At 71.4% G+C, this 50,696-nt stretch carries 43 protein-coding genes and 1 tRNA gene; 25 read left to right on the top strand and 19 right to left on the bottom strand.

The genetic code is table 11. The features are described from left to right. Positions 1-760: 760 nt before the first annotated feature. A complete protein-coding gene (mauJ, locus tag AAC134_RS15630) occupies positions 761-2,023 on the top strand; it encodes a methylamine utilization protein MauJ (protein ID WP_339950044.1) in 1,263 nt (420 codons plus the stop codon). Between the two features lie 14 nt (positions 2,024-2,037). Here mauJ and AAC134_RS15625 read toward each other — a convergent pair whose 3' ends face one another. Both AAC134_RS15625 and AAC134_RS15620 read right to left on the bottom strand, forming a co-directional pair. Then, a complete protein-coding gene (locus AAC134_RS15625) occupies positions 2,038-3,168 on the bottom strand; it encodes a site-specific integrase (protein WP_339950043.1) in 1,131 nt (376 codons plus the stop codon). After that, positions 3,165-3,734: a hypothetical protein gene (locus tag AAC134_RS15620; RefSeq protein ID WP_339950042.1), complete on the bottom strand. Its 570-nt coding sequence runs from the start codon at positions 3,732-3,734 to the stop codon at positions 3,165-3,167. Before AAC134_RS15620 ends, AAC134_RS15625 begins: the two co-directional genes overlap by 4 nt. A 136-nt stretch (positions 3,735-3,870) precedes the next feature. Between AAC134_RS15620 and AAC134_RS15615 the strand changes: the two genes are divergently transcribed. The 5 genes from AAC134_RS15615 (at position 3,871) to AAC134_RS15595 (ending at position 8,019) form a co-directional block, all read left to right on the top strand. After that, positions 3,871-4,071 carry a helix-turn-helix domain-containing protein gene (locus AAC134_RS15615; protein ID WP_339950041.1) on the top strand — a complete coding sequence of 67 codons (201 nt, stop codon included), beginning with the start codon at positions 3,871-3,873 and terminating at the stop codon, positions 4,069-4,071. A 90-nt stretch (positions 4,072-4,161) separates the two neighbouring features. Next, a complete protein-coding gene (locus tag AAC134_RS15610) occupies positions 4,162-4,392 on the top strand; it encodes a hypothetical protein (protein ID WP_339950040.1) in 231 nt (76 codons plus the stop codon). Positions 4,393-4,619: 227 nt separating this feature from the next. Then, positions 4,620-4,799: a hypothetical protein gene (locus AAC134_RS15605; protein WP_339950039.1), complete on the top strand. Its 180-nt coding sequence runs from the start codon at positions 4,620-4,622 to the stop codon at positions 4,797-4,799. Between the two features lie 72 nt (positions 4,800-4,871). Then, complete coding sequence (locus tag AAC134_RS15600) at positions 4,872-5,054, top strand: hypothetical protein (RefSeq protein ID WP_339950038.1); 183 nt, start codon at positions 4,872-4,874, stop codon at positions 5,052-5,054. 220 nt (positions 5,055-5,274) lie between these two features. Next, a complete protein-coding gene (locus AAC134_RS15595; protein ID WP_339950037.1) occupies positions 5,275-8,019 on the top strand; it encodes a DUF3987 domain-containing protein in 2,745 nt (914 codons plus the stop codon). Between the two features lie 732 nt (positions 8,020-8,751). Here the strand turns inward: AAC134_RS15595 and AAC134_RS15590 are convergent. From AAC134_RS15590 to AAC134_RS15575, 4 genes are all read right to left on the bottom strand, one after another. After that, on the bottom strand, positions 8,752-9,171 hold the full coding sequence (locus AAC134_RS15590; protein WP_339950036.1) for a hypothetical protein: 420 nt from the start codon (positions 9,169-9,171) through the stop codon (positions 8,752-8,754). A gap of 142 nt (positions 9,172-9,313) precedes the next feature. After that, positions 9,314-10,405 carry a beta family protein gene (locus AAC134_RS15585; RefSeq protein ID WP_339950035.1) on the bottom strand — a complete coding sequence of 364 codons (1,092 nt, stop codon included), beginning with the start codon at positions 10,403-10,405 and terminating at the stop codon, positions 9,314-9,316. Continuing rightward, positions 10,392-11,681 (bottom strand): XRE family transcriptional regulator, encoded by a 1,290-nt coding sequence (locus tag AAC134_RS15580; protein ID WP_339950034.1) that lies wholly within the window; start codon positions 11,679-11,681, stop codon positions 10,392-10,394. Before AAC134_RS15580 ends, AAC134_RS15585 begins: the two co-directional genes overlap by 14 nt. Then, positions 11,678-12,157 (bottom strand): hypothetical protein, encoded by a 480-nt coding sequence (locus AAC134_RS15575; protein ID WP_339950033.1) that lies wholly within the window; start codon positions 12,155-12,157, stop codon positions 11,678-11,680. The genes AAC134_RS15580 and AAC134_RS15575 overlap by 4 nt, the downstream gene beginning before the upstream one ends. Before the next feature lie 593 nt (positions 12,158-12,750). Here AAC134_RS15575 and AAC134_RS15570 point away from each other — a divergent pair. From AAC134_RS15570 to AAC134_RS15525, 10 genes are all read left to right on the top strand, one after another. Further along, the gene (locus tag AAC134_RS15570; RefSeq protein WP_339950032.1) at positions 12,751-13,398 is read left to right on the top strand and encodes a hypothetical protein; all 648 of its coding nucleotides are present in this window, start codon (positions 12,751-12,753) and stop codon (positions 13,396-13,398) included. Further along, complete coding sequence (locus tag AAC134_RS15565; protein WP_339950031.1) at positions 13,398-13,751, top strand: hypothetical protein; 354 nt, start codon at positions 13,398-13,400, stop codon at positions 13,749-13,751. The genes AAC134_RS15570 and AAC134_RS15565 overlap by 1 nt, the downstream gene beginning before the upstream one ends. A 256-nt stretch (positions 13,752-14,007) precedes the next feature. Next, positions 14,008-14,841 carry a hypothetical protein gene (locus tag AAC134_RS15560; protein WP_339950030.1) on the top strand — a complete coding sequence of 278 codons (834 nt, stop codon included), beginning with the start codon at positions 14,008-14,010 and terminating at the stop codon, positions 14,839-14,841. Positions 14,842-14,971: 130 nt separating this feature from the next. Further along, positions 14,972-15,262, top strand: a complete 291-nt coding sequence (locus tag AAC134_RS15555; protein ID WP_339950029.1) for a hypothetical protein — start codon at positions 14,972-14,974, stop codon at positions 15,260-15,262. Then, entirely contained in the window at positions 15,259-15,807 is a 549-nt protein-coding gene (locus AAC134_RS15550) for a hypothetical protein (protein ID WP_339950028.1), read from the top strand. Before AAC134_RS15555 ends, AAC134_RS15550 begins: the two co-directional genes overlap by 4 nt. A 10-nt stretch (positions 15,808-15,817) precedes the next feature. Further along, entirely contained in the window at positions 15,818-16,471 is a 654-nt protein-coding gene (locus AAC134_RS15545) for a hypothetical protein (protein WP_339950027.1), read from the top strand. Beyond that, on the top strand, positions 16,468-16,671 hold the full coding sequence (locus AAC134_RS15540) for a hypothetical protein (RefSeq protein WP_339950026.1): 204 nt from the start codon (positions 16,468-16,470) through the stop codon (positions 16,669-16,671). The genes AAC134_RS15545 and AAC134_RS15540 overlap by 4 nt, the downstream gene beginning before the upstream one ends. Then, the gene (locus tag AAC134_RS15535; RefSeq protein WP_339950025.1) at positions 16,668-16,886 is read left to right on the top strand and encodes a hypothetical protein; all 219 of its coding nucleotides are present in this window, start codon (positions 16,668-16,670) and stop codon (positions 16,884-16,886) included. The genes AAC134_RS15540 and AAC134_RS15535 overlap by 4 nt, the downstream gene beginning before the upstream one ends. Positions 16,887-17,167: 281 nt before the next feature. Continuing rightward, the gene (locus AAC134_RS15530) at positions 17,168-17,503 is read left to right on the top strand and encodes a hypothetical protein (protein ID WP_339950024.1); all 336 of its coding nucleotides are present in this window, start codon (positions 17,168-17,170) and stop codon (positions 17,501-17,503) included. Between the two features lie 72 nt (positions 17,504-17,575). Then, positions 17,576-17,773, top strand: coding sequence for a hypothetical protein (locus AAC134_RS15525; RefSeq protein WP_339950023.1), 198 nt, complete (start codon positions 17,576-17,578; stop codon positions 17,771-17,773). A 247-nt stretch (positions 17,774-18,020) separates the two neighbouring features. Here the strand turns inward: AAC134_RS15525 and AAC134_RS15520 are convergent. The 5 genes from AAC134_RS15520 to dctP all read right to left on the bottom strand — a co-directional run bounded on the left by AAC134_RS15520 (position 18,021) and on the right by dctP (position 29,665). Continuing rightward, positions 18,021-18,094: transfer RNA gene (locus AAC134_RS15520), tRNA-Cys, on the bottom strand. A 337-nt stretch (positions 18,095-18,431) separates the two neighbouring features. Continuing rightward, positions 18,432-26,303 (bottom strand): autotransporter outer membrane beta-barrel domain-containing protein, encoded by a 7,872-nt coding sequence (locus tag AAC134_RS15515; protein WP_339950022.1) that lies wholly within the window; start codon positions 26,301-26,303, stop codon positions 18,432-18,434. Between the two features lie 316 nt (positions 26,304-26,619). After that, positions 26,620-27,942 (bottom strand): TRAP transporter large permease, encoded by a 1,323-nt coding sequence (locus AAC134_RS15510; protein ID WP_339950021.1) that lies wholly within the window; start codon positions 27,940-27,942, stop codon positions 26,620-26,622. Between the two features lie 3 nt (positions 27,943-27,945). Further along, positions 27,946-28,464, bottom strand: a complete 519-nt coding sequence (locus AAC134_RS15505; protein WP_339950020.1) for a TRAP transporter small permease — start codon at positions 28,462-28,464, stop codon at positions 27,946-27,948. Positions 28,465-28,597: 133 nt separating this feature from the next. Continuing rightward, entirely contained in the window at positions 28,598-29,665 is a 1,068-nt protein-coding gene (gene dctP, locus AAC134_RS15500) for a TRAP transporter substrate-binding protein DctP (RefSeq protein ID WP_339950019.1), read from the bottom strand. A gap of 275 nt (positions 29,666-29,940) precedes the next feature. Between dctP and AAC134_RS15495 the strand changes: the two genes are divergently transcribed. Further along, positions 29,941-30,777 (top strand): IclR family transcriptional regulator, encoded by an 837-nt coding sequence (locus tag AAC134_RS15495; RefSeq protein WP_339950018.1) that lies wholly within the window; start codon positions 29,941-29,943, stop codon positions 30,775-30,777. Positions 30,778-30,897: 120 nt separating this feature from the next. Here the strand turns inward: AAC134_RS15495 and AAC134_RS15490 are convergent, their stop codons facing one another. After that, the gene (locus AAC134_RS15490) at positions 30,898-32,553 is read right to left on the bottom strand and encodes an NAD(P)/FAD-dependent oxidoreductase (RefSeq protein WP_339950017.1); all 1,656 of its coding nucleotides are present in this window, start codon (positions 32,551-32,553) and stop codon (positions 30,898-30,900) included. A 304-nt stretch (positions 32,554-32,857) separates the two neighbouring features. Here AAC134_RS15490 and AAC134_RS15485 point away from each other — a divergent pair, with 304 nt between their 5' ends. Continuing rightward, on the top strand, positions 32,858-33,583 hold the full coding sequence (locus tag AAC134_RS15485; RefSeq protein WP_339950016.1) for a Crp/Fnr family transcriptional regulator: 726 nt from the start codon (positions 32,858-32,860) through the stop codon (positions 33,581-33,583). A gap of 4 nt (positions 33,584-33,587) precedes the next feature. Here the strand turns inward: AAC134_RS15485 and AAC134_RS15480 are convergent, their stop codons facing one another. Continuing rightward, a complete protein-coding gene (locus AAC134_RS15480) occupies positions 33,588-35,639 on the bottom strand; it encodes a catalase (protein ID WP_339950015.1) in 2,052 nt (683 codons plus the stop codon). A 393-nt stretch (positions 35,640-36,032) separates the two neighbouring features. On the opposite strand from AAC134_RS15480, the gene AAC134_RS15475 reads away from it, so the two are divergent. The 4 genes from AAC134_RS15475 to AAC134_RS15460 are packed head-to-tail and all read left to right on the top strand — an operon-like array spanning position 36,033 to position 39,472. Further along, positions 36,033-37,070, top strand: coding sequence for an acyl-CoA dehydrogenase (locus AAC134_RS15475; RefSeq protein WP_339950014.1), 1,038 nt, complete (start codon positions 36,033-36,035; stop codon positions 37,068-37,070). Then, a complete protein-coding gene (locus AAC134_RS15470; RefSeq protein WP_339950013.1) occupies positions 37,063-37,809 on the top strand; it encodes a PIG-L family deacetylase in 747 nt (248 codons plus the stop codon). The genes AAC134_RS15475 and AAC134_RS15470 overlap by 8 nt, the downstream gene beginning before the upstream one ends. Next, entirely contained in the window at positions 37,809-38,390 is a 582-nt protein-coding gene (locus tag AAC134_RS15465; protein ID WP_339950012.1) for an SAM-dependent methyltransferase, read from the top strand. The genes AAC134_RS15470 and AAC134_RS15465 overlap by 1 nt, the downstream gene beginning before the upstream one ends. After that, complete coding sequence (locus AAC134_RS15460) at positions 38,387-39,472, top strand: glycosyltransferase family 2 protein (protein ID WP_339950011.1); 1,086 nt, start codon at positions 38,387-38,389, stop codon at positions 39,470-39,472. Before AAC134_RS15465 ends, AAC134_RS15460 begins: the two co-directional genes overlap by 4 nt. Positions 39,473-39,506: 34 nt before the next feature. Here the strand turns inward: AAC134_RS15460 and ald are convergent, their stop codons facing one another. Then, positions 39,507-40,625: an alanine dehydrogenase gene (ald, locus tag AAC134_RS15455; RefSeq protein WP_339950010.1), complete on the bottom strand. Its 1,119-nt coding sequence runs from the start codon at positions 40,623-40,625 to the stop codon at positions 39,507-39,509. Positions 40,626-40,898: 273 nt separating this feature from the next. Here ald and AAC134_RS15450 point away from each other — a divergent pair, with 273 nt between their 5' ends. Next, positions 40,899-42,047, top strand: coding sequence for an alpha/beta hydrolase (locus tag AAC134_RS15450; RefSeq protein ID WP_339950009.1), 1,149 nt, complete (start codon positions 40,899-40,901; stop codon positions 42,045-42,047). Positions 42,048-42,364: 317 nt separating this feature from the next. On the opposite strand, the gene AAC134_RS15445 is transcribed toward AAC134_RS15450, so the two are convergent. Beyond that, a complete protein-coding gene (locus AAC134_RS15445) occupies positions 42,365-43,573 on the bottom strand; it encodes an acetyl-CoA C-acetyltransferase (protein ID WP_339950008.1) in 1,209 nt (402 codons plus the stop codon). Positions 43,574-43,776: 203 nt separating this feature from the next. Here AAC134_RS15445 and AAC134_RS15440 point away from each other — a divergent pair, with 203 nt between their 5' ends. Then, on the top strand, positions 43,777-44,964 hold the full coding sequence (locus AAC134_RS15440) for a TIGR03862 family flavoprotein (protein ID WP_339950007.1): 1,188 nt from the start codon (positions 43,777-43,779) through the stop codon (positions 44,962-44,964). A 5-nt stretch (positions 44,965-44,969) separates the two neighbouring features. Here the strand turns inward: AAC134_RS15440 and AAC134_RS15435 are convergent, their stop codons facing one another. The 4 genes from AAC134_RS15435 to cobS form a co-directional block, all read right to left on the bottom strand. Further along, on the bottom strand, positions 44,970-45,581 hold the full coding sequence (locus AAC134_RS15435; protein ID WP_339950006.1) for a hypothetical protein: 612 nt from the start codon (positions 45,579-45,581) through the stop codon (positions 44,970-44,972). 254 nt (positions 45,582-45,835) lie between these two features. Next, entirely contained in the window at positions 45,836-46,498 is a 663-nt protein-coding gene (locus AAC134_RS15430; protein WP_339950005.1) for a hypothetical protein, read from the bottom strand. Positions 46,499-46,611: 113 nt separating this feature from the next. Continuing rightward, a complete protein-coding gene (gene cobT, locus AAC134_RS15425) occupies positions 46,612-48,498 on the bottom strand; it encodes a cobaltochelatase subunit CobT (RefSeq protein ID WP_339950004.1) in 1,887 nt (628 codons plus the stop codon). A gap of 142 nt (positions 48,499-48,640) precedes the next feature. Beyond that, a complete protein-coding gene (cobS, locus tag AAC134_RS15420) occupies positions 48,641-49,630 on the bottom strand; it encodes a cobaltochelatase subunit CobS (protein ID WP_339950003.1) in 990 nt (329 codons plus the stop codon). A gap of 228 nt (positions 49,631-49,858) precedes the next feature. On the opposite strand from cobS, the gene AAC134_RS15415 reads away from it, so the two are divergent. Continuing rightward, a complete protein-coding gene (locus tag AAC134_RS15415; RefSeq protein ID WP_339950002.1) occupies positions 49,859-50,584 on the top strand; it encodes a thermonuclease family protein in 726 nt (241 codons plus the stop codon). Positions 50,585-50,696 lie beyond the last annotated feature (112 nt).

Raw genomic sequence — 50,696 nt, 5'->3', positions numbered from 1 at the left:
GAACCCTCGTCGTAAGCTTGGGAAGCTTCTGCTCTACCATTGAGCTACACCCGCGACGCTGGCTAGGTACGATGAGCCATGGCTCCCGTCAAGATGGGTGCGTCCGATCTCGGTCTTCTCTGCGAGGGGGCTGGCGGCGGCGGGCCCACGCCCTCCCCGAGGTCGGCCCGGGATCGACGACGACGGGGGGCGCCGGTCGACGGCGATGACGGCTTCGGGGGCGGTCGCCAGGCTCGGCATCGCCGGCTCTCCTGCGCGACTCGGCAGAGCCTCCCCCCTGCTTCGCGGGGATCAAGCGGTGCGGCCGTCGCCTCGAAAGCCGCTGATTGCAATGCAGAACATCTTGCGGGGACAGCCGCGCGCCGACACCGGGTCCAGTCTCGAGCGCCAGGTCCGAAACGCCTTGCGCAATCGCGCCGGTCGGTGTGGCTGAGGGGTGGAGGCGACGACCGGAATCGAACCAGTGTACACGGATTTGCAATCCGTCGGGTAGCGCGCACGCCGATCCGACACAACGCGCAGGCCGATTTTAACGATCAAAATCAGACCTGTAGGTTTCGGCTTTGCGCTCGTGATGCTCTTACGGCTCGCGCCGATCAGCCATCCGGCCCCATGGCGGCCCCATGGAGCAAGCCGTGTTCCCCTTGTGTTCGAGCCTGGTTGTGTCGAAACTTGCGCTTGGCAACGAGGCAACGCCGCGTTGCTTCTACAACGGCGGCGTCGACTGGAATGCTGCCCTTGATCCGGATTGGAGAACGTCATGCATTTTGTTGCGAACTACGAGATTGGTTCGGATATATCAGTCACGTCTGACGACGAAATACTTGAAATTTCGTGTCCGAGAGGTGAATTCAGGGCGAGAATAAAGAATATCCCGCGATCTGTGTTCACGGTGCCTTTTTTGCTATCGTTGCACCTATACTTCGAGGACGAAGACCTGGAGGATGCTAAGTCCGCATCCGAGGACTTGATGGTTGTGTGCCTCAACATGCTGGCGCTGGCCACCGGCGCGGGGCTTCGACGACACCGGATACGCCAGATCGTGGTGACCGATGAGCCGGGAGCGGACGGAATGAGGGACGTCCTCATGTGGGCCGACAAGGTCGAGTATAGCGATCCACAGCCGGCTCTGACAGCGGATCACCTGACGTCCATCGAGCGCCTGTTGGAGTGGGAGGCTCCGCCGGCGATCGAGCGCGCGCTCAGATGGTATCGGCTAGGGGTGGACGCCTCCGCTCCGGATGATCAGTTCACCTACTTCTGGTTCGCGCTTGAGATTGTTGCGGAGTATCAGAAGCCCACCGCAAGGGTGAATGATCGGTGCCCACACTGCCAGTCCGCGCTCTACTGCGAGACGTGTGAAAAACACCCTGTTCACCGGCCCTACGCCAAGCAGGCGATCCACGCTTTGATGCGAATGACCGATCCAGATTGCACCGACGAGACTGTCGCGATGCTCGACGACACCCGAAATCGCCTGATGCACGGCGCTACTCTCCGCGAAATCGAGGCGTCTTTTGCCGAGTCTGATCCGCATGTCGTCGACGTTCTGGGTAGACTGCTCTGGCTTGCGCTGTTGAAGCAGTTCCCGCGCGAACTTACTGAGGAGGGCCTACTTGTAGGCGTTCCATCGACATATGTGCGCTCCAACATGACCGCTGTCGCCCACGCGCGGACAGTCGTCCCGGCAGACGACTTCGGCAACTTCGATCTCGACTTCAAAGGGTTTTCAGTAAAATTCGAGTTGCCTGGGCCGCCGCAAAGTGCTTCGCCGACGGTTCTGCGCATGACACACGCGCAATACGATCAGCTTCGCGCCTTCTCATATCGCCACGGCGAGCACCGTGAGATGATCACGCGCATCGCCAACAATGCGCGCGAAATCAAGGACAACGTTCTCGTGGGCGTGCTGGCGACGGATATGCCGCTCGTGAGGGAGGCGGTTCGGAGCGGCTCCCAGGGTGGATGGGAAGAACTGTTCCGCGAGGTGCTTGATCAGAACGGGCAGGGCGAAGCGTCCTAGACCTGCCGGGCTCATCAGCCCAGCAGGTCGCCGATCCGGGCCGCCGCCGCCGCGGCGAGGTCGTCGTCCGCCTCGACGTAGAGGTCCAGCGTGGTCGAGGCGCGGGAATGGCCCAGCAGCGTCTGCAGGGTCTTCACGTCGGTCCCCGACTTGTTCTGCATCGTGCCGAACAGGTGACGCAGGCCATGCACCCCCTGCACGCCCTCGGGCAGGCCCAGTTTCGCCCGCATCCGCCGGGCGCGGGCCGATACCGCATCGAGCTTCAACGGCGCGCCGTAGGGGTCGCAGAAGACGAGGTCGTGGTTCTCCCATGCGCGCCCGGCCGCGAGCTTGTCCCGCTTCACCTGCACCAGACGCGCGCGCAGCAGCTCCACCGCCGCCGGGGGCAGGGGGATGCGCCGGCGCGAGGTCCGCGACTTCGGCGCGCCGAACACCCACGAGGACGTCCCGTTCCCGCTCACCCGCATCAACGTGCGCTCGACCCGCAGGGCCGCGCCGTCGAGGTCCACCGCGGCCCATGCGAGCGCCCCGGCCTCCGAGCGGCGCATCCCGGTCATCGCCATGAGGCGGAACAACGGGCCGTCCCCCGTCGCGTCCATGGCCGCGAGGAACTTCCGCGCGTTCTCCATCGTGTCCGTCTTCGGCCGCGGGCGGGCCGCTACCTTCGGCCCCTCCGCCCCCTCGACGGGGTTGTAGGGCAGCAGCCGCTTGCGCACCGCATCCTTCAGCGCCTTGTGCAGGATCGCCCGGCTCTGGCTGATGGTGCTGGGCGCCAGGCCGCGCCCGGCGAGGTCGCCCAGCCATGCCTCGACGTCCTCGACCGCAAGCCGGTGCATCTGGACGTGGCCGATGCTCTTGATGCAGGTCTCCACCTTGCCCCTGTAGCCCGACAAGGTGTTCGGCCTGATCGCGCCCGAGGTCTCGCGGGCGGACAGCCAGCCGCGCAGGTAGCTCCCCAGCGTGCCCTTCGCGAGCTGGCCGCCCGCGCCGGCGTTGACCGTCTGGTTCGCCAGCCAGCCTTTCGCCTCCGCCTTCGTGTCGAAGGAGCGCGAGATCCGGTTCTTCTTCCCGGTGCGCGACGTGCTCTTGTGCTCCGCCCGCCACCGCACCTTGCCGCCGGCGGTGGTGTATCTCTCGATGCTCATGACGACTTCTCCCGCGCCCGGTGGCGCCGCGTGTTCGATCCCGATCTGCACCGGGTCGAGCAGAAGATCGCGTCCCTCCGCGCGCCCACGAAGATCGAGCCGCAATGCAGGCAGGCCCGGACGGGCAGGCCGCCCACGGCCGCCTCGATCCCGTCCACCACGATCCGGCCCAGCAGCGGCTCGACGTCCTCGGGCGTCGCCACCGACCATCTGCCCCGCTCGTCGATCTGCATCCGCACCAGCTCGGGCACGAGGCCGGGCAGGCGGCCGACATGCTGGGGGAGCCGGGCGGGGTCCACCGCCCAGTCGCCGGCGTCGACCTGCACATAGGCCTCGCGCAGCGCCCCGCAGGCGATCAGGAGTCGCCCCAGCAGCCCCGCCTCTACGTCGTGAGCTACAGGCCCCACCGCGGCGTCCAGCGCCAGCCTGGCGGCCGATCCAGGCGCGCCTGCATCGGGGCCGCCGACGAACAGGCCCAGGTGCCACCACGCCGCCCGCCGCCTAGACGAGGACTCGTCCATCCCGATCAGCGCCCGCAGCGCCTCCGCCGTGTCGGTCCTGCCCATGTTTCACACCTACTTTCGATCATTTCGCTCACAACGATCATGTAGTGCGAATCAGGATTGCTCGCAATTATTGTTTGCGTTGTGATCGTTTTGCAGAAAACGAAACACATACAGATCAGACAGGAGACCCCGGCCCATGACCGACGTGAATCCGCGCCCCGCCACCGTGACGCCCAACGAGGCGGCCGACATGCTCGACATCTCGCCGGTGACCGTGCGGCGCTACTACAAGGAGGGCCTGCTGCGCGGCCGGAAGATCGGCACGCGGCTGATCCGCATCGAGACCGCGAGCGTCGACGAGCTCATCGCGCAGGGCGAGCAGCAGCCCGCCGACTGATCCCATCCCCGAGATCCCGATCCGATCCGAACCCGCGGGCGCGCCGGCGCGGGAACGGCCCCTCATGTCCCGGCGCAGGAGAACCCCACCATGGGCATCGAAACCGACTTTCACGACGGGCTGCGCAGGACGGCCGCCGCGCGGACCGAGGGCAGCAGCGACGACGCCTTCGCCATGGCCGAGGCCGCAGCGACCGGCCTGTTCGACACCTGGACCGACCTGGCGCCGGCCCTGGGCGAGATCGCAGCCGCGGCCCAGCGCCAGGACCACGACGTCCTGCGCCAGGCTCTGCGGGACGCCTTTCAGGCCTATGACGTCTGATCGGCGGCCGACGCCCCCCGGTCGGTGGAGACCGAAGCGCTGGTCGACCTGCTGGCGCTCCGCGAGGTCTGCCGGAGGACAGGCGCACGAGCGATGGCTGCGTCTCGTGGGCGGGCGACGCCTGCACGACGGCGGCCTGCGGGGGCGAGGCGGAGTTCATCCGCGCCGACATCCTCGACGGCCTGCTGGCGCCGGGCAAGCGGATCGAGGTCAACGGGCCGTTCTTCATGCAGTGCGAGCATGGCCCTTCGGCGTTCGGGCCGGGGCAGCACGCGCTGGCCGTGGACGGCGGCGCGCCGTTCGACGTCATGCCCATGGTGGGGTCCGCCGATCTGGGCATTCCGCGGAAGGACGTCGTGAATCTCTGCCGCTCCTGGATCGAGGCGAGCGACCTGGTATTCGCCTAGGCCGACGCGGACTTCAGCGAGGCCTATGGCACGCTCGCCGAGATCGGGCTGGCCGTCGGCCTGGGCAAGCCGATGCTCGTGGCCGCGCCGCTCAGCATGCCCGAGGACGTGGCGGCCGAGACCTGGTTCGCGCTGAGCATGGCGACCGAACTGGTGCTCGCGCGCAGCCCGGCGGAAGGCTTCCGGCTCCTGCTGCCGGCCATGACGAGCGCGATCGCGGAACGGTACGCGAGGGTCGCGGGGCTGCTAGGTTAACCCGGACAACACCTTCGGAACCATGACCCCGAAAGAGATCGGCCCGTCCTGTTGGCGCAGGAGCGGGCCGGGAATCGAAGTCTGGTCGAGCCTGAGCCGGGCACCCCCGAGGTCTGGTGATGACCTGCTAGGGGTAGCGTTTGCAGGGCCGCCGCGCAACGAAGGAAGCGCATACGTGGCTCCCAAGGACCTGACGACTCCGCCCGCTCGGGCGGAACTCATGATCGCCGGCCTCCTTCAGCAGGCCGAGAACCGCCCTAGTGGCGAGCAGGGCGTGATCGACCTGCGCTCGCTCCGGCACGTCCCGGTGGGCGACAAGTTCGGCAATCCCGGTTTCTCGGCCGCGATCTTCTACAACGACTACAGGCGGAACGCGGAGATCGTCGGCCGCACCGGGCTGGTGTTCGACGTCGAGTTCCTGAACAAGTTCACCACGATCCCGCCGACGCCGTCGGAGTTCGCCGACCGGCTGCGGGCGCGCGGCCTGGGCGGCGTGCTCTGGACCACCTACCACCACACGCCGGAGAAGCCGCGCTATCGGGTCGCGATGAACATGGCCGGCTGCGTGCTGCCGGACGGCAAAGACTTCGACCGCGACGTCGACATCGAGATGATGCAGGCGATCGCTCACGACCTCGAACTGGACGTGGTGGTCGACGTCACCAAGTTCGCCGCGGAATCGTTCTTCTTCCTGCCTTCTGCTCCCCCCGAGGGGATCGACGACGCCGAACTGATCGTCGTCGAGGGCGCCTGCTACAACCCGGCCGCCGCGCTGGCGGAGGCGCAGAAGCTGGTCGAGGCGCGGCGGGAGGCGCTGGCGGAGGCGCAGAAGCGCCGCGCCGGCGCGAAGTCGGACAACCAGCTCGCGACCGGCCTCCGGCACCGTATTCGCCCGCTGCGCGAGGTCCTGGAGGTCATGGGCTACACGCCCACGAGCGACCCGGACCGCTGGCTCTCCCCCTACTCGAAATCCGGCAAGCCCGGCTGCGTGATCCTGGAGGGCGAGGACGGCGTCGAGCGGGTGGCGATCCATCACGCCGACGATCCGCTGAACCTCGAAAAGCCGGTGTTCGGCGTGCGGGCGCATGACGTTGTCGACTTCGTGGTCCTCAAGCACTTCGGCCCCGACGCGGACATGGGCAAGGCGCTGGGCTCGCTGCTCTCCGATCTGCCCGCCTGGGCCGCAGCTCCGGCGCCCGTGGACATGGACGCCCTGCGGCGGCTTGTGGCGGCCCAGGAGGCCCCTCCTGCGCCCGCAGGGGCCTCGCCCCCGCAGGACGTGCTAGACGACGAGGAGGAGCTGGACGGCCTGCCCGAGGACATCGTGACCGATCTGGCCTTCCGGGCCCTGATGAAGCCGGGAGAGACCCCCCGGGCGGCGGTGGAGCGGCTGGGGCGCCTCGCGGAGGCGATGGAGGTCGACGACGTGTTTTCGGACGACGCCGGCGGCCCGCCTCCGCCAGACGGCGTGCTGCCGCGGTTCGTCGAGCGCATCGCCCTGGTGGCCGAGGACAGCGGCGGCATCGACCCGTCATTGACCGCGCTGCCGATCTTGCAGGCGATGAGCACCACCCCGAAGGCCGGCACGATCATCGAGGCGCCGATGGGCGCCCTCACCCTCAGAAGGCCGCCGAACCTGTTCGCCGCCACTGTGGCGCCGCCCAGCTCGGGCAAGAGTTTCGCGATCGAGGATGTGGCCGAGCCCGCGCACGAGGCGGTGGCCGCGGACCTGCGCCGGCTCTGGCTTCAGCGGAGGAAGCAGGCGCAGAGCGAGGCGAAGCGCATGGGCCTGGAGGGCGCCAAGGCCGCCGACTACGTGGCCGAGAACGCGCCGGGGCCGGTCGTGGTGCAGATCTCCGGAATGACCATCGAAGGGGTGCGCGACACGCTCGCCGCGCCGGGGCAGGCGGACGTAACGCCGGACATCATGTCCGACGAGCTGGCGTCGATCCTCGTGTCCCTGCGGGCCTACAGCAGCGACAGCACCGCCCAGAAGGACATCCTGCAGGGGATCGGCGCCGGCGGCCCCAAGACCTTCGTGCGGTCAGGCCAGAAGGGGAAGCGCGCACCCGAGATCATCACCGCGCCGCGCTGGAACTTCGGCCTGGGCGGCACCATTCAGATCGACGTGCTGCGCGAGTTGGAGGAAAAGCACGGCCTGTTGCGCGACGGGTTCCTGCATCGGTTCTGCATCACCGTCGGCCGGATGCGTCGGAAGCCGCCGCGGCTGATGGAAGGAGGGCCGAACGGCGACGAGCTGGTGGCCCGCCTCGGGCAGGTGATGGTCGCGGTCAGCCGCTGGCGGGCGGCGGCCTACAGCCTCGACGGCGAGGCGCAGGCGCTGCTGGATCGGGTCGAGGTGGAGAACCAGGAGCGGGCCGCGCTGCTGGTGAAGATCGGATCGCCGGGGAAGGAAGGCGAGATCATCGCCAAGGGCATGCCGGTGATCATGAAGCTGACGCTGATCATGCACTTGTTCGACTGGGCCGAGGACTGGCTGGATGGGGCCGATCCGGTGCAGCGCGCCTCACTGGTCGCGCCCCCGCCTCCTGCGACCGTGAGCGTCGAGACCCTGGCGCGGGCGGTGCGGCTCCATCGCGACTGGCTCCTGCCGCACCTGTTCGTCCTGACCGCGCATGTCGGCGGCGGGCGGGACGCGGTGCGCCGCGTCGCGGGCTGGCTGCTGGAACAGGACGCGGAGGGCCGGAACCGATTCACGCGGCGCGACCTGACCCGCTCCGGGCCGAGCGTGCTGCGCAAGTCCTTCGACGAGATCTACCCGATCGTCGCCCTGCTGGAAGTGACCGGCTGGCTGAAGCCCGACGCCATGCTGATGACCGACGCCCGCGGCCGGGCGAAGGCGTGGCACCTGCCGCGGGGCGTGGCCGAGCGGTTCAAGGCCGATCTGGCGAACTACCGCGAGGCGCTGGAATGGATGGATGCCATGCGGCGCGGACCGTCGTGATCCGCTCGGATTCAACATGGATGGGTCTTCCCCCTCCATCACGTTGTCCGAGTCAACATCATCGCGAGCTTGCCGGCGGACCCCTGATTTGTCGCAAAATGCGCAAGGAAACGGGGGGGGGGGCGTATATATGAATCAAGAGAGAGAGGAGATATATCTACGATTCACACGTATAGAGACAATGGAGACAAATCCCGCCCCCCTGGCAGAACGGCTGCAGGGCGTCTATTGGGCCGCTGCCAAAGAGCTTCCACGCCGCTCGGCGAACTGCCGGAGGACTCCCAGCCCTGCGACCTGTTCGACGTGATCGATGGCGTGATCCTTGCCGAGGTCGCTCTAGGTCCAGAACGGGACGTCTACTTAGCGAAGACAGCCGAGTTGCGGGAGATCTTCGCCCCATGCTCGACCTCGCCCACCGCAGCCCGTGACCTCGCCGCCACGCTCCTGCCCGTCTCGCTGCGTCAGCGCGTCAGCGCGTCAGCGCGGGCTGCTGCCCTTGCCCCGTCTGGAAGGGCCTCCCAAAGGAGTATGCGAGGGGCTTCCACGCAGGAGGTGCTTGGCGGGAATTGGGGTCACTCGCTAATGCCGCCACTCAGGCGTGATCGGCCCAAAGCCGATACCGACGGCATTGCTTTTTGCTGCCGCGCGGCATGGCGTAGCACCACACTCGAAACGGAGCTCTCGACGGGGATTGCGTCCTGTGTTTGATATAGCCTCCGGCGAGAAAGGGGATCAGCGGCGGTGGGAGCCCTCAGAGCAAATCGCGAGCGCACGATTCGAACCGCGCTGAGGACGCGTCATCTTCGACACCATGATGGACGGCATGATGTCTTGATGATTGACGAACTTGGGCTTGCCCATGCCCAAAGTCGCATTGATTTGGCCGTTTTCAACGGTTACTTGCACGGCTATGAAATTAAGAGTGTCGGCGATACGCTCGACCGCCTGCCGCGCCAACTCGCAGTTTACACGAGTACCCTTCAGAAACTCACGCTCGTCATTGCTACCCGTCATCTCGACGCGGCGGAGGCGGTCGCTCCGCACTGGTGCGGGCTGACGGAGATCGTCGAGGGACCGCGCGGTGGCATGACATTCGCGAGCCGTCGACGCGCACGCGTAAACCCGGACCTCGACCCGTTCATGCTGGCTCACTTGCTCTGGCATCCGGAAGCGCAGGACTTGTTGCGTGCGCGGGGTGCGTCAAAGGCTGACGTAAATGCACCCCGGAAGCGGCTCTACCGGTTGCTCGCAGATGAGGTTCCCGTCCGCGAGCTAGCGAGGGCGATCAAAGCGGCTATGGCGTCCCGAACAGGGTGGCGAGATCATCTGCGACTACCGTGATGTGATGGTTGATCGCGACGTCCTTCCAGCGCGATAGGTTGCTCGGGCTCTCCGCCATCACCGCGCAGTCGGCGATGTACTTGTCACCATAGGAGAAGCTTGCGCCCCGAAATGCGAAGGCGGGGTCCCTGACCACTTCGGCACAATGCGCGTGCATCTGAGCGGGATTGTCCCGAAACGCGCCACCCTTGCGCGTCGCCCAAGTCTCGGGCGTCGTGTAAATGATCTTGCCCGCGGCCTTCACCTTGCGCATGTCCATCGCCGTGAACTCGGGGTGCACGATCGTATGGTCCCCGTAAATCGGGTGTCGCATTCCTGCCGGCATCGCGGTCATCAGTTCTTTGAAGAACAGCCAGTCATGCCGCGGGATCTCATCGGATCCTCTGGCGAGCTGCGCGAAGGAGTCTGGGATCGCCGTTCCCAAGAGGACGAGGTTGCGCACCTCGTGGAGGTCGCCCAGGCGCTTCAGGGCGGCCGTAAGGGCTGCTGCGAAGACCTTGTATGGCTCGAAGTTGCGCGCTCGAAGGTCGACGATCACGTCCAACTCGCCGAGCCCGATGCCAAGGCTGCTCGCGAAGTTCACGATAGCTTTGCGCGGATTACCGGTCATGAGATCTTCGAGGCGAAGGAGCACGGCGGCGCCTTGACAGTCCGCGGCCGTCCCGCGGGCGGCGGCGTTCATCGTGTCGGAATCGACTTCCAAGGGCAGAGCCGGGATCGCGATGGCGCCGTTCAGGCGCAGCCCGTCAAGCACGTAGTCGAGCGGGTGCGCACCGTCGTCCATGCGCCCCTCCGCAATTTTCGCATCGAGCGCGATCCAGGCCGGTCGCTTGCCCCACTTGGCATTGAACCGCGCGATGAAGGGGTGGACGTGTTCATGAATGGATTTCTTCGGCTGCCACAGCTCGAAATCGAACTCGACGGGTGGGATGGTGATGAGGGGCATCACGCGTTCCTTCACAGGGGGCGCCAAGCGAAAGAGAGCTTGATATTCTCCCTGCCGCCATCGCACGGCCGGCACGTAGGTATCTTCAGACAAGTTCATCGCCGTCGTCCTCAAACTGCGATGCGACCTGATCCTGGCCGATCAGCCTCCCAAGAATAGTGTAGTCGCCACGCTCCTTGCGGATGCGCCCGGCAATGATGCTGGGGTCGATGCCAAGGTTCTTCGCATCGATCCGCACCGCCTCCTCGGACAGCGCGAAGCGCGACAGGCACTCGTCCCACTTTGCCTCCGGAACAAGACTATTGAGTGCGAATGCATCGGCCTCGCGCTCGATCTTGTCGTCGCCAGCCGTTTCCTCCTCATCAAAGAAATCGTAGCGCAGCCCGTCCATGAGGTGCAGGAACACGTGCCCCAACTCGTGAAGGAGCACGAACCAGAAGTTGTCGAGGCGATCAAAGCGCAGCGTGAGCCCGATGACTGGCCGGCCGTCACGATCGAGCATCGCGCCCCCATCGAGATAGGTGCCTGACAGGTGCTTCTCCGTGACGAGGATAATTCCCTTGGACAGAAGGAGCGTCTGAGCCCGCTTGGGGCCGTCCTTGTGCCGCGTGAGTGCGACGAGATCGGCGATCCAGCGATCGTCGGCAACGAAGTCCGGTGGATCGCGGGTCTCCACGATGTTTCGGGCGCGCTCCAAGATGCGTGCTTGCCAGGCGAGCAGCGCATACTCATTCGGCACCGAGCCGCCATGCATCTTCTTGCGGTGGTAGGCGCTCGCGAACTGCGGCCCGGCGGCCCGCATAAAATAGTCGCGTGCAAGCTGGTGGACGTCACTTTTTCGCGGCACGTCGAACCAGCCGCGCTTTGCCATCTCGCGCGCGGGAAACTGCTTCCACACCACATCGTCGATGTGCGACCATGAGAAGACTGCCCCCTTGGAGGCGTCGTCGGTCTCGAACAGTCCAATGGTGTGGACGTTCAGAGCCTCACACACGTCGATCAGTCGAGCGAGGCTTGCCCCCGAATAGTCCGATGCTTCGTAGCGTTGGATTTGCTGAGCCTTCATACCGAGCCGTTCGGCAAGGTCGGTCTGGCTCAAGCCGGCCGCTATCCGCGCCTGGACGAGCACGGACGGAAGGTTCTCCAGGGAGTGCGCCGTAGCAAAACTGATCTCGCCCAATTTCAGAAGCTCGTAGTGGGAGAGCTCAGCCTCTAGGGTCGCGATCTGGCTCTTGATGGCGTCGGCCTCCACATCGCGCAGCCAGCTCTGTTCGCCGGTCGCATTGGCGTTCTCGGACTGAGCGGCAGCGAGCGCGTCGCGGAGTTTGTCTAACTGCCCTTCGGATATGGCGTACTGCTTGTCGCTGTAGATCATGACGTCACCGTGTGTCGGAGCATCGGGTCGGCCGGAAGGTCGATCGCGACGATGCCCTTCGGGGCACCGGTGAAGCGGTCGACTTGGAAGAACTCGACGAAGATGGTCCCGGACCGATCGGCCGGGATCGTGGATGGGAACAGCTCCCCATGGTACTTGGCCTTCTGCGCTGCTCGGTTGTTGTCGAAGGTGAGCAGCACCGGATCGAGAAAGGCCGGATCAACGCTGGTTGGGTCCCAGCACGCATCGTAGTCGCCGGGACGGGGCTTCGCCGTTACGAAGCTTCCGTCAAGGAAGGCGCGCCGGCATCCCGCACCCCTGAGGTTGGCTAGGGCGGCGACAAAACCCCTGAATTGGACCCGACGCCTCTGGTTCGATGCAAATCGCGTCTCCACCTCGGCAAGGGTCGCCAAATGGATGCCGGGGGGCAGTATAGGCCACGGCGAACCGGGCACGTCGAGATGGCTTGGAATCATGTCTACAACAATAATGTTGGGAGCGGCCTGCGTCAAGCGATGCGGCGGTGCATGCGAGAGGATCTCCGAGCAGGCGCTTGTTGCTCGCGGAGCTTGGTTTGCTGGATAGCAAGGTTGTGTCCGCACGCATTGAACGTCAGTTCTCCGCACGCAGCGCCTTTCGCCGGATCACGAGCGCATACCCACAGCGTCACTCTGCGGCGAGCTCACAGTTGCCTCCGTCGCGTCGTCGGTCTGTCGCGTCCCGCCGTGTCGCTCCCACTCCCTCCCTGCGCATTGCGGGCGCCGCCCGGCGGGCGCCATCGTTCCCGGCCCGGGGCGGGGGCGGAGAAATTAGGCGGTCGGCCATCGCCCGTCACCGCGCTGGGGTCCCGCGGAGAGTCGAACCACCCTACTGACAAAATCTGTCACCCTCGCCCTCGGGGGACCTGCATCCCTCGGAACCGGGCTCTTTGCCCCCCGCACGATCCCGGCTATCCTCCGGTCTGCGGCCTCCTGCCCCGATCTGCGACCGGAACGCCCGCTCGATGCCCGATCACCCGCTCGATCCTGAAGGCGTCCCGATCTTCCCCGTCGGCTGCCCCGTCGGCGACATGGTCGGCCCCGACGGGCGCCCCTACCCGGTTCCGATCTGCTACCGCGCCGTCCGCAGCCTGCGCCGGCGCGAGTGCGAGGCGATCGCCAGGGGCGAATACGACGGCATCGTGCCCGGCGGCTGCGAGGACTTCGCCCAACCCGAGGAGCCCGCGCCCGCCGAGGTCCCGGCGCCGCCGGAGGACGACATCAAGCCCGTGCGCGAGGTCCGCCCCGGCGACCCGGCGGAACGGCTGTTCTCGATCCCCGACGACACGCCGCTGGATCAGGCCGGGCGGGACTACTTCCGCCGGCACATGGCGGCCCTGATCGCCTTGCGCCGCACCAGCCGCGGCGTGTCCGATCTGGACCGGCTGGCACTGCTCGACGCCGCGCTCGCCGATCAGTCCGCCCGGCGGGAGCGCCTGGCCGAGGCCGAAGTCAGGTCCGATTTTTGGGTCGACGCCCAGAAGCAGGCCAGGGCCGCGCGACAGCACGCGCTTTCCGCCAGTCAGCAGGCGCGTTTCGCTGCTCAGAGGGTCGCATCGACCGGACTTGGAGCGAAGGAACGGGGGGAGCGGGCCACGGCCGCCGAGGCCGCCGCGATGGAAGCGCGGACCATCGCCGACAGCGGGTCGTCGCGCTGGGCCGACCTGGACTTGCCGTGATGCCCGACGGCGCGCCTCCAGACCTCGACCGGCTGCGCCGCGAGCAGGCCGAGCAGCGCTTGGCCGATCGGATGCAGCGCGACGCGGCGCCCTGGGCGTGGTCGCGCAGGCAGGCCGCGTTGGACAAGCTGGTAGCCCCCGAGAAGGTCTCGATCCCCGCCGGCATCGAGCGCCGCGCGGCCCGACAATGCGCCTGTTGCGGTCGTCTCGTGCGTCCCGATCCCGAGCGCGGGAGCTACCGACGGCACGCGGCTTCGCATTCGGTCTCATGCAGCGTCGAGTGCGACAGGCGCCTCGATGCTTACCGCAAGGCCGAGCTGCAGGAGCGGCGCCGCCACGCCCGAGGCGACTGAAGCGAAGCGGGCGCGGACCGCAGTCCGCGCCCTTCCGTGCCTTACCGCGCCCAGCCAGGCCCTGCCGCGCCAGGCCACGCTGGGCCCTGCCGGGACCGCCTTGCCTGACCCTGCCACGCCTCGCCCGGCCCAGCCAAGCCTCGACCGCCAGTGCGTCGGGCTCCCCGCGGCGGGCCTTGCGCCCTCACCCCGCGGGAGCAGCGATTGACCATCTCGCGCCCGCCGCGGCAATCCGCTAGATGTTGACACCCTCAACATGCTGACCCCCCATCTGAAGGCGCCCTCCCAACCTGTTGCCCACAAAGCCGATTCGCCCCCAATATGTCGGGGACCGGCGCCGCAGCGGCGCCCGCTGATCGGAGGGGCCCGAATGCTCGCGATAACCATTCCGCCGCTGGCGCTGAACCTGCCCGGCGGAGGCGCGATCAGCCTCTCCGCCCGTGTCGTCTCCAAGATCAGCCGCACCGCCGCCGAGGGCGCCCGCCGCGCGCTGCATGACGCGAAATCCGCGCCCGAAGCCGATCTGTTCTCCCTCGTTGAGCGCGCCCACGAAGAACATGATCTTGTCCGGCACCTCCTCGATGAACTGGACGCCCGCATCGCCGAACTGACGCAGGTGCGCGGCGTGCTGACCGACGGCGAGGCGACCATCACCACCAGCTCGCCCATGATGGCCGCCGCCCAGCAGGTCCGCGCCGCCCGCGAAAGCCTGCTCGCCGCCCAGCCCGGCGCCGCCCTCGACGTCGCCGACGATGCCCTGGCCGCGGTCGACGAACTGCTGGGCGCCCTCCTCCAGGACCGCCTGGTCGCCCAGGGGTTGGCCGCGAAGACGGCCGACCGCGCCCGGCGCTGCACCGTCCGGGCCTTGAGCCGCGGCTGCCGGCGGGCCGCCACCTACCCTGTCACCGCCGAGATGCGCGAGCTGCTGGACGACGACGCGTCGCCCGAGGCCGCCGTCGAGGCCGCCCGCCTGGCCGAGGCGGGCGGAGACGAGGCCGCCCGCCGCGCCACCGCCCGCCGCAAGGCCTCGCTGCGCGCCGATCTGCTAGCCGACATTGCCGAGACCTGGAGCCGCGCCGATGCCCGCTGACCGCCCGCCTCCGCCTCCCCGCGCCGCAGATGACCCCCGCCGTAAGCGCAGCGCCGCGGTCTACAACGGGCATCGCGAATAGGCGAAGCGCAACGCCGACGCGCTGGTCCGCGTCTCCGACGTCGAGCCGATGATCCAAGCCGCCGTCGCCGAAGCCACCTGGCGCCACCGCGCCGCCGACGAGGACGCCATGCGCCACACGATCGTCGCGGTCATGGAACACCTGCGCGAGACGACGCGGCGCCTGGATCAGCGGATCGACGGCATCGACGGCGCCACCCTGGCCCGCTCCGCCGCCGTCGCGGTCGCCTCCTCCAACGCCGCGGCGATCACCGGCGCCTGCACCGCCGCCCTGCACCGCAAGGCGAAGGCCGTGGGCGACGCCGTCCTCCCCGATTTGATCGCGAGGGCCCTGAAATGAGCCGCGCCATCAGCAACCACGAATGGAGGCACTGCCTCGCGCTGGCCGTAGGCGCGAAGCTGCTCGACGTCGACGTGTCGCGGGTCGTTGTCTCCATCGTCGTCACGTCCACCGAGGGCCAGGTGACGGTCGAATACGGCGATCCGGTCGGGAACATGGACGACCGGGCCATATCCGAGCGCCTGGCCTCGCTGGGCGCCGCCGGTCCCATCGCCGCCCTTCCGGGGCCCGACGCCATCGGCCTCCTGCGCGCCGGCGCCTGGGACGAACTCGGCCGGCGCGCCGGCCTGTCCGAGGCCGATCTGGCGTTGCTCGCCCGGCTGGGCGACGGCGCCGCGGTGCAGGTCGCAAAGGTGGTGCTGGGCGTCCTGGAGCTGGAAGATCATCTGCGCCTCTCCGGCACCGAGAAGGCAGCGAAGGCCCTGCGCGACCTCTCGAACGCCGGCGTAGGCGACGACATTCCGCTGAATGAGCTGGTTCCGGCCGAGCACGTCGAGCGCGCCGTCGCCGCCGCCGAGATCCAGTTCTCGACGGTCATGGGATAAGGGGATCACCATGGAAGCCGCTGACCGCGACCTTGCCATCTTCGCCATGGGCATCGCCGTGACCCAGGCGAACGCCGGGGCCACGGTGATTCTGATCACGCCGGAGGACGGCGGCGACGCCTTCCATGCCGCCGCCTACCGGCGGTCGGGCGAGCGCACGATGATTGCCATGAGTCAGGGCGACGCCGCCGATCTGGGCGGCATGGGCGCCGTGATCGCCCTCGACCGGCGGTTCGCCGACACGCCCAGCACCCGCCGCCTGCGCGAGCCCGAGGCCCAATTGCAGCGGCTGCGCACCCTCGGCATCGCCGCCGACTCCCTCGCGTCACTGGATCGCTCGCCCCGCCCCCTCGATGACCGGCACGCGCTCCTGCGTGGCTTCCTCCTGGCTGCCTGGGGCGCCGCGGACGCCCTCGATCTTCTCGCCACCGAGACCGTCGAGCGCTGGCAGTCCAATGGCGTCGCCGCCCTGGACGGGGCCGCGCTCGATCGCGCCTTCCTCCCGCTTCAGCGCAAGGCGCACGCCCTCGGCCTCGACCCGCAGCGCTTCGCCTCCGAGGTCGCCGCCCAGGAGGCCCTGCGCTGGTGGCGCCGCGAGGCCCCGGCCGTGATGCTGCCCCGCGGCGGCATCTTCGCCGACGCCACGGTGGAGCGCGCCCCATGACCTACAGCATCCCGAGCCCCAACCCCCGCGACGATCCCGCCGATCCCGTGCGCTCCGCCCTGAACCGCTCGACCGGCCGGCCGATGACCTGGCTGCGCAACGGGCAGGGGCTTCTGCAACTCGCCTCCGAGACGGGCGACCTGATGGGCGATCCCCTCACCGAGGCCGAGGCGCTGGCGCTGCGGGTGGGCGCGCCATGACCCCCGCCGAGCGAGCCAGCCTGATCGAGACGGCCGGCGCCCTCGTCGCCACGGCCGAGGAGGCCCGCGCGCTGGCCGCCACCCTGCCACCGGCGTCGAAGGCCTGGTGCAGCGTCTGCGCCATAGCCGCGGAAGCCCCCAGCGAGGCGCAGGAGACGCTGGCCCTTGCCGGCCTCCCGCCCGTGTTCGCCGTCGAGCAGGAGGGCCGCGCTTGACCCTCGACGACGCCCACGCGCTGCTCGCTACCGGAGCGGCCGGAGACCGGCGGCCCGTTCGGCCCGCCTCCGGCGATGCTCGCGCTCCTCGGCCTCTCGCCGCTGGCGGGCCCGGCGGAGGGCCTGGTCATACCCGTCGAGGTCGGATTGGCGGATGGCCTCGCGGACTGCTTTTGGCGGTCGTCTACGCATGGTCGCGGCTCCTCTCGTGGGGCCGCGATCCTACTCCCCCGCCCGACTGACGGGCAAACCCACCCCCTGGCAACGGAGTTCCCCCGGCCATGCGAGATCCCGAAACCGTCTTCCCCGTCTGCGCCGTCTGCGACACGCGCTGCGGCGCCTTCCCCGGCTCGACCTGCCGCACCCTCCGGCGCATGAAGCGTGACCTCGCCCGGCTGGAAGATCGGCAACAGGCCGCCAGCGCCGTCTGGGCCGACCTCGAATTCGAGCGCTTCGCGGCCGGCGTCGAGGCCCGCGCCGAAGCGACCTGGGAGGGCGGGTCCTGGCATGGCCGGATGCGCCTCGATGCCGCCTTCGGAGGCAAGGCCGATCTGGACGCCTACGTCGAAGACATGGTGCAGGACGCGATCGCCGCCGAGTCCCGCAGCGCCGCCTGAGACGAGCGAGGCCGGCGAGGCGTCCTGCGCGGCGATCTACTGCATCGTGTCGAACGACGGGTTCGACGATCTGTGGATCGCCTACTGTGGGTGAAGGTGATCGGCATCTACGCCTTCTCCTGCACCTTGCCGGAGACCTCGTCCCGCGGCCCGTGGCGGCCGTCTCGCCCCGCCCATGCCCGAGGCGCCCGGATGCAGGCCTCGCCCTCCTGGGCCGGCCCCAGCGCGGCGCAGGTGCTCGCCCTGCACAAGCCGGGCAACCTCGACTAGACGCTGCTGTTCACACGATCCGCGGTTGCAGGCCCAGGCAAATAGTCGCCCGGCGAGAACTGTATTCGCCCTGCATGACTTGCATCCGGCGAGTTGACATCCGGCCTTCTAGCCCGTGCGGCGGAGCGCCCGCGCCGCCGGTGGACTCGGGCTTTCCAGCCTGCGGCCCCATGGCGGCCCCATAGGGACCGAAATGTTCCTCGTGAGTCGAGGCCCGCAAGCGGTTGATCTGAAAGGGAAAATGGGATGGAGGCGACGACCGGAATCGAACCGGTGTACACGGATTTGCAATCCGCTGCGTAACCACTCCGCCACGTCGCCATCCGACGGCGGGAATAGGGTTTTCGCGGATAGGCGTCAAGGGGCGGCCGGGAAGGGATCGCGCTGCGCCTCGGGTCATGCAGCCGCGGCCCGTCGGCTCCGACCGGTCCGCGTTTCCGGAAGCCGGCCCTCGCATCGCGGAGCCTTGAGCGCCTGGCGCTCCTGCGGCGAGCTTTGGCCCGGGAGGCGCCCAGCCCCGGGACCGGCGCGGCGCCAGGCTCCAGAGCCGTGAGGATCCGCGGTGACACGGAGTCGGCGCCACGGGGCCTCCTCCCTCCTGCGCGCAGGCGAGGGCGTGGCGGACGGCGCGGCCCCGGGCGGGCCGCGCCGGGGCGCCTCAGAAGCGCACGGTCGCTTCCAGCCGGCCGGAGTGGCTGGCGTAGCCCTCGGCGAAGGCGCCCGCGTAGCCGAGATCGAGCGAGGCCCGCCCGGTTCCGACCAGCGTCACGCCCGCCGAGATCCGGCCCACCACGTCGGCCACACCGACCGCGCTGTCAAAACCGCCCCCGGCCCCCCCGGCCGAGGCGAAGCGGGCCGTGGAGCTGTAGGAGTCGAGGCTCGAGACGCTCGCCCCCACCCGCGCCCAGGCCTTCAGCGCCAGGCTCTGCGTCACCGGCGTCCAGGCCCCGACCTCCAGCGAGGGCGTGGCCACGAAGGCCGTTTCCGAGCTGCCCGAGACCTGAAGCGCAGTGGTCGCCGGGCCGCTCTCGGTGAAGCCGCCGGCGGCGGAGTGGATCACGTCGAGGTCGAGCGCCGGGGTCAGCCAGCCCTGGTGGAAGGACATCGTCCAGGCCCCGCGGACCCGTGCGGCGAGGCTCCACACGTCGGTCTCGGCCTCGGCCCGCCCGGTCATCAGCAGCCCGTCTGGGCTGCGGCGCAGGTCGTGCTGGCCCCAGCTGCCCGAGACCGCCCCGGTCAGCGTGAAGGCCCCCATCGCCCGCGTGGCCGACAGGCCCGCGAAGACCGTGTCCCCCTGCGCGGCGCTGAGCCCGGTCTGAGAGGCGAACGAGCCGCCCTCGTAGCCGAGCGCGCCGCCCGCGAACCACTGCGGCGCCACTTCCGCCTGGCCCGCCACGCCGATCCGCCAGACGTCGGCGGTGTAGCCGAAGGTCCCGTCGCCCCCGGTCTGCTGGTCGAGGCGCGTCGCCCCGCCCAGCATCCGCAGGCAGGCCCCCTGGGCGGCCGGATCGAGCGCCTCGCCGCAGCCCATCAGGCTGTCGAGCCGCTCGTGAGTCAGCGCGAAGTTCGCCGCCGCCCCGGCCAGCGTCGCCCCGGGCGCGAGCCCGGTCAGCGAGGCCGCATAGGCGCCTCCGCCCTGGCCGGCCAGCGCCTCGAGCGCGCCGAAGAAGGCGCCGTGCGTGCCCGTCCCGGCCATGAACAGGTCCTCGAGATAGCCCGCCACCCGGCGCTGCTGGGCGTCGAGGCCAAAGCGCGCCTGGTCGAAGTTCGCGCCGGTGACCTGGATCGACAGGGCGTCGTTCTCGATCTCCATCCCGAACTCGAACAGGTCGGAGGCGATGTCGTCGAAGATGCCCGAAACGCCGCCGTCCGCCTCGATCAGGGTGATCGCGCGGGAGGGGGCCAGCGTGATCGGGTCGATCTCGAGCGCCCCGTCCAGCAGGGCCGAGCCGTTGACGTGCAGCAGGTCGCCCTCGCGCGCCTCGAAGTCGAGCGCGGCGACGAGCCGGCCGGTCGAAGTCTGCACGAAGTCGCCGGAGATGCGCACCCGCTCGGCGCTGCCGTCCTCGCCGGGGATCACCGTGCCCCGGTTCTCGACGTCGGCGAGATAGCGCCCGGCCCCGATCAGCGTGCCCTGGCGCTTGTTGACCAGGCGGGCCACGGAGGTGCGCGCGGGCGCCGTGGCGGCCTCGACCGCCAGGCTGGAGGCGGCGACGGGCTGATTGCCCGAGACCGTCGGCGCATAGGGCGTGCCGTCGGCGGCATAGCCCAGCACGTCGCCCTCGATCGTGCCGGAGTTGGTGATGTCGATGCCCTGGTAGGGGCCGTCGAACATGCCCTGGTAGACGATGGCCTCGCCCGAGCCCGCCTGCACCGACGCGCCTGCGCCGATGTTGACGGCATTCGAGCCGTCCAGCCCGTAGACCCCGCCGGCGACGTAGATCCCCGCGCCGGTCCCGCTGCCGCCGGTGACGGCGCCGTAGACCTCGACGCCGATCGTGTCGGGGCTGGCGCTGCCCAGGGACTGGGCGAAGATGCCGTAGGCGTTCGCGCCCGCGGCGCTGACCTGGCCGTTGACCTTGACGTGCACGCGGCCGGAGTCGCTGTCCGGCCCCTGCAGCGCGGAGGGCGCGCCCGCCACGCTGCGCGCGCCGTCGCCGACCAGGCCGCCGCCGCCCCCGATGGACTGCGCGATCACGCCATGCGCGTGGTCGCCCGACGTCTGCACCTTGCCGTCGATGAGGATCTCGACACCCCCCGACGAGCCGCCCCCCGTGTCGAAGCCCGAGGAGCCGTCGTAGTCGGGCAGGGACAGCGCGCCGTTCCCGAAGTCGCCCAGGATGCCGCCGCCGCCGCCGATGGACTGCGCCACGATGCCGTGGGCGCCGTCGCCCTCGGTGGTGAGGGTCAGGGACGTGTCGAGGGTCACCGACACCGCGCCGCCGGCGCCGCTCAGGGTTCCGCCCAGGGTCCAGTCGCCCAGCGCCGCGCCGTCCCCGACCGAAAGGATCCCGCCGCCGCCGCCGATGGACTGCGCAACGAGGCCGATGGAGCGGTCGCCCTGGGTGCTGACGTGGCCGGTGTCGAGGGTGACCGAGACCGCCCCGCCGCTGGAGATGCCGGCCCCTCCGGATCCGCCGAGCGTCGCGTCGATGGCCCCCTCGGCGCCCCGGACCCGGGCGATGCCGCCGCCGCCGCCGATGGACTGCGCCACGATGGCGTGGGCGTCGTCGCCCTCGGTCGTGAGGGCGTCGAGGGCGAAGGGACCGTAGTCCCCGCCGAGGGTCACCGCGCCGCCGGCCCCGCCGTCGCCGCCCCGGCCGCCGACCCGGACCGAGCCGAAGGCGCCTCCGGTCGCGTCGCTGATCAGGCCGCCGCCGCCGCCGATGGACTGCACCACCACGCCGTAGGCGTAGTCGCCGGAGGTCACGGCGGAATGGACCTGGAAGGGCGCGTCGATCGAGAGCTGGGCGGTCTGGCCGTCGCCCTCGGTGCCTCCGCGGGCGCCCAGCGTGATGCTCACCTCCTTGGACTGGGCGCCGCGGGGGGCGAAGTCGGCGATGCCCCCGCCCGCGCCGACCGACTGCACCACCAGCCCGTCCGCGCCGAAGCCCGAAGTCCTGATCGCGCCGTTGAGCCGGACCGCCGCCGCGCCGGCGTGGCCCCCGCCGTTCCCGGCGCCGATGTTGGCGATCACCGTGTGGATCGGACCCCCCGAGGCGTCCGTGACCCCGGTATAGAGGCCGCCGCCTCCGCCCACCGACTGGGCGATCAGGCCGCGGGCGTGGCGGCCGTCGGTGTCGATATCCGCGTAGGCGTCGTCGTCGCCCGACAGCGTCGCAGAGACGTCGCCCCCGATGGCGCGGGTGCCGCTGGCGCCGCCCATCTCGACGGTCAGGGAGTTGCCCGTCGCGCCCTCGGGCGCCAACGCGCCGGTGACGATGCCGCCGCCGCCGCCCAGCGACTGCGCGACCAGGCCGTGGCCGCCCTCGCCCAGCGTCTGGATCCGGCTCGCGCCATAGGTGGTCAGGGTCGCCGCGCCGCCGTCGGCGGTGTAGCTGTCGTTGGACTGGAAGCCGTTGCCCCCCATCGACAGGCCGGTGATCCCGTCCACCGCCGCGACGCCGCCGCCGCCGCCCAGCGACTGGACGACCGCGCCGAAGGCCCCTGCGCCGGAGGTCGCGAGGGTCAGGATCCCCTCCAGCGTCGCCGCCCCGCCATGGCCCTTCCCGTCCACGGAGCCGCCCAGCTGCACGTCGATGTCGTGATCCACGTCCTGGTCGCTGTCGTCCTGGGTGACGGTCGAGCTGCCGATGCCGCCGATGCCGCCGCCCCCGCCCAGCGACTGCACGATGATGCCATGGGCGTGCCGGCCGGTGGTGCTCACGCTCAGCGAGCGGCTGGCGTCGGCCGGCGTCGCCGCGGCGATGTCCCCGCCGTGGCCCGAGACGCCGTTCTGGCCGTCCACGCTCAGGAAGCTGGGGACGGTGACGCAGAGATCGTCGGGCGTGGGGTCGTCGACCGGGATGTCGGGGGCCAGGAAGCCGCCGCCGAGGTTGATCTTGCCGCAGGCCAGCCGCGCGCCGCTGCCGCCCGACCCGCCGCCCCCGCCCAGCGACTGCAGCACCAGCCCGTGGGCCGCGAAGCCCTGGGTCATGAACGCGCCGCCGTCGAGGTCGTAGGCGATGTCGCCGCCGTCGCCGCCGATGCCGCCGTAGCCGCCGAGCGCCACATAGGTGCGGATCTTGGAGCGCGAGGTCTGCACGTTGCCCGCGCCCCCCGCGCCGCCGCCCCCGCCGATGGACTGCACCAGCACCCCCTCGGAGAAGTCGCCGAAGGTCTGCACCGCGCCCGAGAGCGTCAGGTTCGACACGTCGCCGCCGTCCTGGCCCGAGCCCCCGTGACCGCCGATCGAGGCGCGCAGGTCGAAGGGCGAGGACTCGTCGCTCTTGAGGTCCTTGAGCTCCAGCAGGATGCCGGTGTCGTCGGCACCCGCGCCGCCGACCGAGCCGCCGATGCCGCCGCCGCCGCCCACGCTCTGGGCCAGCACGCCGTCGGCGTCCGCGCCATAGGTGACGATGGCGCCGGCGACGTCGATCAGCGTCAGGTCGCCGCCCACGCCGCCCGAGCCGCCCCTGCGCCCGATGTTGAGCTGCGCCGTGCTCTTGATCTTCGACACGCTCAGCCCGGCCGTGGCGCCTTGCGAAGCGCCGCCGCCCCCGCCCACCGACTGCAGCAGCACCGCGCGCGAGCCCTCGCCGTAGGTGGCGATGGCCGCGTCGTCGTCCATGCCGAACTTCACCGTCCCGCCGGCCCCGCCGGAGCCGCCGGTCCCGCCGACCCCGAAGGTCAGGCTGACGCTCGGCCCGGTCAGAAAGCTGCGCGCCCCGGCCGAGCCGGTGGCCGCCGCGCCGCCGCCGCCGCCGATCGACTGGGCCATGACCGCGTTGGCGTAGTCGCCCGCGGTGGTGATGGTCGAGCCCTCGCGCAGCTGCACGTAGACCTCGCCGGCCGCGGCCGCGTTGCCGCCGCTGCCGCCCACCGCGGCGTTCATCGTCGCCGAGACGGTGTCCCCGATCCCGACCACGCCCCCCGCCGCGGAGGCCGAGCCTCCGACCCCGCCGCCGCCGGAGATCGACTGCGCGAAGATCCCCATGGCGCCGTGGCCGTGGGTCTCGATGCCGCTGCCCTCGAGCAGGACGTAGACCGCGCCGCCCGCGCCCCCGCCCGCGCCCGAGCCGCCGGCCGAGACGTCGAGAGAGGCCGCGTAGGAGCCCTCGCCCCCCGTGGGCACAGCGATGGCGCGCGAGCGTCCGACCGAGCCGCCCCCATAGCCGCCGCCGCCGCCGATGGACTGGGCGATGACGCCGTGGCCGTCGCTGGCCTCGGGATTGACCTGCCAGGGGTCCATCTCGCCCGGCTGGCTGCCCGGCGCGAGGCCGGTGGCGATGACGCTGTCCTGGAGGGTCACGTCGACTTCGCCGCCATTGCCGCCCGAGCCGCCCGAGCCGCCCACCTGCGCGGCGAGCGACAGGCCGAGGTCGAGGTCGTAGCCCGAGGCCATGCCTCCGGTTCCGCCGCCGCCGCCGATCGACTGCATCATCACGCCGCTGGCGTGGCTGCCGCTGGTCAGGATCCGGGTGCTGCCCACGACCGCCGCGGCCTTCGCGGCCGAGCCGCCGCCCCCCGCGCCGCCGGCCATCTGGAAGTTGGCCAGCCCGATCGTCGCCCCGGTGGCGTCGCCCCCGGTTCCGCCGCCGCCGCCGATCGATTGGCCGATCAGCGCATGGGCGTTGGCGCCCGCGGTCGAGATCGTGGTCGAGAGCGCCCCGTCGCCGGTCTGGGTGGTGGTCAGGCTGACCCCGGCGCCGTTGCCGCCGCCGCCGCCGGAACCGCCGATGCCCACCGCCGGCACGCCCAGGCTGAGGTCGATGACCGAGCCGCCATGCCCGCCGCCCCCGCCGATGGACTGCGCCACGACGCCGAAGGCGTGGTCGCCCGCGGTGGAGATCTGCACCTGCTCGTAGAGCGTCGTCGTGACCGAGCCGCCGCTGCCGCCGCCGCCGCCCACGCCGCCCACCGCGGCCACCCCGTCGGTGGAGCCGCCGTTGCCGCCGCCGCCCCCGATGGACTGCGCCAGGATCGCCAGCGCGGCCTCCTCGTGGGTGATGATGTCGCCGTAGTTCTTCACGTTGACCGCGGAGGCGCCGCCGCCCTCGCCGCCGCTGCCGGCCACCGCGATCAGGTCGCCCTCGGCCACCGAGTCCGGGTCGACGTCGCCGCCGCCGCCGCCGATGGACTGGGCCATGACGCCCACCGCGAACTTGTCGAAGGTGGTGATGCCGCTGGAGTTGGTCACGTTCACCGCGCCGCCGTTCCCGCCGCCGCCGCCGTCCGCGACGGTGGAGCCGATGACCACGAAGCTGCCCGTCGCTCCGCCGCCCGCGGCGCCGAAGGACATCGCGTGGATGCCGTGCGCCTGGTTGCCGTGGGTGGTGATCGTTCCGCCGATGTCGAAGGCGCCGTAGTTCGCGTCCGACCCGGTGATCACCGTCACCGTGTTGCCGTTGCCGCCGTCCCCGGCCGTGGGATCCTGGAAGTCGAGCACGCCGTCGCCGTCCTCATCCTGGCCGCCGCCGGTTCCGCCCTCGGACTTGGCGAAGATGCCCACCGACTTCAGGCCGTCGGTGGTGATGACCTGCTGGCCGTGGGTCTCGACGCGGGGCTTGGCGCCGCGCCCGCCGTCGCCGGCGTCGGCCTGGGCGCGCCCGGTGCCGCCGTCCCCCCCGCGCGAGAACGCGCCGACGCCCACCGTCCGGTCGCCGGTCACGGCGATGGTCGAGTCATGCGCCACCACCCCCACCTGGTAGTCCGCGCCCCCGCCGTCCCCGGCGGGCGAGCCGCTGGAGCCGTCGGGCGCGGGCGAGTTGCCCCCGCGCCCGCCCTGCGAGTAGACGATGACGCCCCCCGCGCGGTTGGCGTCGTTGGTGAACGGCTGCAGCCCGCTGGTCTGGACGGTGATGTCGCCGCTCGTTTCCACTTCGATCTCGCCCGGCTCGCCGCCGGCGCCGCCGGCGTCGGAGTTGTCGTCCGACTGCGCGCCATTGCCCGAGCGGTTGAAGACCGAGATCCCGGCGATCCCGTTCTCCATCTCGGTCCCGCTGGTGTTCGCGGCCGTGACGTCGATGGTCCCGGTGTTGGTCACCGTGGACTTGTAGGTGATCGCACCGGCCCCGTTCTCGGCGCCGCCGTTGCCGGCGAAGTTCTCGATCCGGATGCCCTGGACTGTCAGCGGGCCGTCGCCGTTCAGCGTGATCGCGCCCGAGTTGGTGATCGTGACGTTGCCCGAATGGCCGCCCGCGCCGCCCCTGTCGTCCTGGCCGCCGTCGCCGACGCCGCCGTTCTCGTGTCCGCCGTTGCCGCCGCCGGAGGTGGCGAAGATGCCGACGCCGCCCTGGGGGAAGGCCTGCTCGATGGTGATGGCGCCGGAGTTGGTGATCTGCACGTCGCCGCCCGCGCCGCCGGTCCCGCCGTCGCCGCTGCCGCCGCCGTCGCCGTTGGCGTCGCCGCCGGCCCCGCCCAGCTCGGCCACGTTGATGCCCGTAAGCAGGCCCAGCCGGTCGAACATGCCCAGCCCGCTGTTGTCGGTGCTGTTCAGGCCGTTGACCGAGGTGTCGGCCGGCGCCTCGATCGTCAGGTCGCCGGTGTTGGTCACGATCGCCTGACCGCCGACGCCGCCGGTTCCCGCGCGGTAGCGCCCGCCGCTGTCGGAGACCGAGTTGCTGCCCTGCGCGCCCTCGCCCTTGAGCACGATCACGCCGTTGCCCGAGGCGACCAGGTCCTGGTCGTTGGCATAGTTGAAGTTCTCGCCGGGATCGCCGCGCGTGGTGCTCTTCTGATCCACCACATAGCTGTCGGCATGTCCCGGCGCGGCGAGCGCGATCAGCGAGCAGGTGGCGAGCAGGGCAAGCCCCCCGCGCGCGCGCAGCCGTGCGGACGCGACGGCCGGGCCGCGAGTGTCGGTGTCCATGGAGTCGTTCCCCTCAAGGCTTGTTCGCCGTGACGCCCCCCGACGCCGATGTCCCCCAGACATACCCGCGTGCGGCCCATGTTCATAATAAAAACTTAGGGCGAGTGCGTATCGCCGGAGGCGACGCGCGATCCGCCGCCGGAACTGGCCCAGACGACAGCGGCCCGGCCGCGCCGACATTGGCCCCCTCTAGTCCGGAACGATGCGCCCGGCGCAATCAAGTGCGCCCGGAATGCCCGAGAGCGGCGTTTGCTCGCCGGTTGACGTGGTTGACGCGCGCCAGGGTCTGCGGCGGCCGCCCGTCCGCGCCTCCCGCCTAGGTCAGCCAGAGCGCGAGGCCGGGCGCGACGATCAACAGCGCGACGACCAGGAGGTCCATGGCGAAGAAGGGCGCCACGCCCGCAAAAATCCGCCCCGCCGGGACCGAGGGTTGGGTGACGCTGCTGATCACGAAGACGTTCATGCCCACGGGCGGCGTGATCAATCCCATCTCCAGAAGCTTCACCACCAGCACGCCGAACCAGATCAGGTCCACGCCCTGCTGCTCGACCAGCGGGATCGAGAAGGGCAGCGTCAGCAGCAGGATCCCCAGCGGGTCGAGGAACATGCCCAGCATCAGGTAGACCAGGATCACGGCCGCCAGCACGCCCGCCTGGGGAAGGTCCATGAGGGTCACGATCTCGACCAGCGAGCGGGTCAGCCCGGTCAGCGCCACGAGGCTCGAGAACACGGCCGCGCCGCCCCCGATCAGGAACAGCGCCGCGGTCTGGTAGGCGGTCTCGCGCATCGCCTCGCGGATGCCGCGCAGGTCGATCCGGCGCAGCGCCAGGGAGATGGCGATCGAGAGGATCATCACCACGCCGGCCGCCTCGGTCGGCGTGAAGATGCCGCCGTAGATGCCGCCGATGATGATCGCGAAGATCAGCAGGGCCGGCCAGGTGCGCAGGGTGGCTTCCAGACGCCCGCCGGGCGGCCGTCGGGCCGCCGGCGCGTCGCCCGGGCGCAGCCGCGCCCAGATCGCGATCACCAGCGCATAGCCCGCCATGCTGACCAGCCCCGGCCCGATGCCGGCCAGGAACAGCTTGCCCACCGACTGCTCGGCGAACACGCCGTAGAGGATGAACAGGATCGAGGGCGGGATCAGCGCCCCCAGCGTCCCCCCCGCCGCCACCGCCGCCGCCGCCAGCCGGTCGCTGTAGCCCGAGCGGGTCATCTCGGGCACCGCCACGCGCCCCATGGTGGCCGCGCAGGCCAGGCTCGAGCCCGAGATCGCCGCGAACCCCCCGCACCCCATAACCGAGGCGATGGCGAGCCCCCCCGGGATCCATGAGATCCAGGCCCGCGCCGCGTCATAGATGTCGCGGGTGATGCCCGAGCGGTAGCAGACATGGCCCATGGCCACGAACAGCGGCACGGCGCTGAGGTCATAGGCGTGGAACAGCGTGAAATAAGCCTGCGTCGCCTTGGTCAGCGCGGGAATGTGGCCGGTGGGATTGAACCCGCCGCCGGGCGGCAGCGAGAAGAACAGCCACAGCCCCGCCAGTCCCACGCCCCCCAGGGCGAAGGCGATCGGCGTGCGCAGGAAGATCAGGACGAGCGCCGCGGCGACGGCAAGCAGGCCCAGCGTGGTCGGATCCATGGATCACCCGCTCCCTTCGGAGGCGCGCGCGTCCCCGGCCTCGCCGGCGAGGGTCTGGGCCAGCATCAGCCCCAGCCGCAGCGACACGGTGAAGAAGGCGATGAAGAAGAACAGCTTGGCCGGCCATTCGGGCAGGTTGATCTCGCCGAAATAGTAGCTGCCGGTCTCGACGCTCCGCACGAAGGTGCGCCAGGCCCACCAGGCGACCGGGGCGCTGGCCAGCAGCCCCGTCAGCAGGCCCGCGACCTCGGCCGCCCGCCGCAGGCGCGGGCCGAGGAAGTTCCAGACGAGGTCGATCGAGATGTGGCCCCGCTCGCGCGTGATGTAGGCCAGGCTGCAGCCCACCGCGACCACCATGGTCTGCTGGACGACCACCACGTCGTCGGGCACGCCGGGGCCGAGATCGAAGCGCTCGAACACCACGAAGACCACCACGCTCGCCACCGCCGCGAGGCAGAGGACCGCGACGGCCAGCAGCGCGTTCTCGATCACGCTCAGCCCCCGGTCGAGACGCCTCAGCACCGAGCCCTCCCGCGCGGGAAGGCGGCGGGCGACCGACCGGGCGGGGTCGCCACGCGGGCGGACGCCCCGCCGGCCGTCGACAGTTCGCCAATCGCCCCGCCCGCCGGCGCCGGGCCGTCCGACGCGCGCAAGCTCAGCGCTCCCACGGGTAGCCCTTGGCGGCCTTCTCGGCCTCGAAGCGCTCGACGCGGGAGAGGAAGAGGTCGCGCAGGGCGGCGCCGTCGAAGCCGTACTCCGCGCTCTGGTCCACCCAGGCCTGCACGTCGGGCGCGCCGGCGTCCCACAGTTTCTGGCTGTCGGCCTCCGAGAACGGATGCACCGCCAGGACGTGGCCGTCGACGCCCTGGGCCACCTCGGCCTCGACCGCGGCGCTGGCGGCGCCGACCTTCTCCGAAAGCCGGTCGGTCAGCGCCACGCCCAGCTCGCGGAAGGTCGCCTGGTCTTCGGGCGAAAGCCGGGCGAGGGAGGTCTGGTTGACCGCCATGCCCATCGCCACGGGAGAGATGAAGTTGGTGTTGACCAGCTGGCCCGTCACCTCGTGCAGGCGGTAGGCGGTCACCGCGTAGGTGTACATCACCGTGCAGTCGAGCAGGCCCGAGGAGAGGCCCGAGAACGCCTCGGCGATGGTGATCGAAACGGGCTTGGCGCCGACCTTCTCGAAGGGGGCGGTCAGGGCGCCGAAGGTCAGGATGCGCTTGCCTTCGAGGTCGGCGGCCGTCTCGATGTCGGTCCCCGCGCAGACCAGCTGCGTGGGCCCGACCGGATAGACCGCGTTCAACTCCAGCCCCATTTCGTCGAAGGACGCGTCGAGCGCGGATCCCTCGTCCCGCGCGATCGAGAGCACGGCGCGCGAGGCCGCCCACATGTCGCCGACCTTGATCGGGATGTCGCCGACCAGCAGCTCGTTCATCTCGCGCGGATTGTAGACCGCCGCGACCGTGCCCAGATCGGCCACCCCGGTCGAGACGCCGCCCAGGATCTCGCGCGGGGGGAGCAGGCTGCCGCCCCAGTAGAACTCGACCTTCACGCGGCCCTCGGTGCGGGCCGCAAGCTCGTCTGCAAACCACTGCATCTGCTCGGCGCGCACGCCGCGGTCCGAGCTGTATTCGGCGTAGCGCAGGACGGTCTGCGCCTGGGCGCCGACGGCCGCGAGCGCCAGGGCGCCGCCGAGGGCGGCGGCGGCGGATCTGCGGAGCGTCATGGTGGGGTCCTCCCGGATGCGGTTGGTCTTGCCGGACGCCGGAGAGAGGGCGTCTGCCCCCGGCCCGCAGCCGGCGGCGAGGGAGGCAAGCGCAGCACACGCGCCCCCATGCGGTCAAATGCGCAGCGGCGAAGTGCCGCGCGGAGGGCCGAAGAGTCCAACTGGCGGAACCGCGGGTCGCGGCCCCCGCGAAGCGAGGCGGGCCCGGCGCGCGCCGATATGGCTTGTCCTCGCGTCACGGGAGTTTTCTAATATGGGACCGGGAGGAAGCCGAGATGACGTTTCAAGGCATGGAGGGCCACGACGCCCCGCAATCGGGAACCCAGGGCCTCGACCGCGCGATGACGATCCTGGGCGAGCTCGCCGCGCAGTCCCCGCTGGGGATGCGGCTGGTGGACCTCAGCCGCGCGGCCAGGCTGACCCGGCCGACGACCCATCGCATCCTGCAGTCGCTGCGACGGGTCGGGCTGGTGGTGCAGGAATCCTCGGGGCGGCGCTACAAGCTGGGCTCGCTGGCCCTGGCGATGGAGAGCGCAGCCCCGCCGCGCCTGCTGATCGAGGCCGCCCGCGCGCCGATGCTCGAGATCCGCGAGGAGACCGGGCGCATGAGCCTGCTGACCAGCCGGCAGGGCCGGTTCGGCCTGGTGGCGGCCTGCGTGCCGGGCGACGACGCCTGGATCAACGCCAACCGCTCGGTCGCCAAGGTGGGATACGTCAGCCTGCTGGGGGCGAGCGCGGCGAGCCTCGCGATCTTCTCCCGGCTCCATGACGCCCAGGTCGAGGAGATCCTGTTCGCCAACGAGTGGAACGTGCTGGTCCGCGGCGGCCTGACCTTCGAGGCGCTGATGAGCAAGGTCGCGCAGGCGCGGGCGCGCGGCTATGCGCACACCCGGGGCGACTTCATCGAGGGCATCGGGGCCCTCTCTGCGCCGGTGCATGCAAGGGGCGGTCACTGCTACGCCGGGCTGACCCTGCTGGCCCCGGCTGCGGAGATGACCCCCGAGCTGGCCGAGCGCCTGGCGCCCCGGTTGATCGCGCGGGCCCGCGCCATAGCCGAGGATCTCGACGACCGCCGCGCCGCGGGCGCCCCCGCGCACCGCGAGGCGCCCTGAAACCCAGGGCAGGGGCCGCGCGGAAGGGGGCGGCTGGAACCGGGCCCGCCGGGATCGGACCCGCCGGGGTCGGGCCTGCCGGGATCGGGCCTGCAGGGGGCGGAGGGCCCCGGCCGCGCCTCAGGAGGCTTCGGCCGGGTCGCGCGCCAGGGTCCAGTCCTGCGCGCCCTCCGCCAGCGACCGCTCGGCCCGGTCGCGATAGGCCGCGAAGCCGCCCGCGTAGGCCACCGGCTGACGCGGCTTGCCGGGGACGTTGGCGCTCATCCACCAGCTCTGCGATCCGGCGATGAGGGTCTTGTCCATCACCGCGGCCACCTCGCGGGTCCAGTCCTCGACCGCGGCGCGCGCGGGCTCGACCGCGCCGCCCCGGGCGGCGTCGGTCGCCTCGATCAGCCGGAGCGCCAGCTGCGTCTGGTAGACCACCAGCAGCGGCGGCGAGAAATGCGCCGCCGGGCTCTGCGCGCCGCCCAGCACGAACATGTTGGGAAACCCGTCGCTCATCAGGCCGAGGAAGGTGCGCACCCCCTCCGCCCAGCGGTCGTCGAGGCTCAGCCCCTCCCGTCCGGTCACCGCGATCCGGCGCAGCGCCCCCGCGCCCGCGTCGAAGCCGGTGGCGAAGGCCAGCACGTCGAGCTCGATCGCCCGCCCGCTCTCGAGCTTCACGCCCTCGGGCACGATCTCGGCGATCGGGTCCGCCTTGCAGTCGACCAGGCTGACGTTGTCGCGGTTGAACGCCGCGTAGTAGCCGTATTCGCCGCAGGGGCGGCGGGTCAGCGGCGGGAAGTCCGGGATCAGCTTGTCGGCCGTCTCGGGGTCCTGCACCGTCTCGCGGATCTGTCGCTCCCAGAAGTCCCGCAGGGTGTCGTTGGCGGCCTTGTCGGTGGTCAGTCCGAAGAACCCGCGCGAGATGTGGATGGCGCCGTTTTTCCAGAAGTGCCGGTAGATCGCCTCGCGTTCCTCGGGCGTGCAGTCGAGGGGACTGCGCGCGGAGGACGGCGTGATCTCGTAGTTGAACAGCACATGGCCGGCGCCGCGCTGCTCATGTTCCTGGCGGCGGATCTCGGCGTAGTTGTCCTTCACGAAGCGCTCGTATTCGGGGCGCATCGGCTCGTTGCGCTGGGGCAGGCACCAGTTGGGGGAGCGCTGGAAGACGTGCAGATGGCCGGCGATCCTGGCGGCCTCGGGCACGAACTGGACCCCGGTCGCGCCCACGCCCACGCAGCCCACGCGCTTGTCGGTCAGGTCCAGGTCCTCGGGCCAGCGGGAGGTGTGGACGAGCGTGCCTCGGAAGCGCTCGCGCCCCGGGATCTCGGGGATGAAGCCCTCGGACAGGAAGCCCAGCGCGAAGAACACGCACCGGGCCTCGAACCGTTCCCCGCTGTGCGCGGTCAGCGTCCACAGCCGGCGCGCGTCGTCCCAGGCGGCGGTCTCGATGCGCGTGTCGAACTGCATGTCGCGCCGCAGGTCGAGCCTGTCGGCCACGAATTCGAGGTAGGCGCGAACGTCCTTGCGCGGCGAGTAGCGCTCGGACCAGCGCCACGCCTGCTGGATCTCCTCGTCGAAGCCGTAGGAGTATTCGAGGCTCTCGATGTCGACGCGGGCGCCGGGATACTTGTTCCACCACCAGGTTCCGCCGAGCGCGGGGGCGGCCTCGACCAATCGCGTGGCCAGCCCGTGCGCCCGCAGGTGGTGAAGCGCCTGCAGGCCGCCGAAGCCCGCGCCGACGACCAGGGCGTCGAAGCGCTGGCGAGGGGGGGATGTCTCGCTCGTGTCCACGGATCCGTGTCCCTGTCCTGCGGCGCGCCGGCCGCCGCGTCGCCTGGCCGCCGGCGCGCCGCCTCGGCGACGCTCGGGCCCACGTCGGGCAGGGCGCGCCTGGTGTGCCCTGTCAGCTTAGGACCGCGCGCCCCTCGGGCAATCCCGAGGAGTCCACTGAGTGGAATTCCCGGGCCGGCCCGCGTCGCGGCGAGGCCGCGGCTCAAGGTGCGCCTCGCGTCGCGCCTGGGGTCTGGACCTCGGCGGCGCGCTGACTATTGTCGCGCTCCGACAGGGCGAGGCGAAGGGACGCGAGGGGGCGAACATGCGGGCGAGCGATCATGCGGGGATGGTGCGCAGGTTGTCGCCCGAGCTGTGGCGGCGCCTGCAGGATGCTTGCTCCGAGATCATCGAGGTCCCGGCCGGCACGCGCATCACCAAGGCCGGAGAGAGCATCGCTCGGAGCGCGCTGCTCCTCGACGGGCTGATCGTGCGCAACGCCACCGACGGGGTCCGCCAGGCGCAGATGGTGGCCCTGCAGGTTCCCGGCGATTTCGTCGACCTGCACGGGCTGCCGCTGGGACGGCTCGATCACGATGTGCTGGCGGTCAGCCCGGCGCGGCTGGCGCTGTTCCCCCACAAGGCGCTGCTCGAGATCGTCGAGGACAGCGCCGAGGACGCCCGCGCGCTTTGGGCGCTGACCATGATCGACGCCTCGATCCACCGCCACTGGACGTTCCGGATGGGCCAGTTGCGCGCGCTCGCCGGGCTCGCGAATTTCCTGTGCGAGATGGGGCTGCGCATGGAGCTGTGCGGGCGCAGCCGCGAGGGCCGCTTCGCGCTGCCCCTCACGCAGAGCCAGATGGCCGAGGCCTGCGGCCTGTCGGGCGTGCACGCCAACCGCACGCTCAGGGAGCTGCGCGAGGCGGGGCTGTGCGTGGTGCGCGACGGCGAGGTGCAGTTTCTCGACCGTGCGGAAACCGCCCGGATCGGACGCTTCGATCCGGGCTTCCTGTTCCTGCCGTGGGAGGGGGCGAGCGGCCCCGCCTGATCCCTCAGCCCAGCCGCGCCCAGAACCTGAGGCCCTTGCAGGCCTCAAGGAAGCGCGCGGCGGCCGCGGTGTCGTCGAGCGTCACCACGCCCTCGTCAGGCTCCTGCGCGATCGCCTCGAACCACAGGTCGCGGGCGGCCGGCGACAGGGCGACGAACTTGCCGTGGGCGCAGGCGTCGGCGAGGAACCGCCGCGCGTCCAGGCTTCCCGCCAGCGTCCGCGCGCCGGCCTCGGTCGCCAGCACCGCCACGGCGTCGTAGCGGGCCGAGGGCGCGCCGTCGATCTTCTCGTGGGCCGCAACTCTCTTGCCGTTGGCGAGCCTCGCCCCCCCGACGGTCGCGGCGATCAGCTCGACCGTCGCGCCGGCGTCCTCGGCGGCCGTGAGCAGCGCGTCGAGCATCTGGCGCTCGACCCCGTCGGTCATCAGCACGCCCAGCTTGCGCCCGCGGAACGTCCCCGGCGGGTTGGCCAGGATCGAGAGCGCGGGCGAGGGCTCGGTCGCCACCACCGGCCGCGCGGGCTCTGCCGCGTCAGGCAGATCGTCGAGGCCCAGGCCCTCGGCCACGCCCTTCGCCAGGTCCTCATCGATCACCCGCAGGTGGCCGATCATCCGCTCGCGGATCGCGGGGATGTCGCATTTCGACAGCTCGAACACGAGGGCGTCGGCGATGTGGGTCTGCTCGATCTCGGTCTGGCTGCGATAGAACTGGCGCGCCTGGCTGTAGTGGTCGGCGAAGCTCTCGGCCCGGATCCGCCGCTTGGCGCCGCCGGTCCGCTCCTCGTGCGAGCGGAAGCCGCGCTCGGGATCCTCGCGCGGGCCGAGGCCATGGCTGTTGGGCTCGTAGTTGGCCCGCCCCATCGGGTTCTTCATCGCCATGTGCCCGTCCTGCTGGAAGCTGGCGAAGGGGCAGCGCGGCGCGTTGACGGGGATGTGGTTGAAGTTCGGCCCGCCCAGCCGCTTGAGCTGGGTGTCGAGGTAGGAGAAGTTGCGCCCCTGCAGCAGCGGGTCGTTGGAATGGTCGATGCCGGGCACGAGGTTGCCGGTCTGGAAGGCGACCTGCTCGGTCTCGAGGAAGAAGTTCTCGGGCATCCGGTCGAGCGTCATCACGCCGACCTTGCGCACGGGGATCTCCTCCTCGGGGATCAGCTTGGTGGCGTCGAGCACGTCGAAGGGGAAGCTGTCGGCGAAGGCGTCGTCGAAGACCTGCACCCCCAGCTCCCACTGCGGGAAGGCGCCGGACCCGATCGCCTCCCACAGGTCGCGGCGGTGGTAGTCGGGATCGGCGCCGTTGATCTTCACCGCCTCGTCCCACAGCACCGACTGCACGCCCAGCACGGGCTTCCAGTGGAACTTGACGAACTGCGACTCCCCTTGCGCGTTCACCAGCCGGAAGGTGTGGACGCCGAACCCCTCCATGAAGCGGAACGACCGGGGGATGGTCCGGTCGGACATGATCCACATGACCATGTGCATGCTCTCGGGCATCAGCGAGATGAAGTCCCAGAAGTTGTCATGCGCGGTCTGCGCCTGGGGGAAGCCGCGGTCGGGCTCGGGCTTGGCCGCGTGGATCAGGTCGGGGAACTTCATCGCGTCCTGGATGAAGAACACCGGGATGTTGTTGCCCACCAGGTCCCAGTTGCCCTGCTGGGTGTAGAACTTCACCGCGAACCCCCGCACGTCCCGCGCGAGATCCGGAGAGCCCTTGCTGCCCGCCACGGTCGAGAAGCGCACGAAGACCTCGGTCTTCTCGCCCGGTCGCTGGAAGATGTCGGCCGAGGTCAGCTCGGACAGGCTCTCGGTCAGCTCGAACGTCCCGTGGGCGCCGTAGCCGCGGGCGTGGACCACCCGCTCGGGGATCCGCTCGTGATCGAAGTGGAACAGTTTCTCGCGGAACACCTGATCCTCGAGCAGATGCGGACCGCGCGAGCCGGCCTTCAGGCTGTTCTGATCGTCCGAGATCGGCATGCCGACCTGGGTCGTCATCGTCTCGTGGTCCTTGCCGGCGGTCTGGTGGGTCTCGCCGCCGGGGCCGCGGGTCTGTTCGGGATCTTTCATGAAGGGAGGTCCTGTCTCGAAGTCTGGGGACGTCCGTCGCGGGTCGCGGGGGGTCGTCGCTGTCCAATGAGCTAGCGAGCCGGGGGGAGAGGCATAGGCGGCGTTAACATTTATTGTGCCGGCCGGGCGGCGCGATCACGCGCTCAACCCCCACGCCCGACCCGGCGGAGCGCGACGGCCTCGCCCGGGGGCGCCGGTATGTGGCTGGAATAGAATGAAATGTGCTGCGACGGCCGCCGGCGCCGCCAGGCGGGCGGCCGGCCCGTTTCGGGCGCGATGTTGTTGCGCGAGGTCGCGAGGCCTTCCGTGCGGGCCGCCTCCCGGTCAGTTTCGCGCCGCAATCTGGTCACGAGCCGGGATCGCTTTGTGCAGCGTTGCAACTGCGAGGCTCCCATGCGTCACATCCGTCCCGTCCCGTCGATGCGCGTCGAGCGATGCGCCCCGATCCTCGCCGATCTGCGCGACGGCGCCTGGCTGGCGCCCGAGACCTGGGCGACGCCCCGGGCGCTGCACGCGGTGCTGCGCCAGGTGGCGGCGCGGGACCTCTCGGCGGGGCGCCTGCTCGAGGGGCACGCCAACGCCCACCGGCTGATCCGCGCCCATGGCACGCCCGCCCAGCTTGCCGAGGCGCGTGCCGCGATGCGCGACGGCCAGCTCTATGGCGTCTGGGCGGCGGACGGCGACCGGCCCGTGTCCTGGGACGGCCGCACGCTCAGCGGCGCCAAGAGCTTCGCCTCGGGGCTGGGGATGGCGCGGCGCGCCATCGTCGCGGCCCGCCTCCAGGATCCCGCCGACCCCGCCCGCAGCGCAGGCCGGCAGCTGGTGATCGTCGACGTCGACGACACGCGCCGCCACCGGCCCGAGGACTGGGACGTCTCGGGCATGGGCGACAGCTGCTCGGGCGGGTTCGACTGCACGGGGCTCGCGGGCCAGCCGCTGGGCGCGCCCGACGTCTACACCGCCGAACCCCAGTTCATCGGCGGCACCTGGCGGATCGCGGCGACCACCCTGGGCGGGGTCGTGGGCCTTCTGGACCGCGCCCGCGCGGCGCTGGGCCGGCGCGGCCACCTCGAGGCGGACGCCCAGCTCCTGCGCCTCGCGCCGCTCGGCATCCGGGCGCTGGCGGCCGACGCGGCCATCGTCCGCGCGGCCGAGTTCGCCGAGGGTCCCGCCGGGCGGGCCGAGCCCGAGCGCGCGGCGACCCTCTCGATCTCCACCCGGCTGCTGATGGAGGAGCTCGGCCAGGACGCGATCGCGGCGGTCGAGCGCTCGGTGGGTCTGGGGATGTTCGCCCTCGACGATCCGGTCGGGCGCATGGCCCGCGATCTCGCCTGCTACCTGCGCCAGGCGGCGCGGGACGCGATGACCCTGCGCGTGGGGCGCGACCTGTTCGTGGGAGACGACACCTTTGAAAGCTGGTTCGATGCTTGATCGTCCGGCGCTTCTCGACGAGGCGCAGCGCGGCCCCGACGCCGTCGCGGCGAGCGTGGCGCAGCTTACGGGCGGGGCGCCGGCGCTGGTGCTGGCCCCCCATCCCGACGACGAGTCGCTCGGTTGCGGCGCCCTGCTGGCGGCGAGCTTCGCCGGGCCGGGGGCGCACGTGATCTGCCTGACCGACGGGGGCGCCTCGCATCTCGGCTCGCCCACCTGGCCGCGCGAGGCGCTCTCGGCCCTGCGCCGGCGGGAGCTGGAGGACGCTCTCTCGCAACTCGGGGGCGGGGCGGGCGACCTTACCTGGCTTGGCCTGCCCGACGCGCGCACCGACACGGTCGCCAACCTCGGCCCCGCGCTTGCCGGGGTGATCGAGGCGGCCCGGCGGACCGGCGCGCGCAGCCTCTTCGCCCCCTGCGAGACAGATCCCCATTGCGATCACGAGGTGGCCGCTTCCATCGCGCGCGCCGCCGCGCGGATGACCGGGCTGCGGCTGTTCAGCTACCCGGTCTGGTCGCGCTGGCATGACCCCGGATTTCGCGGGCGCCTCGGGCGGGTGCGCGAGCACCGCCTCGATCCGGGCCCCTGGCGCGCGGCCAAGAGCGCCGCGATCCGCTGCCATCACAGCCAGTTGGGCGAGGTGATCCGCGACGCCCGCGAAGCCTTCGCCATGACCCCGGCCTTCGTCGAGATGTTCGAGACCGGCCCAGAGATCTTCTTCGAAAGGGAGCCCCGCTGATGCAAGTGTCCCAGGAGCGCCTCGAGGCGATCTACCGCGACGACGACGATCCCTGGCGCTTCCGCTCCAGCCCGTTCGAACATGCCCGCCTGTCGGCCGTCGCCCGGGCGCTGCCGCGCGCGCGCTACGCCTCCGCGCTCGAGATCGGCTGCGGCAACGGCGAGCTCGCCCGCCGCATCGCGCCCCGCTGCGCGGCCTATGTGGGCGTCGACGCCGTTGAATCGGCGCTCGAGGCGGCGCGCCGGGCCGTCCCCGCGGCGAGGTTCGAACGGGCGTTCCTGCCCGCCGAGCTGCCTGCGGGTCCCGCCGGCGCCGCGCATGACCTGATCCTGCTTTCGGAAGTGCTGTATTTCCTCGACGCGCCCGAGATCGCCGCGCTGGCCGAGCAGCTCGACCGCCGCTGGCCGCAGGCCGACATCCTGTGCTGCACCTGGCTCGGGGCCAGCGGCAACGCGATCGAGGGGCAGGCCTCGCTCGCGCTGTTCGCCGCGAGCTCCCGGCGCGGATTCCGGCATCTGCCGGCAGGCGACGGGGACGCCGACGGGTTCCGCCTCGACCTCGCTCACGGCGCGCGGCAATGACGCCGCCGCGACCTCTTCCGGCGGGCGTGCGCCTGCCCTCGAGAGCGGGGCTCGCGCATGCCCGGACCGCGGTGATCGTGCCCGCGCAGGACGAGGCCGAGCTGATCGGGCGCTGTCTCGCAGCGCTGGCGCCCCAGCTTGAGTCCGCGGCGCTGGTGCTGGTGGTCAACAACACCCGCGACGCCACCGCCGCCGTCGCGCAGGAGGTCGCCACGCGCCAGGGCCTGCCGCTGGCGCTGGCCGAGCGTGCGTTCGCCCGCGGCGGCGTCGGGGCGGCGCGTCGCTTCGGCTTTGCGCTCGCCGCGCGGCTGTGTCCGCAAGCCGAGACGCTGCTGACCACCGACGCGGACGGCGCGGCCGGGGGCGACTGGGTGGCGCGGATGCGCGCCGCGCTCGAGGAGGCCGATGTCGCGATGGGGCGGATCGAGACATTCCCCGACGAGGCCCGGCGTCTGCCCTCCGACATGCGCCGCCGCCAGCGGCGGGAGGCGCGCTACCTCGCGCTCAGCGTCGCCTTCGAGGGGCTGATGGATCCCGAGGGGCGGGCAGGGGGGATCGACCTCGCCGGCGGCGCCAACCTGGGGTTTCGCGCCGCGGCCTACCGGGCGCTCGGCGGGTTCCGCCGGCGGGTGTCGAACGAGGACCGGGACATCGTGGCCCGCGCCCGGGCGGCGGGCCTGCGCGTCGCGCGGGCCGAGACGGCGGTGGTGCGGGCCTCCCTGCGCGAGGTCGGCCGGGCGCCAGACGGCATGGCCGCGGGCGTGGCCGCGCGCCGCGCCGGGCGCGACCTGGTCGACTCGGCGCTGCATCCGCTCGACGTGATGCTGGCGCGCCATCTGCGGGCCGAGGGTCGGGTGGCGGGGGTGGCGTCCGTGCGCCGGTCTCCGCTCGACGACATCGAGGCGTTGCAGGAGTGCGTCGCGCGCCTGCGCGCCTGCGCCACGCTGGAGGAGCGGCTGGGCTATGCCGGCCGCCTGCTCGAGCGGCGCGCCGGCCAGGCCGAGGCGGCCCCGCCCGAGGCGGAGCCCTGGCCCCGGCGCCGTCCCTTCGACCCTGGCGAGCCTGTCCACTCCGACCGCTGAGGGGCGCCTGGCGGCCCGGCCCGACGGCGAGGGGTCAGAGCTTCAGCGCCAGCCTCGCCGAGAGCACGTCGATCCCCTGCGCCTCGCCCACCGGGTAGCAGGTCAGCTTGCCGGCGTGGACGTTGAGCCCCTCGAGCAGGTGGGGATCCTCCTCCATCGCCCGGCGCCAGCCCTTGTCGGCGAGCGCCAGAACGAAGGGCAGGGTGGCGTTCCCGAGCGCGATGGTCGAGGTCCGCGCCACCGCCCCCGGCATGTTGGCCACGCAATAGTGGACGATGCCGTCAACGGTGTAGACCGGGTCCTCATGGGTGGTGGGGCGCGAGGTCTCGAAGCAGCCGCCCTGGTCGATGGCCACGTCCACGATCGCCGCGCCGGGCTTCATGTCGCCAAGCTGCGCGCGGGTCACCAGCCGGGGCGCCGCCGCGCCCGGAACCAGCACCGCGCCGATCACGAGGTCGGCCGAGGCGACCAGCTCCTCGGTCGCGGCCTGACTGGCGTATCGGGTGGCGAAAGCGCCGCCGAACGCCTCGTCGAGGTGACGCAGCCGCGCGATCGAGCGGTCGAGCACCGAGACCCGCGCCCCCATGCCATGCGCGATGCGGGCCGCGTTGGTCCCCACCACGCCGCCGCCGATCACCACGACCTCGGCCGCGCCCACCCCCGGCACGCCCGAGAGCAGCATGCCGCGCCCGCCCTGCTGTTTCTGCAGCGCCCAGGCGCCGGCCTGGGGGGCGAGGCGTCCCGCGACCTCCGACATCGGGGCCAGCAGCGGCAACCCGCCGGCGGCGTCGGTCACCGTCTCGTAGGCGATGGCGGTCGCGCCGCTCGCCAGAAGGTCGGCGGTCTGGGCGGGGTCGGGCGCGAGGTGGAGGTAGGTGAACAGCACCTGCCCCTCGCGCAGCAGGGCGCGCTCCTGCGCCTGGGGCTCCTTCACCTTGACCACCATGTCGGCGCGGGCGAAGACCTCCTCGGCGCGCTCGACCACCTCGGCGCCGGCGGCGCGGTAGGCGGCGTCCTCGAAGCCTGCGCCGAGGCCGGCGCCGGTCTCGATCAGCACCTCGTGGCCATGGGCCGCCGCCTCCCGCGCGGCCATCGGCGTCAGACCGACGCGATGCTCCTGGGCCTTGATCTCCCTGGGACTTCCGATCCGCATGATGTCGCCTCCCTTCGCAGGCGACGCGGCGCCCGCGCTTCTCCCCGAGCGGGGGGCGGGCCGCCCCCCGACAGCGACTCCGGAGCCTAGCGCCTGGCGCGGCCGGCCGCGACCGTTGCGAGCGGCCCGGGCGCATCGGCGGAGGCGCGGGGGGTGAGGGCGGCCTCGCCGGCGGGGCCGGGCCAGGCGCCGGGCCCCGGGACTGCGGATTGACAGGGCGGGCGTCGCCGGCGCTCCATGCCCGCGGCCGAGAACGACGGGAGCAGCCTTGCCATGACCAACCCCTACGCGGACGCGCCGCTTCACCCCGGCATCCGCGCCCGGCGGATCGAGGGCGTGAACGGCCTGTCGATGCACATCCTCGAGGCCGGGCACGAGGCCCCCGATCGCCCCCTCGCCCTGCTGCTGCACGGGTTCCCCGAGCTGTCCTACAGCTGGCGCAAGGTGTTGCCGGCGCTGGCCCAGGCGGGGTTTCACGCGGTGGCGCCCGATCAGCGCGGCTATGGCGGGACCACCGGCTGGGACGGGCGCTACGAGGGGGATCTCTCGGCCTCGCGGATGCTCAACCTCGCCACCGACGCGCTGACGCTGGTGCGGCGGCTGGGGCGGGAGCGGGCGGAGCTGCTGGTGGGCCACGACTTCGGCTCTCCCGTCGCGGCGTGGGCTGCGCTGACACGGCCCGACGTGTTCGAGCGGGTGGCGCTGATGAGCGCGCCCTTCGCCGGCCCGCCGCCGCTGCCCCCGGGCCCGGCCGAGCCGCCCGTCCCCGACATCGACGCGGCGCTCGCCGCCCTGCCGCGGCCGCGCCGGCACTACCAGCACCACTACGCGACGCCGGGCGCCGAGCATGAGATGCTGCACGCCCCGCAGGGGCTGCACGCGTTCCTGCGCGCCTACTACCATGTGAAAAGCGCCGACTGGCCGCAGAACGATCCCCAGCCGCTGAAGGCGTGGGAGGCCTCGGAGCTCGCGCGGATGCCGACCTATTACGTCATGGACCGCGGCCGCGGCATGGCCGAGACGGCGGCCGAACACATGCCCGACGCGGCCCAGATCGCCGCGAACCGCTGGCTGACCGAGGCCGAGATGGCGGTCTACGCCGCCGCCTTCGCGCGCACGGGCTTCCAAGGCGCGCTGAACTGGTACCGCTGCAGCCTCTCGCCCGAGCAGTCGCGCGAGCACCGCCTGTTCGCCGGCCGCCGGATCGAGGTCCCCGCGACCTTCATCGCCGGGGCGAAGGACTGGGGCGTCTACCAGAAGCCCGGCGCCGACATCCGCGCCATGGACGACCGCGCCTTCGCGCGCCTTGCGGGCGTTCACCTGATCGAGGGCGCCGGCCACTGGGTCCAGCAGGAGCAGCCCGAGGCGACGGTCGCCCGGCTGCTCGCCTTCGCCGCGGGGGCGGGCCTCTCGCCGAGCTGAGTCGCGCGCCGATAGGCGTCGCGCGCACGGAGGGCCGGGTGGCGTCCCGAGGGGGCGTCGAGCCCCCTCGTGCCGTGCGCACGCGCCGGGGGCGCATGCGCGGCCCGGGACGGGCGTTGCGAGTCTCAGCAAACGTCGGGCGCGGGGCGGGCGGGATCTCCCGGACCCTCCAGCATCGCGCCCGGAGGCGGCCGGGGCGCGGCGCGCACGGTCCCCCGGCCGCGTCGCGTCGGGCGGAACGCAAGAGGCCCCGGGTCAAGCCCGGGGCCTCCGCCATCGCTGCCGTTCAGATCGCGCGCGTGGACGCGGGCCCGGTCTCAGGCCGCCTTGAACAGTGCCGCCAGACCCTGGCCGCCGCCAATGCACATGGTCTCGACCGCATGCTTCGCGCCCGAGCGCTTCATGTGGTTGAGCATCGTGGCGAGGATCCGTCCCCCGGTCGCCCCCACCGGATGGCCCAGCGAGATGCCCGAGCCGTTGGGGTTCATCCGCTCGAAGTCCGATTTCTCGAACTTCCACTCGCGCGTGCAGGCCAGCGCCTGGGCGGCGAAGGCCTCGTTCAGCTCGATCAGGTCGATGTCCTTGAGCGACATCTCGGCCCGCGTCAGCATCTTGGCCACCGCCGGCACCGGCCCGATGCCCATGCGGTTGGGGGCCACGCCCGCCACCGCCCAGCCCTTGAGGGTCGCGAGCGGGGTCAGCCCGTATTTCGCCACCATCGCGGCCGAGGCCACGATCGCGGCCGAGGCGCCGTCGTTCTGGCCCGAGGCGTTGCCCGCGGTCACCGTGGCGTCGGGGTCCTGGCGCCCCATGATCGGGCGCAGCTTCGAGAGGCCCTCGAGGTTGGCGTCGGGGCGGGGATGCTCATCGGTCTCGACCACGGTCTCGCCCTTGCGGGTCTTGATGGTGACCGGGACGATCTCGTCGCGGAACAGGCCGCCCTGCTGGGCTGCGACGGCGCGGGCGTGGGATTCGACCGCGAAGGCGTCCTGCTCCTCGCGCGGGATCGAATAGTCGCGGCGCAGGTTCTCGGCCGTCTCGATCATGCCGCCGGGCACGGGGAAGTTCTTGCCGCCGGCGGTGACGCGGCCGCGGGTCAGGCTGTCGTGCAGCATCATGCCGCCGGCTTTCGCGCCGTAGCGCCCCTCATGGGTGAAGAACGAGGCGTTGGACATCGACTCGGCGCCGCCCACGATCACCAGCTCCGAGCCGCCCGAGGCCACCTGCAGGCAGCCGTAGATGATCGCCTGCAGACCCGAGCCGCAGCGCCGGTCGAGCTGCAGCCCGCCCGCCGTCTCGGGAAGTCCGGCGTCGAGACCCACCACGCGGCCGAGCGCGGGCGCCTCCATCGAGGGGTAGCACTGGGCGAAAAGCACGTCGTCGACGTCCGCCCCGTCGATCTGCGTGCGCTCGAGCAGCGCCTTGACCACGATCGCGCCAAGCTCATGAGCGGGCACAGGCTTCAGCGAGCCGCCGAAGCCGCCGACGGGCGTGCGCAGGGGGGAGCAGATATAGGCGTCGTTCATGGGTTCCTCCTGTCGTGCGGCTCGCAGGGCCGGACTTCGGGCGCGACCATAACGCCCCGTGGCGGTCAAGCCTATCGCCGGGCGGCCAACCTGCCGGCGGATGCGACGCCCGGCCCCTCTGCGGAGCGCGGGCCCCTTGCCCTCGCGCCCCTCCCGCGCCATCGAGGGGGCCCGCCGAGCGTTGTCGCAGGAAGCCCGAGCCCATGACCCTCCCCCCCGCCGCCGTGGTGATCGGCGCCGGCCCCGCCGGGCTGATGGCGGCCGAGGTCCTCTCGGCCCGCGGCCACGCGGTGGCGGTCGCCGAGGCGATGCCCTCGCCCGCGCGAAAATTCCTGATGGCCGGCCGCTCGGGCCTCAACATCACCCGGATGCCGGCCGCGGACTTCCTCGAGGCCTACGCCGAGGCCGCCCCCTGGCTCGCCCCCTCGATCGAGGCCTTCGGCCCGGCCGAGATCCGCGCCTGGGTCGAGGGGCTGGGGCAGGAGAGTTTCGTGGGCTCCACCGGCCGGGTGTTTCCGCGGGCGATGAAGGCCTCGCCCCTTCTGCGCGCCTGGCTGCGCCGGCTCGAAGGGCAGGGCGTGGCGCTGCGCCGCCGCTGGCGCTGGACCGGCTGGGAGGGGGAGGCGCTTCGGTTCGCGACGCCCCAGGGTCTGCAGCTCGAGACCCCCGCCGTCGCGGTGCTGGCGCTTGGCGGGGCGAGCTGGGCGCGGCTCGGCTCCGACGGCGCCTGGGCGCCGCTGCTGGAGGGCCGCGGCGTGGATCTCGCCCCGTTCCGTCCCGCCAACGCCGGCCTGCGGGTGGATTGGTCCCCGGCGATGGCGCCGCGCTTCGGGATGCCGGTGAAGGCCGCGGCGCTGATCGCCGGCCCGCTGCGCAGCCGCGCGGAGTTCGTGATCTCGGCCCGCGGGCTGGAGGGGGGCGGGGTCTACGCCGTCTCGGCCGCGGTGCGCGAGGGCGCGGCGCTGAGCCTCGACCTGGCGCCGGACCTGACCCAGGCCGAGGTCGCCGCCCGTCTCGCCCGCGCCCGCCGGGGCGAGACGCTGTCGAACCGTCTGCGCAAGGCCCTGCGCCTCGATCCCGCGCGCCGGGCGCTGGCGATGGAGTTCGGCCGGCCCCCTCCCGAGGATCCCGCCGCGCTGGCCGCCCTGCTCAAGGCGCTGCCCGTCGCCCACGCCGGCCTGAGGCCGCTGGACGAGGCGATCTCGACCGCCGGCGGCGTGCCTCGCGCGGCGCTCGACGAGGGGCTGATGCTGCGCGCCCTTCCGGGCGTGTTCTGCGCGGGCGAAATGCTCGACTGGGAGGCGCCGACCGGCGGCTGGCTGCTGACCGCCTGCCTCGCCACCGGTCGCCACGCCGGCCTTGCCGCCGCCCGGCGGCTGGAGGCGGGCTGACGTGCTCAGCCTCTCCGGCGAACCAGCCCCAGCGCGCCCAGCCCCGCGGCGAGCAGCGCCAGCGCGCCGGGCAGGGGGGTGGCGACCACCGAGGCGACGTCGAGGCGCTGATATTGCAGCGTCGGGCTCGGCGGCGCGCCCGCCGGCGCCCAGGTCGAGGTGCTGACCGCGATCAGCCCCGTCGCCGGGTTCAGCAGGCCCGCGACGTCCAGCATCGTGAACGTGTCCCCGCCCAGGATCAGCGACACGTCGCCGAGGTTGTTGTCGAAGCTCTTCAGCGCCAGACCACGGTCCTCGGGCGGCAGTCCCAGCTCGAACGAGAACGCGAGGTCCGAGAGGTCGCGGGCGTTGTTGCCCAGCGGCGCCACGAGGCCGTCCTCGATCGCGAGGTCCGTGAACTGCAGCAGCCCGTCCAGGCCGAAGATCTCGAACTCGAGGAAGCTCAGGTCCGCGACGTCCACCAGACCGCTCGTCTTGCCGGTCTGCCAGTTGATCTGCAGGTAGGCGTACTCGAGCCCTGTCTCCAGCGGCGTCACCACCGTCGAGAAGGCCGAGGCGGAGGCGGCCGGCAGGGCCAGTGCGGCGGCGAGAACAAGTGGGGACAGACGCAGGGCCATGACGGGTCCTCATGAACGAGGGCGCGTCCGGACCCGCGCGCGGTGCGGACCGGACGCCCGACGCCGGACCTCCGGCGTCCAGTCATGTTGTGTTCAAGTTTGTTAATGTGTCAGCGGACAAAAGGTCGCGATGCGCCACCGTGCGCGCCGGGCAGGGCCCCGACGCGCGCGATGCGCGCCCCTGGCGGAGGGCGCGCATCGCGATGACGTCGGCGCGACCGGGGTCGCGACGGGCGGGCGGAGGCGGGCGGGCCTCAGGTCGGGCGGTTGGCCCGGCTGCGGCGCGCGGCCAGCCCCAGCGCGCCAAGCGCGGCGCCCAGCAGCGGCAGCGCGGCGGGAACGGGAACGGCCGTCGGAAGGACCACGGTCGAATACGCGGTCGGCACGCCCTCGTCGCAGCTGACGCATCTCAGAGGCTCGCCGGTCTCGCCCCCGCCTTCTGAGACGAAGGCGCCGTCCACGAACCCGACAACGTAGGCGGCGTCGGTGTTGACGAAGATATTGAAGCTCACGCCGGCCGCATCGGGCATCTGGCGAACGAGCGCGTCGTTGTCGAAGCCGGCCAGCGCGCCCGAATTCGTGGGATCCAGCAGCCAGGCGTTGAGGCTGAACAGAAAGTCCAGATCGTCCAGCGTGCGGGCGACGCCGGCGATCGGCTGCACGACGCCGGCCACGATCGCCTGATCGACATAATCGCCGCCGGCAAGTTCGAGCACGAACGACAGCTCGGTCAGCTCGCCTTTCGAGACGATGCCGGAGGTCTCGGCCGTGTCCCACAGCACCGATATCGACAGCACGCCATTCTGGGGCAGCTGCGGCTCGAAGGTCAGGGTGGTCTGATACATGGCCTGCGCGGCCGGTGCGCAAAGCATCAGAAACGCGGCGCCGGATACGGCGCCGACAAGTGACTTGAACACGAAGATTTCCCCCTGGAACGAATTTCTTAACGTTCCGTTACGTAGAGGGGGCGCGCCGGAATAGATACACGCAACCGCCGCCTGCGGGGAATCGGCGCGGCGACGCCGGGCGGTCAGGCCACCCGGCGCATCTTTCCGCGGCGCGCGGCCTTGCCCAGCGCCATCGGGTCGGTGTCGAACAGCGCGGCCAGCTGCTCGGTCATCGCGCCGGCCAGCTGGTCCACGTCGGTGATCGTCACCGCCCGGTCGTAGTAGCGGGTCACGTCGTGGCCGATGCCGATGGCCAGGAGCTCGACCTGCTTGCGCCGCTCGATCATCGCGATCACGTCGCGCAGGTGCTTTTCCAGGTAGTTCGAGGCGTTGACCGACAGCGTGGAATCGTCCACCGGCGCGCCGTCGGAGATCACCATCAGGATCCGACGCTGCTCGGGGCGCTTTTCCAGGCGCCGATGCGCCCACTCCAGCGCCTCGCCGTCGATGTTCTCCTTCAGGAGCCCCTCTTTCATCATCAGGCCAAGGGAATCCCGCACCCGGCGCCAGGGCGCGTCGGCGGGCTTGTAGATGATGTGGCGCAGGTCGTTGAGCCGCCCCGGGGCCTGCGGGCGGCCGGCCTGCAGCCACTGCTCCCGGCTCTGCCCGCCCTTCCAGGCGCGGGTGGTGAAGCCCAGCACCTCGACCTTCACCGCGCAGCGCTCCAGCGTGCGGGCGAGGATGTCGGCGCAGATCGCGGCGATCGAGATCGGGCGGCCGCGCATCGACCCCGAGTTGTCGATCAGCAGCGTCACCACGGTGTCGCGGAACTTGGCGTCCTTCTCGACCTTGAAGCTCAGCGGCGTGGTCGGGTTCGCCACCACGCGCGCGAGACGGGCCGCGTCGAGCACGCCCTCCTCCTTGTCGAACTCCCAGCTGCGGTTCTGCTGGGCCTGCAGGCGGCGCTGCAGCTTGTTGGCCAGACGGCTGACAGCGCCCTTCAACGGCTCGAGCTGCTGGTCGAGATAGGCGCGCAGGCGCTCCAGCTCCTCGGGTTCGGCAAGCTCGGTGGCCAGCACTTCCTCGTCGTTGGCGCTGGCGAAGACCTTGTAGGCGGGGTCGGCCTCCGAGGCGGACGGCGGGCGCGGGGGGCTGTCGGGCGGGTCGCCCTCGTCCTCGGCGGCGTCGTCGGAGAGGTCGGCGTCCTCGTCCTCGTCCATCTGCGCCTGGGCCGCGGAGCTGTCGGGCGCCTCCGAGCTCTGGTCGTCGGGGGCGTAGTCCTGCTGGTCGTCGCCGTCCTCGTCGCCGCCCTCGTCGGTGTCGGGCTCGGCCTCCTCGCCCTCCTCCTGCTCGTTCTCGTCCTGGTCCTCGTCCTGGTCGGGATCCTCGCCCAGCTGCTCGCCATAGCCGAGCTGGTCGATCACCTGGCGGGCGAGGCGCGCGAAGGCGGCCTGGTCCTCGAGGTTGCCTGAGGCCGCGGTCATGCTCTCGGCCGACTGCTGCTCGAGGAAGCCGCGCCACAGGCCGAGCACGTTCTCCGCGCCCGGGGGCAGGGCGCGGCCGGTGGCCATCTGGCGCAGCATGTAGCCCGCGGCCTCGGCGAGCGGCGCCTTGGCGGGATCGGTGATCTCCGAGTAGCCCATCTTGCGGGCCGTCTCGGCCATGCGCGCGTCGAGGTTCTGGGCGACGCCCGGCATCGCCTTGGCGCCGATCGCCTCGCAGCGGGCGGTCTCCATCGACTCGAACAGCGCGCGGGCCATGTCGCCCTGGGGCAGATAGCGGGTGTGCAGCGCCTCGTCATGGAAGCGCAGCCGCAGCGCATAGGCGTCGCCGGCCCCGCGGGCGGCGATCACCTCGTCCTTCGACATCCTGCGGCTGACCTGGGGCAGGCGCAGGCTGTCGTTGGACATGCCCGGCGGGTCGACCGAGAAGGTGACCTGCAGGTCGCGGTCGTTGGCCATGGCGCGGGTCGCCTCGGCCACCGCCTTCTTGAGCGGGTCTGCGGGGTTGTCGCGGTCGTTCGCGGCCATGGAATGCGCCTCCTGGACCCGCGCCGCCGTCGATCCGGGGCCGGGTCCCGTGATCCGCCCCCGCCGATCGGGCAAGCCGGTCAGGCGGGGCGGAACCTGGGGAAGACCGGCCCGCGGGCCGGCCCGGCGGTCGGGCGGGGCGTCAGCCCAGCGCGACCGAAGCGGCGCTCTCGGGCAGTTCCTTGCCGAAGCAGCGCTGGTAGAACTCGGCGACCGTCTGGCGCTCGAGCTCGTCGCACTTGTTGAGGAACGTCACCCGGAAGGCGAAGCCGATGTCGCCCGCGAAGATGCGCGCGTTCTCGGCCCAGGCCAGCACCGTGCGCGGCGACATGACGGTGGAGAGATCGCCGTTCATGAAGGCCGAGCGGGTCAGGTCGGCCACCGTCACCATCCGCGAGATCGTGGTGCGGCCCTCGGCGGTGTCGTAGTCCTTGTTCTTGGCCAGCACGATGGCGCACTCGGCGTCATGGGGCAGGTAGTTCAGCGTGACCACCAGCGACCAGCGGTCCATCTGGCCCTGGTTGATCTGCTGGGTGCCGTGGTAGAGGCCGGTCGTGTCGCCCAGGCCCACCGTGTTCGCGGTCGCGAACAGACGGAAATAGGGGTGCGGGTGGATGACCTCGTTCTGGTCCAGAAGGGTCAGCTTGCCGTCGACCTCCAGCACGCGCTGGATGACGAACATCACGTCCGGGCGGCCGGCGTCGTATTCGTCGAAGACGATGGCGACGTTGTTCTTCAGCGCCCAGGGCAGGATGCCCTCATGGAACTCGGTGACCTGCTTGCCGTCGCGGATCTTGATCGCGTCCTTGCCAATCAGGTCGATGCGGCTGATGTGGCTGTCGAGGTTCACGCGCACGCAGGGCCAGTTGAGCCGCGCGGCGACCTGCTCGATGTGAGTCGACTTGCCGGTGCCGTGGTAGCCCTGGATCATCACGCGACGGTTGAAGGCGAAGCCAGCCAGGATCGCCATCGTGGTGTCGCGATCGAACTGGTAGGTGGGATCGATCGTCGGCACGCGGTCGTTCGACTCTGCGAAGCCTTTGACCTTCATGTCGGAATCGATGCCGAACGCCTCACGAACCGAAATGTCGTGGGTCGGGGTCATTGCATCGGGGGTCGCGCCGTCGGCCATGTATCGCTCGCTTTCCGCCGGTCCGGTCCCGGCCTGTCCTTGCGGATGTTTCGTGCAGCATATGATCCACAGGCGCAAGGGCGCCAGCGGCGAGGCGCCGCGTCCGGGGTTCAGGATGCGCAAACCCTCCGCATGGCAAGGCTCGGGCGCCTCGGTGGGGGGCATGACGCGGCCGAAGCGCTGCGTTAAGAAAACCTGACAGATCCTTAACGTGTTCTCGGAGCCGCCATGCCCCGATCGCTTCGCCTTGCCGGCTCGCTTGCGTGCGTCCTTGCCCTTCTCGTCGGAGTGCAGGCCTCGGGCGACCCGCCCGGCCGTCTCGAGGGCCCCGCCGAGGTCACCGACGGCGACACCATCAAGATCGACGGGCGGCGCATCCGCCTGCTGGAGATCGACGCGCCCGAGGCCGCCCAGACCTGCCGCGACGCCTCCGGTTCGGTCTACGCCTGCGGCAAGGCCTCGACCCGCGCGCTCGAGGCGCTGATCGACGGCGCCAAGGTCAGCTGCGCCTGGGAGGAGATCGACCGCTACGACCGCCCGCTCGCCCGCTGCGACGCCAACGGCCGCGACCTTGGCCGCGCGATGATCGCCGCCGGCCAGGCGGTGATCTACCGCGGCCGGCCCGAGCTTTACGGCGACGCCGAGGCGCAGGCCAAGGCGGAGAAGCTGGGCATGTGGTCGGGCCCGTTCGCGACGCCCTGGGACTATCGCCGCACCGGCAGCTCGGACCCCGAAGTCCTGTCGGGCCCCGCGCTTGACGCCGCGCTCGAGGGCGAAAAGGGCCCGGGCTCGGACTGCCCCATCAAGGGCAACCAGTCGGGCGCCGGCCGCATCTACCACATGCCCGACCAGGCCGATTACGCCCGCACCCGCATCAACGAGGCGAAGGGCGAGCGCTGGTTCTGCTCCGAGGCCGAAGCCGTCGCCGCCGGCTGGCGCCCCGCAAAGCGCTGACGCCTCCGCGCGCCCTCCCCGAAACGCGCCCCCGGCGCCCCGCCCGAAATTCCCGCCCGAAGCGCCTGTTCTCCGGAGCCGTCCGTCGCTGATGCCGATCAGAGCGACTCGT

The organism is uncultured Albimonas sp., from assembly GCF_963977235.1.
In the GTDB taxonomy this organism is placed as follows: domain Bacteria; phylum Pseudomonadota; class Alphaproteobacteria; order Rhodobacterales; family Rhodobacteraceae; genus Albimonas.
This window is presented reverse-complemented; position numbering and strand designations above follow the sequence as displayed.

Coding starts and splice junctions, on each gene's coding strand:
- mauJ (WP_339950044.1), top strand. CDS start 761: ATGCATTTTGTTGCGAACTACGAGATTGGTTCGGATATATCAGTCACG.
- AAC134_RS15625 (WP_339950043.1), bottom strand. CDS start 3,168: ATGAGCATCGAGAGATACACCACCGCCGGCGGCAAGGTGCGGTGGCGG.
- AAC134_RS15620 (WP_339950042.1), bottom strand. CDS start 3,734: ATGGGCAGGACCGACACGGCGGAGGCGCTGCGGGCGCTGATCGGGATG.
- AAC134_RS15615 (WP_339950041.1), top strand. CDS start 3,871: ATGACCGACGTGAATCCGCGCCCCGCCACCGTGACGCCCAACGAGGCG.
- AAC134_RS15610 (WP_339950040.1), top strand. CDS start 4,162: ATGGGCATCGAAACCGACTTTCACGACGGGCTGCGCAGGACGGCCGCC.
- AAC134_RS15605 (WP_339950039.1), top strand. CDS start 4,620: ATGCAGTGCGAGCATGGCCCTTCGGCGTTCGGGCCGGGGCAGCACGCG.
- AAC134_RS15600 (WP_339950038.1), top strand. CDS start 4,872: ATGCTCGTGGCCGCGCCGCTCAGCATGCCCGAGGACGTGGCGGCCGAG.
- AAC134_RS15595 (WP_339950037.1), top strand. CDS start 5,275: ATGATCGCCGGCCTCCTTCAGCAGGCCGAGAACCGCCCTAGTGGCGAG.
- AAC134_RS15585 (WP_339950035.1), bottom strand. CDS start 10,405: ATGAACTTGTCTGAAGATACCTACGTGCCGGCCGTGCGATGGCGGCAG.
- AAC134_RS15580 (WP_339950034.1), bottom strand. CDS start 11,681: ATGATCTACAGCGACAAGCAGTACGCCATATCCGAAGGGCAGTTAGAC.
- AAC134_RS15575 (WP_339950033.1), bottom strand. CDS start 12,157: ATGATTCCAAGCCATCTCGACGTGCCCGGTTCGCCGTGGCCTATACTG.
- AAC134_RS15570 (WP_339950032.1), top strand. CDS start 12,751: ATGGTCGGCCCCGACGGGCGCCCCTACCCGGTTCCGATCTGCTACCGC.
- AAC134_RS15565 (WP_339950031.1), top strand. CDS start 13,398: ATGCCCGACGGCGCGCCTCCAGACCTCGACCGGCTGCGCCGCGAGCAG.
- AAC134_RS15560 (WP_339950030.1), top strand. CDS start 14,008: ATGCTGACCCCCCATCTGAAGGCGCCCTCCCAACCTGTTGCCCACAAA.
- AAC134_RS15555 (WP_339950029.1), top strand. CDS start 14,972: ATGATCCAAGCCGCCGTCGCCGAAGCCACCTGGCGCCACCGCGCCGCC.
- AAC134_RS15550 (WP_339950028.1), top strand. CDS start 15,259: ATGAGCCGCGCCATCAGCAACCACGAATGGAGGCACTGCCTCGCGCTG.
- AAC134_RS15545 (WP_339950027.1), top strand. CDS start 15,818: ATGGAAGCCGCTGACCGCGACCTTGCCATCTTCGCCATGGGCATCGCC.
- AAC134_RS15540 (WP_339950026.1), top strand. CDS start 16,468: ATGACCTACAGCATCCCGAGCCCCAACCCCCGCGACGATCCCGCCGAT.
- AAC134_RS15535 (WP_339950025.1), top strand. CDS start 16,668: ATGACCCCCGCCGAGCGAGCCAGCCTGATCGAGACGGCCGGCGCCCTC.
- AAC134_RS15530 (WP_339950024.1), top strand. CDS start 17,168: ATGCGAGATCCCGAAACCGTCTTCCCCGTCTGCGCCGTCTGCGACACG.
- AAC134_RS15515 (WP_339950022.1), bottom strand. CDS start 26,303: ATGGACACCGACACTCGCGGCCCGGCCGTCGCGTCCGCACGGCTGCGC.
- AAC134_RS15510 (WP_339950021.1), bottom strand. CDS start 27,942: ATGGATCCGACCACGCTGGGCCTGCTTGCCGTCGCCGCGGCGCTCGTC.
- dctP (WP_339950019.1), bottom strand. CDS start 29,665: ATGACGCTCCGCAGATCCGCCGCCGCCGCCCTCGGCGGCGCCCTGGCG.
- AAC134_RS15495 (WP_339950018.1), top strand. CDS start 29,941: ATGACGTTTCAAGGCATGGAGGGCCACGACGCCCCGCAATCGGGAACC.
- AAC134_RS15485 (WP_339950016.1), top strand. CDS start 32,858: ATGCGGGCGAGCGATCATGCGGGGATGGTGCGCAGGTTGTCGCCCGAG.
- AAC134_RS15480 (WP_339950015.1), bottom strand. CDS start 35,639: ATGAAAGATCCCGAACAGACCCGCGGCCCCGGCGGCGAGACCCACCAG.
- AAC134_RS15475 (WP_339950014.1), top strand. CDS start 36,033: ATGCGTCACATCCGTCCCGTCCCGTCGATGCGCGTCGAGCGATGCGCC.
- AAC134_RS15470 (WP_339950013.1), top strand. CDS start 37,063: ATGCTTGATCGTCCGGCGCTTCTCGACGAGGCGCAGCGCGGCCCCGAC.
- AAC134_RS15465 (WP_339950012.1), top strand. CDS start 37,809: ATGCAAGTGTCCCAGGAGCGCCTCGAGGCGATCTACCGCGACGACGAC.
- AAC134_RS15460 (WP_339950011.1), top strand. CDS start 38,387: ATGACGCCGCCGCGACCTCTTCCGGCGGGCGTGCGCCTGCCCTCGAGA.
- ald (WP_339950010.1), bottom strand. CDS start 40,625: ATGCGGATCGGAAGTCCCAGGGAGATCAAGGCCCAGGAGCATCGCGTC.
- AAC134_RS15450 (WP_339950009.1), top strand. CDS start 40,899: ATGACCAACCCCTACGCGGACGCGCCGCTTCACCCCGGCATCCGCGCC.
- AAC134_RS15445 (WP_339950008.1), bottom strand. CDS start 43,573: ATGAACGACGCCTATATCTGCTCCCCCCTGCGCACGCCCGTCGGCGGC.
- AAC134_RS15440 (WP_339950007.1), top strand. CDS start 43,777: ATGACCCTCCCCCCCGCCGCCGTGGTGATCGGCGCCGGCCCCGCCGGG.
- AAC134_RS15435 (WP_339950006.1), bottom strand. CDS start 45,581: ATGGCCCTGCGTCTGTCCCCACTTGTTCTCGCCGCCGCACTGGCCCTG.
- cobT (WP_339950004.1), bottom strand. CDS start 48,498: ATGGCCGCGAACGACCGCGACAACCCCGCAGACCCGCTCAAGAAGGCG.
- cobS (WP_339950003.1), bottom strand. CDS start 49,630: ATGGCCGACGGCGCGACCCCCGATGCAATGACCCCGACCCACGACATT.
- AAC134_RS15415 (WP_339950002.1), top strand. CDS start 49,859: ATGCCCCGATCGCTTCGCCTTGCCGGCTCGCTTGCGTGCGTCCTTGCC.